The 55,870-nt window shown below is 63.3% G+C and carries 54 protein-coding genes (1 of these 54 cut by a window edge); 27 read left to right on the forward strand and 27 right to left on the reverse strand.

Going from position 1 to position 55,870, the window contains the following annotated elements; all coding sequences use genetic code 11:
- Positions 1–209 precede the first annotated feature (209 nt).
- Both ASD12_RS34685 and ASD12_RS34430 read right to left on the reverse strand, forming a co-directional pair.
- Positions 210–389 carry a hypothetical protein gene (locus ASD12_RS34685; RefSeq protein ID WP_056592506.1) on the reverse strand — a complete coding sequence of 60 codons (180 nt, stop codon included), beginning with the start codon at positions 387–389 and terminating at the stop codon, positions 210–212.
- 242 nt (positions 390–631) lie between these two features.
- On the reverse strand, positions 632–976 hold the full coding sequence (locus ASD12_RS34430; protein WP_156398649.1) for a hypothetical protein: 345 nt from the start codon (positions 974–976) through the stop codon (positions 632–634).
- On the opposite strand from ASD12_RS34430, the gene ASD12_RS24665 reads away from it, so the two are divergent.
- Positions 975–1,688, forward strand: a complete 714-nt coding sequence (locus ASD12_RS24665) for a DUF4145 domain-containing protein (RefSeq protein ID WP_056592512.1) — start codon at positions 975–977, stop codon at positions 1,686–1,688. The two genes, ASD12_RS34430 and ASD12_RS24665, sit on opposite strands and share 2 nt — an antisense overlap.
- 10 nt (positions 1,689–1,698) lie before the next feature.
- On the opposite strand, the gene ASD12_RS24670 is transcribed toward ASD12_RS24665, so the two are convergent.
- From ASD12_RS24670 to ASD12_RS24680, 3 genes are all read right to left on the reverse strand, one after another.
- Entirely contained in the window at positions 1,699–2,574 is an 876-nt protein-coding gene (locus ASD12_RS24670) for a nucleotidyltransferase (RefSeq protein WP_162252284.1), read from the reverse strand.
- A 14-nt stretch (positions 2,575–2,588) separates the two neighbouring features.
- Positions 2,589–3,530 carry a patatin-like phospholipase family protein gene (locus ASD12_RS24675; RefSeq protein ID WP_056592518.1) on the reverse strand — a complete coding sequence of 314 codons (942 nt, stop codon included), beginning with the start codon at positions 3,528–3,530 and terminating at the stop codon, positions 2,589–2,591.
- A gap of 167 nt (positions 3,531–3,697) precedes the next feature.
- Positions 3,698–4,411, reverse strand: coding sequence for an SOS response-associated peptidase (locus ASD12_RS24680; RefSeq protein ID WP_056592522.1), 714 nt, complete (start codon positions 4,409–4,411; stop codon positions 3,698–3,700).
- Between the two features lie 133 nt (positions 4,412–4,544).
- On the opposite strand from ASD12_RS24680, the gene ASD12_RS24685 reads away from it, so the two are divergent.
- The 4 genes from ASD12_RS24685 to ASD12_RS24700 all read left to right on the forward strand — a co-directional run bounded on the left by ASD12_RS24685 (position 4,545) and on the right by ASD12_RS24700 (position 8,794).
- On the forward strand, positions 4,545–5,579 hold the full coding sequence (locus ASD12_RS24685; protein WP_156398650.1) for a hypothetical protein: 1,035 nt from the start codon (positions 4,545–4,547) through the stop codon (positions 5,577–5,579).
- 420 nt (positions 5,580–5,999) lie between these two features.
- Positions 6,000–7,679: an FAD-dependent oxidoreductase gene (locus ASD12_RS24690; RefSeq protein ID WP_056592528.1), complete on the forward strand. Its 1,680-nt coding sequence runs from the start codon at positions 6,000–6,002 to the stop codon at positions 7,677–7,679.
- Positions 7,676–7,984: a UBP-type zinc finger domain-containing protein gene (locus ASD12_RS24695; protein ID WP_056592531.1), complete on the forward strand. Its 309-nt coding sequence runs from the start codon at positions 7,676–7,678 to the stop codon at positions 7,982–7,984. The genes ASD12_RS24690 and ASD12_RS24695 overlap by 4 nt, the downstream gene beginning before the upstream one ends.
- 267 nt (positions 7,985–8,251) lie before the next feature.
- On the forward strand, positions 8,252–8,794 hold the full coding sequence (locus ASD12_RS24700) for a cytochrome b (protein WP_056592534.1): 543 nt from the start codon (positions 8,252–8,254) through the stop codon (positions 8,792–8,794).
- A gap of 81 nt (positions 8,795–8,875) precedes the next feature.
- Here ASD12_RS24700 and ASD12_RS34690 read toward each other — a convergent pair whose 3' ends face one another.
- Both ASD12_RS34690 and ASD12_RS24705 read right to left on the reverse strand, forming a co-directional pair.
- Positions 8,876–9,031, reverse strand: coding sequence for a hypothetical protein (locus tag ASD12_RS34690; RefSeq protein WP_162252283.1), 156 nt, complete (start codon positions 9,029–9,031; stop codon positions 8,876–8,878).
- A gap of 187 nt (positions 9,032–9,218) precedes the next feature.
- Positions 9,219–9,701 (reverse strand): DUF2127 domain-containing protein, encoded by a 483-nt coding sequence (locus ASD12_RS24705; protein WP_056592537.1) that lies wholly within the window; start codon positions 9,699–9,701, stop codon positions 9,219–9,221.
- A gap of 37 nt (positions 9,702–9,738) precedes the next feature.
- Between ASD12_RS24705 and ASD12_RS24710 the strand changes: the two genes are divergently transcribed.
- Positions 9,739–10,281, forward strand: a complete 543-nt coding sequence (locus ASD12_RS24710) for a phosphatase PAP2 family protein (RefSeq protein WP_056592540.1) — start codon at positions 9,739–9,741, stop codon at positions 10,279–10,281.
- A 76-nt stretch (positions 10,282–10,357) separates the two neighbouring features.
- On the opposite strand, the gene ASD12_RS24715 is transcribed toward ASD12_RS24710, so the two are convergent.
- The 3 genes from ASD12_RS24715 to ASD12_RS24725 all read right to left on the reverse strand — a co-directional run bounded on the left by ASD12_RS24715 (position 10,358) and on the right by ASD12_RS24725 (position 13,098).
- Positions 10,358–10,738, reverse strand: coding sequence for a YkvA family protein (locus ASD12_RS24715; protein ID WP_056592543.1), 381 nt, complete (start codon positions 10,736–10,738; stop codon positions 10,358–10,360).
- Between the two features lie 74 nt (positions 10,739–10,812).
- Positions 10,813–10,992: a hypothetical protein gene (locus ASD12_RS24720; protein WP_056593378.1), complete on the reverse strand. Its 180-nt coding sequence runs from the start codon at positions 10,990–10,992 to the stop codon at positions 10,813–10,815.
- Between the two features lie 117 nt (positions 10,993–11,109).
- Positions 11,110–13,098: a BTAD domain-containing putative transcriptional regulator gene (locus ASD12_RS24725; RefSeq protein ID WP_056593381.1), complete on the reverse strand. Its 1,989-nt coding sequence runs from the start codon at positions 13,096–13,098 to the stop codon at positions 11,110–11,112.
- Between the two features lie 241 nt (positions 13,099–13,339).
- Here ASD12_RS24725 and cysK point away from each other — a divergent pair, with 241 nt between their 5' ends.
- The 8 genes from cysK (at position 13,340) to ASD12_RS24765 (ending at position 22,473) form a co-directional block, all read left to right on the forward strand.
- Positions 13,340–14,428 carry a cysteine synthase A gene (gene cysK / locus ASD12_RS24730; RefSeq protein WP_056592546.1) on the forward strand — a complete coding sequence of 363 codons (1,089 nt, stop codon included), beginning with the start codon at positions 13,340–13,342 and terminating at the stop codon, positions 14,426–14,428.
- 13 nt (positions 14,429–14,441) lie between these two features.
- A complete protein-coding gene (locus ASD12_RS24735; protein ID WP_056592549.1) occupies positions 14,442–15,929 on the forward strand; it encodes an aspartate aminotransferase family protein in 1,488 nt (495 codons plus the stop codon).
- A gap of 48 nt (positions 15,930–15,977) precedes the next feature.
- Entirely contained in the window at positions 15,978–16,334 is a 357-nt protein-coding gene (locus ASD12_RS24740) for a hypothetical protein (RefSeq protein WP_056592553.1), read from the forward strand.
- Positions 16,335–16,460: 126 nt separating this feature from the next.
- The gene (locus ASD12_RS24745) at positions 16,461–16,832 is read left to right on the forward strand and encodes a hypothetical protein (RefSeq protein ID WP_056592556.1); all 372 of its coding nucleotides are present in this window, start codon (positions 16,461–16,463) and stop codon (positions 16,830–16,832) included.
- A gap of 106 nt (positions 16,833–16,938) precedes the next feature.
- Entirely contained in the window at positions 16,939–17,565 is a 627-nt protein-coding gene (locus ASD12_RS24750) for a CDGSH iron-sulfur domain-containing protein (protein ID WP_056592559.1), read from the forward strand.
- Positions 17,566–17,624: 59 nt separating this feature from the next.
- Positions 17,625–17,927 carry a cupredoxin family copper-binding protein gene (locus tag ASD12_RS24755; RefSeq protein WP_027052789.1) on the forward strand — a complete coding sequence of 101 codons (303 nt, stop codon included), beginning with the start codon at positions 17,625–17,627 and terminating at the stop codon, positions 17,925–17,927.
- Between the two features lie 236 nt (positions 17,928–18,163).
- Positions 18,164–20,206, forward strand: a complete 2,043-nt coding sequence (locus tag ASD12_RS24760; RefSeq protein WP_056592563.1) for a hydantoinase/oxoprolinase family protein — start codon at positions 18,164–18,166, stop codon at positions 20,204–20,206.
- A 98-nt stretch (positions 20,207–20,304) separates the two neighbouring features.
- Positions 20,305–22,473 (forward strand): malate synthase G, encoded by a 2,169-nt coding sequence (locus ASD12_RS24765; RefSeq protein WP_056592566.1) that lies wholly within the window; start codon positions 20,305–20,307, stop codon positions 22,471–22,473.
- A gap of 73 nt (positions 22,474–22,546) precedes the next feature.
- Here the strand turns inward: ASD12_RS24765 and ASD12_RS24770 are convergent, their stop codons facing one another.
- Positions 22,547–23,086 carry a J domain-containing protein gene (locus tag ASD12_RS24770; RefSeq protein ID WP_056592569.1) on the reverse strand — a complete coding sequence of 180 codons (540 nt, stop codon included), beginning with the start codon at positions 23,084–23,086 and terminating at the stop codon, positions 22,547–22,549.
- Positions 23,087–23,203: 117 nt separating this feature from the next.
- Between ASD12_RS24770 and ASD12_RS24775 the strand changes: the two genes are divergently transcribed.
- Positions 23,204–23,434 carry a hypothetical protein gene (locus ASD12_RS24775; protein WP_056592572.1) on the forward strand — a complete coding sequence of 77 codons (231 nt, stop codon included), beginning with the start codon at positions 23,204–23,206 and terminating at the stop codon, positions 23,432–23,434.
- On the opposite strand, the gene ASD12_RS24780 is transcribed toward ASD12_RS24775, so the two are convergent.
- Both ASD12_RS24780 and gshB read right to left on the reverse strand, forming a co-directional pair.
- Positions 23,431–24,963 carry a YifB family Mg chelatase-like AAA ATPase gene (locus ASD12_RS24780; protein ID WP_056592575.1) on the reverse strand — a complete coding sequence of 511 codons (1,533 nt, stop codon included), beginning with the start codon at positions 24,961–24,963 and terminating at the stop codon, positions 23,431–23,433. The genes ASD12_RS24775 and ASD12_RS24780 overlap by 4 nt on opposite strands.
- Positions 24,964–25,146: 183 nt before the next feature.
- Entirely contained in the window at positions 25,147–26,091 is a 945-nt protein-coding gene (gene gshB / locus ASD12_RS24785; protein ID WP_056592578.1) for a glutathione synthase, read from the reverse strand.
- A gap of 370 nt (positions 26,092–26,461) precedes the next feature.
- On the opposite strand from gshB, the gene ASD12_RS24790 reads away from it, so the two are divergent.
- The 6 genes from ASD12_RS24790 to ASD12_RS24815 all read left to right on the forward strand — a co-directional run bounded on the left by ASD12_RS24790 (position 26,462) and on the right by ASD12_RS24815 (position 32,513).
- Positions 26,462–27,811 (forward strand): EAL domain-containing protein, encoded by a 1,350-nt coding sequence (locus ASD12_RS24790; protein WP_056592581.1) that lies wholly within the window; start codon positions 26,462–26,464, stop codon positions 27,809–27,811.
- A 269-nt stretch (positions 27,812–28,080) separates the two neighbouring features.
- On the forward strand, positions 28,081–28,848 hold the full coding sequence (locus tag ASD12_RS24795; protein WP_056592584.1) for an SDR family oxidoreductase: 768 nt from the start codon (positions 28,081–28,083) through the stop codon (positions 28,846–28,848).
- Positions 28,845–29,804: a 2-dehydro-3-deoxygalactonokinase gene (locus ASD12_RS24800; RefSeq protein ID WP_056592588.1), complete on the forward strand. Its 960-nt coding sequence runs from the start codon at positions 28,845–28,847 to the stop codon at positions 29,802–29,804. Before ASD12_RS24795 ends, ASD12_RS24800 begins: the two co-directional genes overlap by 4 nt.
- On the forward strand, positions 29,801–30,439 hold the full coding sequence (locus ASD12_RS24805; protein WP_056592590.1) for a 2-dehydro-3-deoxy-6-phosphogalactonate aldolase: 639 nt from the start codon (positions 29,801–29,803) through the stop codon (positions 30,437–30,439). Before ASD12_RS24800 ends, ASD12_RS24805 begins: the two co-directional genes overlap by 4 nt.
- Positions 30,439–31,314: an SMP-30/gluconolactonase/LRE family protein gene (locus ASD12_RS24810; RefSeq protein ID WP_056592593.1), complete on the forward strand. Its 876-nt coding sequence runs from the start codon at positions 30,439–30,441 to the stop codon at positions 31,312–31,314. Before ASD12_RS24805 ends, ASD12_RS24810 begins: the two co-directional genes overlap by 1 nt.
- A gap of 125 nt (positions 31,315–31,439) precedes the next feature.
- A complete protein-coding gene (locus ASD12_RS24815; RefSeq protein WP_056592596.1) occupies positions 31,440–32,513 on the forward strand; it encodes a D-alanine:D-lactate ligase-like protein in 1,074 nt (357 codons plus the stop codon).
- A gap of 36 nt (positions 32,514–32,549) precedes the next feature.
- Here the strand turns inward: ASD12_RS24815 and ASD12_RS24820 are convergent, their stop codons facing one another.
- The 9 genes from ASD12_RS24820 to dnaK form a co-directional block, all read right to left on the reverse strand.
- Positions 32,550–32,966, reverse strand: a complete 417-nt coding sequence (locus ASD12_RS24820; protein ID WP_056592598.1) for a GFA family protein — start codon at positions 32,964–32,966, stop codon at positions 32,550–32,552.
- Positions 32,967–32,968: 2 nt separating this feature from the next.
- Positions 32,969–33,451 (reverse strand): SRPBCC family protein, encoded by a 483-nt coding sequence (locus tag ASD12_RS24825; protein ID WP_056592602.1) that lies wholly within the window; start codon positions 33,449–33,451, stop codon positions 32,969–32,971.
- On the reverse strand, positions 33,448–33,768 hold the full coding sequence (locus ASD12_RS24830) for a helix-turn-helix domain-containing protein (RefSeq protein ID WP_056592605.1): 321 nt from the start codon (positions 33,766–33,768) through the stop codon (positions 33,448–33,450). The genes ASD12_RS24825 and ASD12_RS24830 overlap by 4 nt, the downstream gene beginning before the upstream one ends.
- A 306-nt stretch (positions 33,769–34,074) precedes the next feature.
- Positions 34,075–34,362 carry a DUF1330 domain-containing protein gene (locus tag ASD12_RS24835; protein ID WP_023762651.1) on the reverse strand — a complete coding sequence of 96 codons (288 nt, stop codon included), beginning with the start codon at positions 34,360–34,362 and terminating at the stop codon, positions 34,075–34,077.
- A 27-nt stretch (positions 34,363–34,389) separates the two neighbouring features.
- The gene (gene pyrF / locus ASD12_RS24840) at positions 34,390–35,103 is read right to left on the reverse strand and encodes an orotidine-5'-phosphate decarboxylase (protein WP_056592610.1); all 714 of its coding nucleotides are present in this window, start codon (positions 35,101–35,103) and stop codon (positions 34,390–34,392) included.
- Positions 35,100–35,696, reverse strand: coding sequence for an NADPH-dependent FMN reductase (locus tag ASD12_RS24845; RefSeq protein WP_056592614.1), 597 nt, complete (start codon positions 35,694–35,696; stop codon positions 35,100–35,102). Before ASD12_RS24845 ends, pyrF begins: the two co-directional genes overlap by 4 nt.
- Positions 35,697–35,862: 166 nt before the next feature.
- Positions 35,863–36,468: a phospholipid N-methyltransferase PmtA gene (gene pmtA, locus ASD12_RS24850; protein WP_056592617.1), complete on the reverse strand. Its 606-nt coding sequence runs from the start codon at positions 36,466–36,468 to the stop codon at positions 35,863–35,865.
- Positions 36,469–36,636: 168 nt separating this feature from the next.
- Complete coding sequence (gene dnaJ, locus ASD12_RS24855; protein WP_056592621.1) at positions 36,637–37,767, reverse strand: molecular chaperone DnaJ; 1,131 nt, start codon at positions 37,765–37,767, stop codon at positions 36,637–36,639.
- Positions 37,768–37,980: 213 nt separating this feature from the next.
- A complete protein-coding gene (gene dnaK / locus ASD12_RS24860) occupies positions 37,981–39,897 on the reverse strand; it encodes a molecular chaperone DnaK (protein WP_056592624.1) in 1,917 nt (638 codons plus the stop codon).
- 490 nt (positions 39,898–40,387) lie between these two features.
- Between dnaK and ASD12_RS24865 the strand changes: the two genes are divergently transcribed.
- The 5 genes from ASD12_RS24865 (at position 40,388) to ASD12_RS24885 (ending at position 49,932) form a co-directional block, all read left to right on the forward strand.
- The gene (locus ASD12_RS24865) at positions 40,388–42,349 is read left to right on the forward strand and encodes a hypothetical protein (protein WP_082525668.1); all 1,962 of its coding nucleotides are present in this window, start codon (positions 40,388–40,390) and stop codon (positions 42,347–42,349) included.
- A 10-nt stretch (positions 42,350–42,359) separates the two neighbouring features.
- Positions 42,360–46,211 carry a DUF11 domain-containing protein gene (locus tag ASD12_RS24870; protein ID WP_056592631.1) on the forward strand — a complete coding sequence of 1,284 codons (3,852 nt, stop codon included), beginning with the start codon at positions 42,360–42,362 and terminating at the stop codon, positions 46,209–46,211.
- Between the two features lie 228 nt (positions 46,212–46,439).
- Entirely contained in the window at positions 46,440–47,117 is a 678-nt protein-coding gene (gene rpe / locus ASD12_RS24875) for a ribulose-phosphate 3-epimerase (RefSeq protein ID WP_056592634.1), read from the forward strand.
- A 369-nt stretch (positions 47,118–47,486) separates the two neighbouring features.
- Complete coding sequence (locus ASD12_RS24880) at positions 47,487–48,233, forward strand: GntR family transcriptional regulator (protein ID WP_056592638.1); 747 nt, start codon at positions 47,487–47,489, stop codon at positions 48,231–48,233.
- 184 nt (positions 48,234–48,417) lie between these two features.
- The gene (locus ASD12_RS24885; protein ID WP_056592641.1) at positions 48,418–49,932 is read left to right on the forward strand and encodes a malonyl-CoA synthase; all 1,515 of its coding nucleotides are present in this window, start codon (positions 48,418–48,420) and stop codon (positions 49,930–49,932) included.
- A gap of 77 nt (positions 49,933–50,009) precedes the next feature.
- Here the strand turns inward: ASD12_RS24885 and ASD12_RS24890 are convergent, their stop codons facing one another.
- Genes ASD12_RS24890 through ASD12_RS24910 form a run of 5 tightly spaced genes read right to left on the reverse strand, consistent with a single transcriptional unit; the run spans position 50,010 to position 55,016 of the window.
- Entirely contained in the window at positions 50,010–51,122 is a 1,113-nt protein-coding gene (locus tag ASD12_RS24890) for an NAD(P)/FAD-dependent oxidoreductase (protein ID WP_056592644.1), read from the reverse strand.
- Between the two features lie 9 nt (positions 51,123–51,131).
- Complete coding sequence (nagA, locus tag ASD12_RS24895) at positions 51,132–52,310, reverse strand: N-acetylglucosamine-6-phosphate deacetylase (RefSeq protein WP_056592647.1); 1,179 nt, start codon at positions 52,308–52,310, stop codon at positions 51,132–51,134.
- Entirely contained in the window at positions 52,307–53,359 is a 1,053-nt protein-coding gene (locus ASD12_RS24900) for an SIS domain-containing protein (RefSeq protein WP_082525669.1), read from the reverse strand. Before ASD12_RS24900 ends, nagA begins: the two co-directional genes overlap by 4 nt.
- A complete protein-coding gene (locus ASD12_RS24905) occupies positions 53,356–54,138 on the reverse strand; it encodes a GntR family transcriptional regulator (RefSeq protein WP_056592653.1) in 783 nt (260 codons plus the stop codon). The genes ASD12_RS24900 and ASD12_RS24905 overlap by 4 nt, the downstream gene beginning before the upstream one ends.
- Positions 54,135–55,016: an N-acetylglucosamine kinase gene (locus ASD12_RS24910; protein ID WP_056592657.1), complete on the reverse strand. Its 882-nt coding sequence runs from the start codon at positions 55,014–55,016 to the stop codon at positions 54,135–54,137. Before ASD12_RS24910 ends, ASD12_RS24905 begins: the two co-directional genes overlap by 4 nt.
- A gap of 198 nt (positions 55,017–55,214) precedes the next feature.
- Between ASD12_RS24910 and ASD12_RS24915 the strand changes: the two genes are divergently transcribed.
- Positions 55,215–55,870 carry the 5' portion of an N-acetylmuramic acid 6-phosphate etherase gene (locus tag ASD12_RS24915; protein ID WP_056592660.1) on the forward strand. The gene runs 295 nt beyond the window's last position, so the window shows 656 of its 951 coding nt (coding positions 1–656); its start codon is at positions 55,215–55,217; the stop codon falls past the right edge of the window.

A 55,870-nucleotide genomic window follows, 5' to 3' on the forward strand; every position in this document is an offset into this window, starting at 1 on the left:
TAATCCCCGCTGAAAAAACGCAGGGTAAGGGTCAAACATGGGTCAATTCTCGATGGAAATATCCTGGGTTGCCGGGTCAGTTCTCAGTGGCAATCAACACTTCACGGTCTCAAGCGGGCTGTCGTACCGGGCGATGAGCTTCTCCGCCTCAGAATGCAACTCGGCCTTGGCTGCCGCGTCCAGATGCATGATGCTCATTGCGGTCGCTCCTATCGTGTCGCGGGGCGTGGTGCAGTGAGCGTGTCAAGGCGGTCCTGAAGGCCACCGTTGAGAACAATCATTTCCTTGAGCGCCTTCATTACGTTGCCCTTGTGTACGGCAACGAACTTGTCGGCGACCGCTTGAAGAGCTGCCTCCTGGCGGCTGTCGAGTGTCACAATGTTGGCCATAGCGATTGATCCAAACGCTCAGATATCCACAGTGAACAAAAAGAGAACATAAATGTCAAGAGCGGATTGACCCCGAGAGGAATGAGTTCCTATTTTGGGTCATGCCTGACACTGGTGGAAGACGAAAGCGCGGCGGCGCATGGAGGCTCAGCAATGCCCATGAGATTGGGCAGTTGGTGCTAGTCCGTTGCGGGCTGTGCAACGTCAAGCGTTGGTATCTGCCGGATGACCTCAGGGAAATCTTAGGCGATATCGAGGCTGAGCTGGTCGGGAGCAGAATGAGTTGCAAACGGTGCGGCAAGAACGAGTTCATGCACGCCGAGACGCAAAACCCATCGGCACGAGAGCGGCATGGCATTCGAGTCAGGCGGCTCGCTGAAATCAGGACGGTGCGGCGCGTCGTTTGGCGGGATGAGGATTGAGGGACGCTCTGAGTCAAAAGCAGTCATCCCCATGACGTCGTAGCTCACTAACGGCACACGACATCTGAAGCGAAATACGATACCCAACGCGAAGCAACGATTGGCGTTAGCTGTCCGTGGGGTTGCCGTGGCAAACGTTCGCAATTTTTGGGACGAATATTTCATGCAAGAGCATCTGCCGCCCTGGCAGTGCCCGAAGTGCGGTCGCGGAAACCTCGCGCTTGACAAAGAAAGCTTGAGGATCGGCTATTCGGCCGATGTGATCGCCGCACGTGACGATCCCGACTGGGAACCAGAATGGGATAGGGGCAGGTTTTCCTGCTTGCTCGTTTGTGATCAGCCAAAGTGTGGCGATATCGTTTCGATGATAGGCGAAACGGTGGCAAATGAGTTCCGTTCGGACGACGATAGCGAACAGTTTATCTTCGAGTCTCTAGTTCCCAAAAGCATGATACCAGGCGCGCCTTTGATGAACATTCCACCGGCGACGCCGAGCGCGGCCCAAAATGCCATCAAGCAGTCTTTCAGCGCTTTCTGGGGAGACCGTGGTTCCGCCGCCAACCGGCTACGGATCAGCGTCGAACGCATTTTGGACAGCGAGGGCATCCCGGCTAAGACAGACAAGGGAGCCTTCATTACTCTTGCCGCTCGAATAGACCTCTTCGGTGAGAAATCTCCGGAATACAAAGACACGCTTACCGCACTGAGGGAGGTCGGCAATCTCGGCAGCCATGACGGCGACGTTACTCGCGAAGCGCTCCTGGACACCTATGAGGTTTATGAAGACTGGTTGAAAAACTATGTTGGCAAACACGGCGAAAAGATGAAGGGGCTTGTCAAGAAATTGACTGACACTAAGGGAAAATACACGGTCTGACAGCGTGCGCTCAGTTAGCTTTCCAAAAAGAGTCTACCGCGTTCATGTATGCGGTGAAACTTGCATTGGACCAATTTACGTCGGAATTATCCCGCACGAGATAATGGATGCCGTTGGCGCACATCATTTGGTCACGGATGGCAGCCCGCAAATAGGTCATTGAGTGTTCATAGGTGTCTTGGAACCTCTGGGCGAAGCAGATGTTCGGCGCGTTTGATAGGAGCCCTTCAAGATAATAGGATGGTGCTACCCCTTCGGCCAAATAGTGGTCAGAGATCATCTTATTGCGCATATTCTTTAGTACGCGAACCATCGGCTTAAATCGATTGCTTGTGGCCTGGTGCTTGCTCGTGCAATTGTCCGAGTGTTGGTGCGGGTAGTTGATTATGCGACGACCAGAACTGGTTTCAAAGACGATGCCCTCCCTGTACCCGGTGCGTGAATAATATGTTCGATGCTCGGCGGCGACGAGTACGTCCGCATCCCGGCGATAGTTGTTGCCGGGAATGTAGATCGCCTTGCTACCGCCGGTTACGCCATTCCCGAACTGTTGTGTCAGCCAACTCGCAACGTCCCGTTTGAAATCTGACAACTCGTAGGTCGCGGGGACAAATACGCGCTCCAGTTCGACTCTATCGTTCGGCGAGAGGTCGCCTTTATCGTGGTAGTAGGTTGATGTCAGGCAAATGACTACATCGACGTCGCTATCGGAGTAAATGTTCGTCGCATTGCCATACGATCCCTGAAGGAAAATATTGAAGCTCTTCTGATGGTATGGTGACCGGGTATCGTTGAGTACATTTCGTACCGCCTGATAAGTCTCTGCCGATTGCGTCACAGAGCCCTGGGTCGACCAGGTATTTAACTGCTGCTCAGAAATTGCCATAGTGCCCCCAAATATCACATCAACAAAGCCGTTATACTGCTCTCGTAGTCTGCAAATGAATCTCTCCCGCGTTGTCTGAGAATGTTTAACTTCCTCAGATCGTGTTCCAAAAGGTCTGTTGCCATCTCTGGTTGCGCGAACGTGTTGTTGACCCTAACTGTCCTGATGTCGCCAAATAGCACCTTGCGAAGCTGCTCCATCGACTGCGTGTTAATCTCCAACGTCTTTTGGAGGAGGCGAACTGACGGGAGTTTACCTAAGCACCACGTCAGGCCCAGCGGGAAGGCTTTGGGTGTCGGGTAGATCCCAACACCAATGCTCAAGAGCGCTATGTTACCTCGGTCGATCTTGAACGCCTGAACGGCGTCAGCGACCGCGTACAGCGAAGGATTATTGGCGCAAAAGCCTCCATCGCCTAATTCAATATCGTCTCCAGCGGCGGTCTTAACGGTCTTCCTTTTGAAGAATGGGTAGGCGGAGCAGGATGCTTGGACAGCCTCAGCCAACGTGCAACCAAAACCCGGCACAAATGTCGCAAGACGACCGTGTGCTTGCCCGGCGTCGGCCTTGAAAATCATCGGCGTCTCGTTCACCCAATTGGTGGCTACGATGCCGATGCCGGTTTTGACGGCATTAAACTTCTGGTCTTTGAAGATGTCGACCGCGAGTTCAGCAAGCTTCGCCGTTTTTTCGCTCGGCAACCAAGGTTTCATAACCGTTGGAACGTGCATTCGATAAAGCTCGTGGATCTCGTCTACCGACTTTCCGATGGCCAACATGGTCCCGATGATAGAGCCGGTACTGGTGCCATATATAAGGTCAAATTTGTCGCAAAGCGGCCCTCCAAGCGTGGCCTCAACTTCTTTCAGGACGCCTAGCGTGTAGAAGCCTTTCGCCCCGCCGCCGTCTAGGCTGAGTATTCGGAACCGGCTATCTTTAGGAAGCTCTGTGGTCATCTTGACCTGTAAAGCAGGAGTGTTGCCATTGATACCAAACCATTTGGACGAAAGACAGGATTATAACCGCGGAAACGTCCTCAATCCCCAAATAGTGGAGCTGAGGCTCCTTACTGGAGATTTCACTGGGAACTTCGTTCACTGCATTCGTCCCGCCGGGGCGATCCCTACAGTAACCGAAGTTGGTCATCTGTGTTTGCGGGCCCCTGCGGAAACTTGATCTGCGTGGCCGGCTTCTCGACAATCACAAGGGCATCGTCCGGTGCCGTACGCTGTAGCCGCTTCGCCTCCGACCATGGCGCAGTCAGCCAGGTTTCAGTTTCCTCCTGCGTCTTCAGAACAACCGGCATGGCCTTCTCGTGGATCGGCGCGATAAGGGCGTTGGGCTTGGTTGTCATGAAGCCATAGAGTTCAAATTCGGCGGGGCCGTCTTTGACCTTGCGGACCCCCTGCCAACGCGTCCACAGGCCGGCGAAGAAGAACAGCGGTCGATCCTCGTTCAAGGCGAACCAATAATTCCGCTGAATGCCTGTCTCTGGGTCCTTGTCGCCAGGCGTAGGGCTCGGCTCCGCGAAGCTGGTGACAGGTATTACACAACGATGCTCGACGCCAACGTACTGCTGCCAATGACCGTACTGAGGGTTACGTATGTTGGTGGTGCCATAATCTGCCTTGCCCTTGACCCGCTCGGCGGGCGTTGGCATTCCCCAGAGCAGCCTAGCAAGCTCTCGTTCTCCATCCGACGCATTGCGGACCACCGGGCCGGGTGTGTTGGGATAGATGTCGATGGACGGCTCAAGGTTGCCCAAGATGTCCCGCAAGGCGTGGGTCCACTGACGGATGGCCTCCTGCGACGTGGTGATGTTGTAGAGGTTGCACATTGTTTCTAAAGCCCGCGCTCGATAACTGAGGTTTCAATGAGTTCTTTGACCCTAAATTGATCCTTCGCAATTGGATCTTGAAATAGTTCACTAAGAAGGCTCTTACTTGGTTGGCAGGTCAGGGTAGCCAGTTATGCGTTCAGTTTTGAGAGTTTTGGCTGTTGCGTCAATGATCGCGGCGGCAACATGGTCGGCTGCGGCCCTGGAGTACAAGCCGGTATCGTCCCCGGGCGAACTCCCGTTTCTTATCGTTTCCGGCGAGTTTGGGATCAATGAACCTTTGAATAGATTTAGCAATGCTGTCACCAGCAGCGGGGCTAGGGTGATCGTCTTCGACTCGGCGGGGGGAAGTATCGGAAGCGCGATGCAGCTTGGACGTATGATCCGGGCAGCGGGGTTGGACACGCTTCAAGTTCGACAGTTGCAGTGCGCGTCGGCCTGTTCGTTGGCTTTCATGGGTGGCGTTCGTCGTGTCGCAGATCCGGGCTCAATAGGCGTTCATCGCTCATCCTTCGCCCCAGACAGTGGGATGTCCGCCGACGAAGCTGTGGCGAATGTTCAAGCCGTCACTGCCGATATTATGTCTTATATGACCGAGATGGGCGTAGACCCCAAGCTCATGGCCGTAGCATTGAGCTATGACAGGTCCGACATGCGCTATTTGTCCGCCAGTGAAATGACTGAGCTGCGCGTAACCAACATTACCCCCACTCAGCCGCCGGTAGACACATCGCAGGTCCCGTCAACGCCTAGTCCGCCGCCAGCTGAAGCTAGCGCCAACGAACAGCAGCTGGAAAGCGCTGCGGTGGCCTTCATCAAGGGGCTCATTGAACGCCACGGCAACAATGCAGAGTTGGCCATCGCTGAGGTTCAAACGTCCTATGCCGCCATCGTGGACTACTATGGAAAGCCAACGGAGCTAAGCTCGATTGTCGCCGACAAGAGAAGCTATTTCCAACGATGGCCCGAACGGGGATATAATGTCCACAGCGAGAGCATTATGGTCACTTGTGCTAACGAGCGATGCATGGTGTCGGGCACGTACGACTGGGTTGTCCGAAGCCTGCCAAGACACAAGCAGGCAAAAGGCGTGGCGCACTTCAGCTACACAATCGCGATTGGACCGAACCCAAAAATCATCGCTGAGACTAGCAAAGTCATTCGCTGAACCATTTGCCCGTCGCAAGCGCCTTCAGCATCACCTAAGTTGCCGCTCTTCCTTGCTGCGGCAAAAGTCCAACTGGGCGGCTGGTGCAGGCTGAGCGTCCTCGCATGCTGGGGACCTTCAATAGCGCACTTGCTGGTTGCAGCGGTGCTGCAAATGCTATACGTGACTGCTACACAAGCTCGAAACGAACTGAGCGAATATCCAATAAAATCAAGAGCTAGCGAAGCGGCTATTCGAGTCCTCTTCTGGGCACCATCTTTCCCGACTACCAACGGGATCAAGCAGATTTCTCAACGGAATGCCTCCTCGGGTCAAGCCCGAGGATGACGACGGTGTGCTGCCGCCAACCAACCTCCCCTTCCGGCCAGGGGCTGAATAAACCGCTTCAAACTCCGCGGCCGCTTCGCTACGCTCAAAACCATGGCTCAACCCACCAATCCGATCTTCGGCGCGCGTCGCGATCAGGCGTTCCCCACCTTGGCGCAGGCGGACATCGATCGCATGCGCCGGTTCGGCGAGGCCAGCTTCTATGCGGCCGGCGAGAACATCGTCACGGCCGGCGATGTGGCGCCCGGTCTGATTGTCGTGCTGTCCGGCAGCGTGGACATCACCCAGGATGGCGGGCTTGGCCGGCGCGAAACGATCGCCACGCATGGTCCGGGCAGTTTTGTCGGCGAGCTGGCGCAGCTTTCGGCCCGTCCCTCTCTGGTGAATGCGCAGGCCGCCGAACCGGTCGAGGCGATCGTCATCGCCTCGCATCGGCTGCGCGACCTGATGGTGCAGGAGGCCAATCTCGGCGAGCGCATCATGCGCGCGCTGATCCTGCGCCGTGTCGGGCTGCTGGAAAGCGCCACCAGCGGACCGATCATCGTCGGTCCCGTCGACAATTCCGATGTGTTGCGGCTTCAGGGGTTTCTCGCCCGCAGCGGCCAGCCGCACCGCGTGCTCGATTCCGACAGCGATCCTTGCGCGAAAACCCTGGTTGAACGCTTCGAGGTCGACCCCCATCATCTGCCGATCGTGCTGTGTCCAAACGGCAGGCTGCTGATGAATCCCGGCGAAAAGGACCTCGCCCGCTGCATCGGCCTGTTGCGGCCGATCGATGCGGACAAACTATACGATGTCGCCATTGTCGGCGCCGGACCGGCAGGGCTGGCGGCCGCCGTCTATGCGGCCTCCGAAGGGTTGTCGACCATCGTGCTGGATTGCCGTGCCTTCGGTGGACAGGCGGGTGCCTCCTCGCGCATCGAGAACTATCTCGGGTTCCCCACAGGCATTTCCGGCATGGCGCTGATGGCGCGCGCCTACAACCAGGCGCAGAAATTCGGCGTCGAAATGGTGATACCGGACGAGGCGAAGCTTTTGAGCGCTGCGACCGACGGCGCCCGTTACAGGCTCGATGTCGGCGATGGCGAGACGGTGCGCACGCGCAGCGTGGTGATCGCCAGCGGCGCGCGCTACCGCCGCCTCGACATCGCCAATCTGGCGCGGTTCGAGGGAACGTCCGTGCATTATTGGGCGTCGCCCATCGAAAGCCGGCTTTGCGCGGGCCAGGAAGTGGCGCTGGTCGGCGCCGGCAATTCGGCCGGGCAGGCGGCTGTCTATCTGGCCAGCCATGCGCGCAAAGTGGCGCTGCTGGCGCGCGGCGGCAGCCTCGATGCCAGCATGTCGCGCTATCTGGTCGAGCGCATCAGGGCGCAACCGAACATCGAGGTGCTGACCGGGGCCGAAATCATGGCTCTGGAAGGCGACGAGGGCAATCTTGGCACAGTGCGCTGGCGCAACCGCGCCAGCGGCGCGGAAACGACGCGCCCGATCCGCCATCTCTTCCTGTTCATCGGCGCCGACCCGAACACCGATTGGCTGGCGAACTGCGATGTGGCGCTTGACGCCAAGGGATTCGTGCGCACCGGATCGGACCTGGGATCGGCGCAGATGGAGACGAGCCGCAGCGGTGTGTTCGCCATCGGCGATGTCCGCGCCGGGTCGGTCAAGCGCGTCGCGGCGGCTGTCGGCGAAGGCGCCCAGGTGGTCGCGGCATTGCATGCATATCTCGCGCGCGGCAACGCCGACGCGCCTCAAACGGCAGGGAGACCATGATGGATGAATGCAGGCACACGCGCGACATCAGAAAGGTGACGCCGAGCGCGCTCGGCTGCGAGGAATGCCTGACGAGCGGGTCGCAATGGGTGCATCTGCGGCTGTGCCGCACCTGCGGTCATGTCGGCTGCTGCGACGACTCGCCCAACCGCCACGCCACCAAGCATTTTCACGCCACCAAGCATCCGATCATCGAGGGCTACGATCCGCCGGAAGGCTGGGCATGGTGCTATGTCGACGAGGTGTTTGTCGACCTCGGCGACGACGTGACTCCGCAGAACGGTCCGATCCCGCGCTTTTATTGAGGTCCGCCCTACGGACCGGAAAAAGCCCGGTTCGGCCGGGCCTTTCTTTGTCCAAGCATAATCGCCACCCGATGCCCGGCTGTCAGCGAACTGACAGGTTGCCCGTTCCAGGGTCTGCCAGCTCACGATCACAGCAGCCCGATCCTGGACGCTCTCTTCAGCGCATCGCCACTGGGTTCTTGAGCGCGCCCAAAAGGGATCGTCTCCCGAACAAAGCTTTGACATGATCGCGGCTAGTCTAGAAGCATTCAAAACGGGAAGGTTCGCATGCACCCCACCTATACAAGCACGCAAAAGGCCATTCACTGGGCGGTGTTTCTGCTGGTCGTCGGCCTTTATGGCTTGACCTATATGGAGGAGCTTTTTCCACGCGGCGATCCCGGCCGCGCGATCGTCTGGTGGTTACATATTTCGTTCGGGCTACTGCTGTTTGCGCTGGTCGTCATCCGTGTCGGCCTGCGTCTGGCGCTGGGAACGCCGGGGCTGCCGACGGAAATGTCGGAACTTGAACGATGGGCGGCAAAGATCGCGCATCTGCTGCTTTATGCGCTGCTCGTGACCATTCCGGTTCTAGGCATCCTGCTGACCTGGTACAGGGGCGACGCGTTGAGTTTCTTTGGCCTCTTCACTATCCCGGCTCCGGTTTCGCCCGACCGCAACACGGCCCAATTCGTCAGGGAACTGCACAGTCTCTGCGCCAATTCCATCCTCATCCTCGCCGGAGTGCACGCGGCCGCGGCGCTGTGGCACCATTTCATCCGCAAGGACGACGTGCTCAAGCGAATGCTGCCGGAAGGCACGGGTGCCTAGTCCGTGAAAGTGTGAGACTGTTTCCCGGGAAAAACGCATAGCGCTTTCCCTTGGGAAGATAGACCCAAGGCGCTTCTTCAATCAGTCTCGCCGTGTTGGCGCCGGGGCGGGCTCGGGGTTGTCCACGCTGTTCTCGTTGATCTGGAAGGCCTTTCCTTCGACCTTCTTTTTCTTCAGGTCGTCGCCGGTCTGTTGCTGCGGCGGATGCTTCGGGTTTTGCTTGGTGTTCTGGTTCACGTCGAGAGCTCTGGTCATCATTTCCTCCAGCGGATTTCCTGGAACACAATGTCCGACGGTGCGTGGGGTTCCGGCAAAAGAAGACGCTCCCTGCGACCGGGCGTCTGCAGCCCGGCCGCTGTGCGGTCTATCGAGGGTTTCCGTCGGACGGCGTGCAGGAGCAGCGACGAGGCCGTCAGTTCGACTGTCATGCCGGCTTGTGCTGTCTCACGATCCTCCACTCATGCCAGATCAACACCATGACGACCGCATCGAAGACGGTCAGGACGAGCAGGCCGATCGAATGGGTGTATGAGTAGCGATAGACTTGATAGACCATGAATAGGCCCAATGCCGCGAGTGATGCCGGGTAAGACCAGAGCTTGCCTCTCAAAAGCCCGACAACCAAGGCCAGCTTTATGAGGCCGTGGCTGAGCAGGTAGAAGGCGTAAAACTCCTGGCTGGCGATCGAGAAATGGCTTGCCATTTGCGACAGATGGCCAGCTATGAAATCGGTCGGATCTTCGATCAATTCCTCCTGGGTGAGAGCATTGACCCAGGAGGCAATGGCATCGGTGGTGACGACATAGAGCAGGATCCCGCCGATGCATTCGATCAGGGCATGCGCGCCCTTGAGCCAGACGCCGATTTCGAAAATCTGATGGATACGACGTTCATCGACGAGCTTCAAAACCCACCTCACGATCAACTACGGAAACCGACGCCAAATGGATGTGGCTTTAACACACTGGGCAAATGCCGCGGCCGGTATCAGCCCTTTTCTTGATAAAACGATGATCGGCGTCTCACAAATCGGCGTTCCCCTCATGGTGCTGGCCGTGGTCCTGCAATGGTGGGCGAAGGTCGACCGCTACCATGTTCGTCACGCGGCCGTGTCGGCCGGTCTGGCGTTCTTGCTCGGTCTGGCGATCAACCAGTTCATTCTTCTGTTCGTGCATCGGATACGGCCCTACGATGCCGGCGTGACGCATCTGTTGATTGCGCCCAGCGCCGACTGGTCATTCCCATCCGATCACGCGACAGCCGCCATTGCGATTGTTGCGGCCTTTGCGATGCAAGGTCTCCCGCGCCGGACGATTGCGCTTTTTATCATGGCATTCCTGATCTGCTGGTCGAGAATCTACATCGGAACGCACTACCTGACCGACGTTGTCGGTGGGGCCGTCACCGGCGTCCTGGGTGCCATCGTGGTGCGACTGGCTTACCGCGAGAACTCCCGGTTGGACAAACTGGTGACCAAAATTCTCTAGCTCGGCGCTGCTCAACGACGCATTCGGGTATGCAGTTGAGCTGGTTCCACACGACACTACGGACGCGACTTCAAAGTCAGCCAGCGAAGCATCGATACCCCAGCCATCCCGCCAGCGCGACCGAAGCGACCCAGATACAGGCGATGATCACCGCCGCACCGCGGCTCACGGGCCTGTCAACGGCAAGGGCGGCGGCCTCTCGATGTTCCGCCATGACCTCAGGCGGTATCATCCTGACCACGGCAAGGATGCCCAGGGGGATCAAGATCGCATCGTCGAGATAGCCAACCACGGGGATGAAATCTGGGATTAGGTCAATTGGCGATAAGGCGTAGCTTGCGACAAACACGGCAAGCGCCTTGGCGTACCACGGCGTTCGGGGATCACGCGCGGCGAGGTAGAGCGCATGCACGTCGCGCTTGATCGTTCGTGCCCATTCATTCAGTGCCGTGGTCATTGGCGACTTTAGCGCCAAATGATGACGCCCCGATAGCGCACGCCAGGAGATGCTCGGCGAGCCCCTACATGGTCCTATCGCACCGACCCCGTGACAGTCGGGTCGATCGTGCTGGGAACGGATTTGCGTTCGTTGCCGGCGAGTGCCGCTATGATCAGCAGGCTTGCAACCACCGGGACAAACAGGATGGCAATGCGGGCTTGCACGTAAAATATGGCGCGCCATTCATTGCGCTTGTCGGGGCTGTTGCTCATCATACTCACTTTGTCACACCCCCCGGGCCGTGACATAGCCGCGAACGGTTAAGCAACCCCTTCCGATAGTGTTAACCGGGCGGAATCGAGGCGAAATTCTCAGGCGATACGCCGGCCTCAGCCCAGCCCAATCCGCCTTGCCCCTTGCCGGAACAGCGCCACGGCATCCGGCTCGAAGTGGAAGGTGCCGATGAAATCGTCGAGGCGATAGTCCGGCCGCGTCTTGCGGATGGCGGCGGCAAAGCCGCGTGCCTCGTCGAGCCGTCCCGCCAGAGCCAGGCAGTGGGCCGCGATTGCCAGGATGATGGCGTGCGCGTTGGGCCGCGCCGCCGCCTTCAGCGCCCATTCGGCCGCCTCCTCGAACTGGCCTAGCCGGACATGTGCCATGGCGCGTGCCCCCAGCATGCCAAACAGCAGCGGGTCGAACGGGCTCAGATGGCGCGAATGGTCGGAGGAGCCGATCGCCGCCTGCGGGTCGCCCGACTGAGAGTGGACGAAGGACAGTGCATAGTGGCCAAGTGCGAAATTCGGGCTGAGGTCCACAGCCCGTTCCAGTTCGATCAGCGAACTGTCCTGCTCGCCGCGCAGCCACAGCGCCCGGCCCATCGCCCAATGCGCTGCCGGATTGTGGTCATCGATCAGCAGGCTGCGGCCGGCGCTCTCGAAGGCCAGCGCGCTTTCGCGGTCACGGTCGCCCCAGCGCTGGAAGGCGTTCTGCCAGTGGGTGAAGGACAGGCCGGCATAGGCACGGGCAAAAGTCGGGTCGAGCTGCAGGGCCGTGTCAAAGAAATGCTTCGCCTGCTCGTTCTCGGCCTGGGTGAAGCGGTACATATGCCAGAGGCCGCGATGATAGGCCTCCCAGGCGTTGAGCGAACTGGGCGCCTTCAGCATGGCGCGGTTACGCTCCATCGTTTCGATCTCGGCCGAGATCGACGAAACGATGCTGTTGCCGATATCGTCGAGCACGGTGAAGATGTCGTCGGGCCTGCGCTCGAACGTCTCGGCCCAGACGATCCTGGCAGTGCGCACCTCGATCAGTTCGACGCTGACAATCAGGCGGCCGGCCGGGCTGCGCACCGTTCCGGTGGCGACATAGTCGACATTCAGCCGGCGGCCGGCATCCTCGGGCGCGATGTCCTTCTCGGCCAGCGCAAACACCGATCCGCGCGCGATGACGAAGAAATCCCGGAGCTTGGCGAGGCGGGTGATGATGTCGTGGGTGAAACCATCGGCCAATCCACCGCCTGCGCCGGTCTCTTCAACAAACGGCATCACCGCCAGCGAAGCGTGGCTGGGCTCGACCGGGCCGGCATCTGAGGGCGTCGCGATCAACTGCGATATTGTGGACAGGCAGGCCGGCTGCGGTTGGAGCGGGGTGCCCGACTGTTGGTCACGGATTGCCCGCCAGGCCGCGCGAAGCGGTGCAAAATCTAGTTCCTCTGACTGGAACAATCGTTCCGCCGAAGCCAGGTGCTGCTCGGCCGCGCCGATCTCGCCGCGCCGGGCCAGACTGGCCAGAAGTGCTGCATGCGCACGCCCGTCGAACGGCGCCAGTTCCACCCATTTGTCGAGATAGACGATCGCCTCTTGGCTATCCGTCGGCAGGCTTGCGACAAGCTGTTCCAGCAAGGCGATGTGGCACGAGTGAAAACGGCGACGCTGGGCGATCAGCCAGCTGTTGAAATGAGGGCTGCGCTCGACCTCCAGCCCATCCAGCAAATCGCCGGCAAACAGTCCGGCAAGCGCTCGTAGCCGCTCGACATCGAGGTGACTGTTGCCTTGCGCGATCGCGCCGGCGACCTCCAGCGCATCCACATGGCAATCGTCCAGGTCAAGCGCGACCGTATCGCCCTGTGTGGAGATCCGGCGCCGCTCCGGCTCGTCGAGGACGCCGCGCAACTTGCTCAGGCACCAGCGCAGCTCGCCCCGTGGATCGTTCGGCACGTCCCACAGCAATTCGCACAGGCGGCTGCGGCCGGCCGGATGCGGTGCCAGCGCCAGGTAGGCGAACAGCGCTCGCAGCTTGCGCGACGCCGGCAGCGCCACCGGCACGCCGTCGCGCAGGATCGCCAGCGCCCCGAGCAGGCGCACGGAAAGCGCCGGCATCTCGCCGTCCAGCCTCGATCGTGCGGATTCCACGTTGGTTTCCACGCCTGCTCCCACGCTGGCCTGTCGGCCTCTCCTGTATCACCAAACACGACACGGCGCATCCGGCAGCGGATTTAAGCGCCGGATACCGTCATTGCCGCTGTGCGGCATGTTAGTCCTAGCGCGGCAAGGTCACGAAACCTCGCCGCCCAACCCGCCGGTTTGTAACCGGTCTGTGACAACAATCGAGGAGACCAAGATGTTGCATCAGCAGAAAATCAGGACCACGGCCGGTCGCGGTCGCCTGTTCGACAGCATTCTCGACACCGTCGGCGATACGCCGGTGGTCCGTATCAACAATCTGGGACCAGCCCACGCGACCATCTACGTCAAGGCCGAGTACTTCAATCCCGGCGCCTCGGTGAAGGATCGTCTGGCGCTCAACATCATCGAGGAGGGCGAGCGCAGCGGTGCGCTGAAGCCGGGCCAGACGGTTGTCGAGGCGACCAGCGGCAACACCGGCATCGGCCTGGCCATGGTCTGCGCGCAGAAGGGCTATCCGCTGGTCGTCACCATGGCCGACAGTTTTTCCGTCGAGCGCCGCAAGCTGATGCGCATGCTGGGCGCCAAGGTGGTGCTGACGCCGCGCGCCGAAAAAGGCGTTGGCATGTACAAGAAGGCGGTGGAACTGGCTGAGGCCAATGGCTGGTTCCTCGCCCGGCAGTTCGAGACGGCCGCCAATGCCGCCATCCACGAGGCGACCACGGGGCGGGAGATCGTCAATGATTTCGCCGGTTCGCGGCTCGACTACTTCGTCACCGGCTATGGTACCGGCGGCACCGTCGTCGGCGTGGCACGCGTGCTGCGCCGCGAGCGGCCGGAAACCCGCATCGTGCTGTCCGAGCCGGCCAACGCGCAGCTCATCGGCAGCGGCAAGGCGCAGCAGCGCGGTGCCGATGGCGCTCCCGCTGCCAGCCACCCGGCCTTCGAACCGCACCCGATCCAGGGCTGGACGCCGGATTTCATCCCCAACGTGCTGCAGGAGGCCATCGACTCCAGCCTCTACGACGAGGTGATGCCGATTGCCGGGCCCGAGGGCATCAAATGGGCCAAGGCGCTGGCACGCCAGGAAGGCATCTTCACCGGCATTTCCGGTGGCGCCACCTTCGCAGTGGCGCGGCAGGTCGCGGAGAAAGCGACGGCCGGGGCGGTGATCCTGTGCATGTTGCCCGACACCGGCGAACGCTACATGTCGACGCCGCTGTTCGACGGCATAGAGACCGAGATGGACGCCGACGAGATCGCCCTGTCGCGCTCGACGCCCGGCTGCCAGTTCCCGGCGGCTTGACGGGAGATCCGCTATGGACGCCGTGCAAGAACCCCTCGGCCTGGTGGCCGAGGAAACGCTCGATCCCCTGGACTGGGCCGATGTGCAGGCCCTGTCGCACCAGGTCATCGACGATGCGGTCGATTATCTGCGTGACGTAGGCGACCGTCCGGTCTGGCGGGAGATGCCGGCCGATGTGAGAGAGGTCTTCGCGGCACCGCTGCCGCGATCGCCGGCGCCGCTCGCCGCTGTCTATGGCGAGGTCTCGCGCACGGTGATGTCCTATCCGATGGGCAACATCCATCCGCGCTTCTGGTCCTGGTATATGGGGTCCAGCAATTTCACCGGCGCGCTCGGCGATTTCCTGGCGGCAATCCAGGGTTCCAACCTCGGCGGCGGCAACCACGCCGCTGGGCTGATGGACAGCCAGGTGGTGAATTGGTGCAAGCAGATGCTGGGCTTTCCGGCTTCTGCCAGCGGCACGCTGGTCAGCGGCGGCTCGATGGCCAACCTTATCGGGCTGACCGTGGCGCGCAACACCAAGGCTGGCATCGACGTGCGCGAGCACGGCGTTGCTGCGATCGAGAAGCCGTTGCGTTTCTATGGCTCGGACCAGATCCACTCCTGCCACCGCAAGGCGATGGAAGCGCTCGGCCTCGGCAACCGGGCCCTGCGCCGCATCGCGACCGATGCCGGACTGCGCATCGACATCAATGCCTTGCGGGCGGCGATCGCCGAAGACCGCGCGGCCGGGTTCAAGCCGGCCTGTGTCATCGGCAATGCCGGCACGGTGAACACCGGGGCGATAGACGACCTGCGGACACTCGCCAAGCTGGCCCATGAGGAGGACCTCTGGTTCCATGTCGACGGCTGCATCGGCGCGCTGATCGCCATCGCGCCCGAAAATGCCCATCGCGTCGCGGGCATCGAATGGGCCGATTCGGTCGCGCTGGATCCGCACAAATGGCTGCATGCGCCGTTCGAGGTCGGCTGTGCCCTGGTCAGGGATGCCGCCGCGCATCGCCGGACCTTCGCGGTGACGCCGGAATACCTGGAATCGACGCCGCGCGGCCTCGCTTCCGGCGAATGGCTGCACGATTACGGCTTGCAGACGTCGCGCGGCTTTCGCGCGCTCAAGGTGTGGATGGCGCTGAAGCAGCATGGCGTCGACAAGTTCGGCCGCCTGATCGACCAGAACATCGCACAAGCTCTCTATCTCGCAGGATTGATCGAGGCCGAGCCTGACCTGGAGCTGGCGGCATTGCCGACCATCAACATCGTCTGTTTCCGCTATCAGCTCAGCTTGGCCGGCGAGGCGCTGAAGGCGCTCAACACCGAGATCATGCTGCGGCTGCAGGAACAGGGTATTGCCGCGCTGTCGGACACCACGGTGCATGGCGAGCACTGGCTGCGCGTGGCGATCACCAACCATCGCACAAGGCGCGGGGATCTCGACCTTCTGGTGGGTGAAACGATGCGGCTGGGGCGCGAAATCGCGGCGCAGGGTGCTGCGTCTTCCTAGTCACCGGCAGGCATGCGATTCTGCCGCTCTGATTCGCGAGGTCCGACGGTGACGCTCTTTCGTATGGCTGCACTGGCGGCCTTTGTCTTCACCACCTCGGCGCAGGCCGCCGAGATGGCCTTCTTCATCAAGAACCTGCGCAAGGAAGCGGTTGCGGTCGAACTGTTCAGCCGCGACCGCGAGACGGTCTGGCCGGGCAACGACAAGGTGTTCCTGATCGACCCCAGTTCGCAGAAATCCGTGCCGCTCTCGTGCAATCAGGGCGAACGCATCTGCTATGGCGCCTGGGTCGATGGCAACGACAGCATCTCGGCCGGCGTCGGGCCGGACAATGACCAGCCTTGCGACAATTGCTGCTTCATCTGCGTGGAGCACTCGACCGAGACGATCGATCTGGTGCCGTAAAAGGGAGAAGCTGGCGTCGGACCCAAATTAAGTCAGGGATCAGGTCACCCGATCCACTTCCGCGATTCAATGCAGCATGCAATGGTCGCCCCGCGGCCGGGTGGGCCGCTACTTCAGGGGGTTACCATGCTTTACACCTATGCGCGCCGCACGCTGGTCGCGCTGTCGCTTGCCACACTGTTTGCGCCGTCCGCGCACGCCGCCGATATCACCTTCGCAATCAAGAACAGCCACCCCAACGCCATGCGCGTCGAGCTCTACAGTCAGGACCGCGACTATGTCTGGCCGGGCGAGGACAAGGACTATTTCCTCGACGATGGCGAGACCAAACAGCTGCCGATATCGTGCAACGAGGGCGAATCGATCTGCTACGGCGCCTGGGTCGATGGCGACGAGGGCACCTATTGGGGCGTCGGTCCCGGCAACAAGGAAAAATGCGAGGATTGCTGCTATACCTGCAACGGCGGCGAGACCGAGGAAATCGATCTGGTCCCCTGACCGGCTTGACGGGTTTCCCTGCTGGAGCCATAGCCTCGACAGATACCCAGAGCGCGCCGTGTCTGTCCGTTCAGACGCGCCGTGCTTCAGGCAAAGGAGCCCAGCTATGGCCGGCATGGTCGAAAGCGACAAGATCGACGTCGGATTCTCCGGCAGGCGCTGCATCCATTCGCGCAATTGCGTGCTGGGCGATCCGCATGTCTTTGTGCCCAACGCGCCGGGTCAGTGGATCCATCCCGACGCGGCCAGCGTCGAGAAGGTGGTCGCGATCGCCGAAAGCTGCCCCTCGGGCGCCATCACTTACATCAGGAAGGATGGCGGGCCGCAGGAGCAGCCGCCGGTGGTCAACACCGTGCGGCTGCGGGAAAACGGCCCGCTAGCCGTGCATGCCGAGATCGTGCTCGACGGCGAAACGTTTTACCGCGCCACGCTATGCCGCTGCGGCACCTCGGAAAACAAGCCGTTCTGCGACGGCAGCCACAACAAATCAGGTTTCACCGCCACCGGCGAGCCGGCGCTGAAGGACACGCCGGCGCTGGAGGCGAGGAATGGCCCGCTGAAAGTGACGCCGACCACCAACGGCCCGCTCAAGCTCGAAGGCAATGTCGAGATCGTCACCGGCACCGGCCATACGATCGACCGCACGCAACGCACCTTCCTCTGCCGCTGCGGCCATTCCGCCAACAAGCCGTTTTGCGACAACACGCATAAAAAGATCGGCTTCGTGGCATGAAAGGAGGTCCGCCAGCGTTAGTGTAGGATGAGGGTCTCGCGCTAAGGAGGAAATCCATCATGCGCACCATGCTTGTTCTTGCTTTGCTTGCCTTTGCCATGCCCGCCTACGCCGCCAATCATGCGGTCCAGATCAAGGGCATGAAATTCAACCCGTCGAAAATCTCGGTCGCTGTCGGCGATACCATCACCTTCACCAATGCCGACCCGATGACGCACACCGCCACCGCGCTTGACGGCTCCTTCGACACCGGCCATCTCGCCACCGGCAAGAGCGCCAAAGTCAAGATATCAGCCGCCGGCGCGCACCCATTCCATTGTGCGATCCATAGCTCGATGAAGGGCACTGTCACGGCGAAATAGTGGCATCTCGCCAGACTCTCTTCCGCCATGGCGGGAAGACTTCCAGCGTCGGTGGGAGGTGGTCACTGACGTTGCGGCCAAAGCCGCCGATCTCCCCCATAAGGGTTCCCTTGAGGGGGGAGATCAAGTCCTCATCATGGTCATCGCGTGTTGGCCCAGCGCTCGCGGCTTTATCGCCCGCTCCGTATCGGCTAAGGGCAGGGCAGAAAAATTCGCCAGCCGGACCGCCATCAGAAATGACCGTCAAGACCAAGCCAAAGCCCCTGTTCCTCGGGATCGATACCGGCGGCACCTACACCGATGCCGTGCTGTGGTCAGAAACGGAAGGCCCGCAGCAGGGGCCGAACAAGGGCAAGGTGCTGGCCAAGGCCAAGGCGCTGACCACACGGCATGATCTTGCCGTCGGCATTTCCGGCGCCGTCGACGCGGTGCTGCAGAAGGCTGGCACCGATCCCGCCGCGATCAAGCTGGTTTCGATGTCGACGACGCTTGCCACCAACGCACTGGTCGAGGGCCAAGGCGGCCGCGTCGCGCTGGTGATGATCGGCTTCTCCGAGGGCGACCTCGCCCGCGACGGGCTGAAGGCAGCACTTGGCACCGACCCGGTGGTTTTCTGTCCTGGCGGCCACGACGTGCACGGCAATGCTGCAAAACTGGATCTGTCCGGGCTGGAAGCGGCGCTGCCGGAACTCGGCGCATCGGTGTCCGGCTTTGCCGTCTGCGCCTATTTCGCCACCCGCAATCCGGCGCACGAGGTCGCCGCCCGCGAGCTCATCCGCGAAAAGACCGGGCTGCCGGTAACCGCCAGCCACGAGCTGTCGGCCAAGCTCGGCGGTCCGCGCCGGGCGCTGACGACGCTGCTCAACGCCAGGCTGATCTCGATGATCGACCGGCTGGTGGCGGCGACCGAAGGTTTTCTCGAAGCACGCAACATTGCGGCACCGCTGATGGTGGTGCGCGGCGATGGCGCGCTGGTTTCGGCGGCGTTTGCCCGCCAGCGGCCGATCGAGACCATCCTCTCCGGACCGGCCGCCAGCCTCGTGGGCGCCCGCCACATGACCGGGCTCGACAACGCCATGGTGTCCGATATCGGCGGCACCACCACCGACGTCGCCGTGCTCGACGGCGGCCGGCCGCGGCTCGATCCGGAGGGCGCCACCGTCGGCGGCTTCCGCACCATGGTCGAGGCTGTCGCCATGCGCACCTTCGGCCTCGGAGGGGATTCTGAAGTGACGCTGGAAGATGGCGCGCTCAACCCGAAGATCCTGCTCGGGCCACGCCGCCTGGTGCCGCTGGCGCTGGCTGGCATGGCGCATGGCAGCGCCGTCACATCGGAACTCGAACGCCAATTGCGGGCGCCCAATCCCGGCCGCATGGACGGCCGCTTCGCGGTGCGCACCGGCGTGCCGGACAGGCTCGCCGCCGGATTGACCGGCGCCGAAGCCAGGCTCTACGAGCTGATTGGTGCTGTGCCGCTCGCCATCGACAGGCTTTTGACCTCGAACGCGCAGAACGCGACGCTGAACCGGCTGGTGTCGCGCGGGCTGGTGCATGTCGCCGGTTTCACCCCGTCGGACGCCGCCCATGTGCTGGGCAAGCAGGCAAACTGGGATCCCGTTGCCGCGCGCCTCGGCGCCGAACTGTTCGCCCGCAAGCGCGACGGCCGTGGCCAGTTCATCGCCGCTTCGCCAGAAGCGCTCTCGGAACGGGTGCTGGTGACGCTGACGCGCTGGTCGGCCGAATACATTCTCGAAACCGCCTTTGCCGAGGACGGCCTCGATGGCGCGTCGACGGTGGCGCATGCGCTGGTGCAGCGCGCGGTCGACGCCCATCCCGGCATTGCACGCTTAACCGTGGCGCTCGACCGACCGGTCATCGGCCTCGGCGCCTCGGCGCCGCTGCATTATGCCGGCCTGCCACCCTTGATCGGCAACGACTGCGTGGTGCCGGAAGACACCGATGTCGCCAATGCGCTTGGTGCCGTCGTCGGTCAGGTCAGGGTTTCGGCCGAGGCGCGGGTCAGCCAGCCCAAGGAAGGGCTGTTTCGCCTTGCCTCGGGCGAAACCGTACGCGATTTCCTCGACGAGGCGGCGGCGATCGCGGCGGCCGAGGCCGATGTCCGCGCCATCGTCGCCCAGCGTGCCAGGGATGCCGGCACCGATAGCGCCGAGATCGACGTTTCGACCGAGTTCCGCGTCTCGACCGTCGAAGCCCAACGCATGTTCATAGAGGCGCATGTGGTGGCGGTGGCCTCGGGAAGGCCGCGGATTGCGGTTTGAGCGAGGCGGCGAAATACGCCACCTTCACCCTAAGCTGAATTGACCCTGCACCCCTGACATGCCAAAGGCCCGCAAAGCCTTTCATCTGGAGTAGCCTGATGACCGATCGCATCGAGATCGCCGGATTGCGGATTGCCCGCGAGCTGCATGAGTTCGTGGCCAGGGAAGCGCTGCCGGGCACGGGCATCGAAGCCGACGCCTTCTGGAACGGTTTTTCGGCCATCGTCCATGACCTGGCGCCGAAGAACCGGGCGATGCTGGCAAGGCGCGACGCCATCCAGGAACAGATAGACGGCTGGTACCGCGACCATGGCGCACCCGTCGACATGGAGGCCTACAAGGGCTTCCTGAAAGAGATCGGCTATATCGTTCCGGAAGGGCCGGCCTTCAGCGTGTCGACGGGCAATGTCGACCCGGAAATCGCAATCGTTGCCGGACCGCAACTGGTCGTGCCGGTGATGAATGCCCGCTATGCGCTCAATGCCGCCAATGCGCGCTGGGGCTCGCTCTACGACGCGCTCTATGGCACCGACGCCATTCCCGAAACGGATGGCGCGGAGAAGGGCAAGGCCTTCAACCCGGCGCGCGGCGCCAAGGTCGTTGCCTGGACGAAGACCTTTCTCGATGAGGCTGCCCCGCTCACCTCGGGCAAATGGGCTGGTGTCAACGGTTTGTCGCTGGCGCAAGGCGGGTTGCGGCTGAGTGCCGGTGCCGGCTCGACCACGCTGGCCGAACCGAAGCAATTCGTCGGCTACCGTGGCGATGCCGCCAATCCCGATGCGGTGCTGCTTGTGCGCAACGGCCTGCACATCGAGATCGTGATCGACCGCAACAACCAGATCGGCCGCACCGATCCGGCGGGGATCGCCGATGTCATCCTGGAATCGGCGCTGACCACCATCCAGGACTGCGAGGATTCGATCGCGGCGGTGGATGCGCAAGACAAGGTCGTCGTCTACCGCAACTGGCTTGGCCTGATGAAGGGCGACCTGACGGAAGAAATCACCAAGGGCGGCAAGAGTTTCGTCCGCAAGCTCAACCCCGACCGCGCCTACACCGCGCCCGCCGGCGGCACGCTGACCCTACCCGGCCGCTCGCTGATGCTGGTCAGGAATGTCGGCCACCTGATGACCAACCCGGCGATCCTTGACCGCGACGGCAACGAGGTGCCGGAAGGCATCTTGGATGCGGCTATGACGGCGCTGATCGCGCTGCACGATGTTGGGCCGAACGGCCGCCGCGCCAATTCCCGCGCCGGCTCGATGTATGTCGTGAAACCCAAAATGCACGGGCCCGAGGAAGTCGCCTTCGCCGTCGAGATATTCGACCGTGTCGAGGCCCTGCTCGGCATGGCCAGGAACACCATCAAGATGGGCATAATGGATGAGGAGCGGCGCACCACCGTCAATCTCAAGGAAGCAATCCGCGCGGCGAAGGAGCGTGTCGTATTCATCAACACCGGCTTCCTCGACCGCACCGGCGACGAGATCCACACCTCGATGGAAGCCGGTCCGATGATCCGCAAGGGCGACATGAAGCAGGCCGCCTGGATTTCCGCCTACGAGGCGTGGAATGTCGACACAGGACTGGAATGCGGGCTGGCCGGCCACGCCCAGATCGGCAAGGGCATGTGGGCGATGCCAGATCTGATGGCGGCGATGCTGGTCGAGAAGGTCGCCCATCCCAAGGCCGGCGCCAACACCGCCTGGGTGCCATCGCCGACGGCGGCGACGCTGCATGCCACGCACTACCACAAGATCGATGTCCACGCGGTGCAGGCAGCGCTGAAGAACCGGCCCAAGGCGAAGCTCGACGACATTCTGTCGGTGCCTGTCGCCGTGCGGCCGAACTGGTCGCCCGAGGACATCCAGAAGGAACTCGACAACAACGCGCAAGGCATTCTCGGCTACGTCGTGCGCTGGATCGACCAGGGCGTCGGCTGCTCGAAAGTGCCAGACATCAACGATGTCGGCCTGATGGAAGACCGCGCCACGCTGCGCATCTCGTCGCAGCACATCGCCAACTGGCTGCACCACGGCGTGTGCAGCAAGGACCAGGTGATGGCGACGATGAAGCGCATGGCCGGCATCGTCGACCGCCAGAACGAGGGCGACCCGCTCTACCGGCCGATGACGGTCGACTTCGACAAGTCGATCGCCTTCCTCGCCGCCTGCGACCTGGTCTTCAAGGGCCGCGTTCAGCCCAACGGTTACACCGAGCCGGTGCTGCACGCGCGGCGGCTGGAGCTGAAGGCGCAGCAGGGCTGAAGAGGTACGCGGCCCGCCCCTGCCGCGAATGGGGGGCGGGTCTTCGAACTGGCTTCCGGCCAGAGAAAAGGCGTTAGGGAGCCGTATGGTCCAGGAGCCGGATGGAGGGATCGCGCCGGTGCTCGGAGTTGACGCGATCGACGCCTTCCACCGTGATCGCTATCGTTCCGTTTTCTATCCTCGCGATCCATCCCTTCGCTTTCATGTACCAGAGATGAAACTCGAGATGCTCTCGCGGGCAGCCTGACAGGCGTTCGAGCTCTACATCTCCGATCCCCGGATCGGTGACGTCGTGGCGGCGCTTCGCGTAAAGCAGCGACAGCAGTTTGGCCTGGATCACAGCATCCCGCTCGATGCCTTTGGCGTTGCTGGCCTCCTCGGTCAACTCGCGGCGAAGGCCGGCATGGTCTCTATACGCGATGTCGTATTGAGCGCGCTTGACGGGATCCTTGAGCGTATTGTGGGCTTCCACGATTTCGCTGAAGCGGGCTTCATCCCCAGTGTGCTGATTGTCTGGATGATAGCGCATCGCAAAATAGCGAAATATGCGCTCCAGCGTTTCCGAGTTGGCGTTCGGGCTAACTTCCAAAACTTCGTAGTAGTCAATGAACATATCGGTACACCCTCAACCGCAATCATATTCGTATTGTCTAAATAAGGAATATCCAATGCAGCAGCCAAGATTTTAGTCCGGCACCGATGCGACACGTTCTGGGGTGAAGACGAAGAAATGGCCGACGTCCGTTCGGTGGGGCCGTTGGGTGGGGAGGACGCCGGCCAAGCGGACAATCAGATCCGCCGCATTGCAGAGATGTTCGATTCGTTGGGTGGCGGTTATGGCGTGATCGCGGAAGGCAACGTTGCGGAGCCGGCTTGTCGCGCGATCGCCTGCTGCCAGATTTCGCCCGCGGACCAAAAACCACAACCCGTAAGCACGGCCATTGGCAGGCAAGTGACCTAAGCCGCTTGCGCCACCCGCTCCGAACTCATCCGATAAGAAATCGCTTCGGCCAGATGGATGCGGCCGACGGTTTCGCTGGCGTCGAGATCGGCCAGCGTGCGCGCCACTTTCAGCACGCGGTGGTAGGCGCGCGCGGAAAAGGCGAGCTTCTCGCTGGCGTCCTTGAGCAGCGACAGGCCGGCGGCGCCAGGCATGGCTATCTCCTCGATGACTGAGGGCGCGCAATGCGCGTTGGTGGTGGCCCGGGTAGCGCCGAGCCGTTCGAACCGCTCGCGCTGGATGGTGCGGGCGCGCGCCACGCGCAGCGCCACATCGGCACTTTTCTCCGCCCGGTCGGGCCGGATCAGGTCGCTGGCCGACACCGCCGGCACCTCAATCCGAAGATCGATGCGGTCGAGCAGCGGGCCTGATATCCGCGCCTGGTAGTCGGTGCGGCAGCGCTCGCCGCGCAGGCAGCGATAGCCCGGTTCGCCGGCCATGCCGCAGCGGCACGGATTCATCGCCGCCACCAGCTGGATGCGCGCTGGATAGGTGACGCGATGGTTGGCCCGCGCGATCATGCAGTCGCCTGTCTCGAGCGGCTGGCGCAGCGCATCGAGCGTCTGCGGCGTGAACTCCGGAAATTCGTCGAGGAACAGCACGCCGTGATGCGCCAGCGACACTTCACCCGGCCGCGCGCGGATGCCACCGCCGACCATCGCCGCCATCGAGGCCGAGTGGTGCGGCGCGCGGAACGGCCGCCGGTCGGTCAGCTTGCCCTCCCCGAGCTCTCCCGCCACCGAGGCGATCATCGAGACTTCGAGCAATTCCTTCGGCGCGAGCGGCGGCAGGATCGACGGCAGCCGCTGCGCCAGCATCGACTTTCCCGATCCGGGCGGGCCGATCATCAGCAAATTGTGCCCACCGGCTGCCGCCACTTCCAGCGCCCGCTTGGCGGTCTCCTGGCCCTTGATGTCGGCGAGGTCGGGCAGGTCGCGCGCCGCGGCGTGGATTCCGGCCTCCGGCCGCGACAGCACCTGCGTACCGCGAAAATGGTTGGCGATGGCGATCAGGCTGCGCGGCGCCAGAATGTCGAATTCCCGCCCGGCCCAGGCAGCTTCCGGCCCGCAGGCGAACGGGCAGATCAGGCCCTTGCCCTCGGCATTGGCGCCGATCGCCGCCGGCAAGGCGCCAGCGACCGCGGCAATCGTGCCGTCGAGCGACAACTCGCCAAGCACGACATAGCCGGCCAGCATGTCGCCAGGAATGGCGCCCAATGCGGCCATCAGGCCAAGCGCGATCGGCAAATCGTAGTGGCTGCCTTCCTTGGGCAGGTCGGCGGGTGCCAGATTGACCGTGACCTTCTTCGACGGCATCGACAGGCCGGAAGCATGAAGTGCTGCCTGCACCCGCTCGCGGCTTTCGGCCACTGCCTTGTCGGCGAGGCCCACGATGTGCATGTTGACCTTGCCGGGCGCGATCATCACCTGCACGTCGACCGGCACGGCCTCGATACCCTGGAAAGCGACCGTGCGAACCCGCGCCACCATCGTGCAACCCCAATTTAGGCTGGCCCCAGCCCGTGCGATCAGGCCAGGAACGGCCCCTCGGGGAGACAATCACAATTCCTTGGTCAAATCAAGAACATTACAGGAACATGTGAACGCGCAGGTTGCAGCCGAATTGAGCCCGGTTGCAAAACCGGAACATGGTTAAGACAAAGTAAAAACGGACTACGTCCGCCGCTTGTCCTCGACCGCATCCCAGAACAGGCTGGCGATGTCGGCGCCGCCGAAGCGCTTGACCTCGCGCACGCCGGTCGGCGAGGTCACGTTGATCTCGGTCATGTAGTCGCCGATGACGTCGATGCCGACGAGGATGAAGCCGCGCTCTTTCAGCGACGGCCCGATGCGGGCACAGATCTCGCGCTCGCGTTCCGTCAGCTCGGTTTTCTCGGCGCGGCCGCCGACATGCATGTTGGAGCGGGAATCATGCTCGGCCGGCACCCGGTTGATGGCGCCGACCGGTTCGCCGTCGATCAGGATGATGCGCTTGTCGCCCTTGCGAACGTCCTTCAGATAGCGCTGCACGATATAGGGCTCGCGGAACATCTGGCCGAACATTTCGAGCAGCGAGGCAAGGTTGCGGTCGGCCTCGTGCAGATGGAAGATACCGGCGCCGCCATTGCCGTAGAGCGGCTTGACGATGATGTCGCCGAACTCCTTGCGGAAGGCGGCAACTTCGAGCGGATCCTTGGTGATCAGCGTGTCCGGCATCAGGTCGGAAAACTCGGTGACGAAGATCTTTTCCGGGCTGTTGCGCACCCAGGCGGGGTCGTTGACCACCAACGTCCCGGGATGGATGCGCTCCAGAATGTGCGTGGTGGTGATGTAGTTCATGTCGAAGGGCGGATCCTGGCGCAGCAGGACGACGTCCATCTCCGACAGATCGGTACGCACCTCCTCGCCCAGCGAATAATGGCTGCCCTTCTCGTCGCGCACCTGCATTTCCTCGATGCGGGCAAACACCTTGCCGTCGCGCAACGACAGCCGGTCTGGCGTGTAGTGGAACAGCTTATGGCCGCGCCGCTGCGCTTCCAGCGACAGCGCGAACGAGGTGTCGCCGGCGATCGACACGGTGGAGATGTGGTCCATCTGGACGGCGATTTTAAGCTTCATGGCGGGTCTCCGGCGGCTCGGATGGGCGACTGTCTTGCCTGTACAGGCTCACTGCCCGTCTGCCAATCGCGACATTTGAAGATTGGCATCAGCAACTCGCAAAGCTGAGCTGGCCTCCAATCTTGCCGACCAACCAACTGCCGTCGCTGGCCTGCGCGGATCGCATTCACAAACGGGTGCTGCGCCCGAACCCTCTCGTGTCCGGTCGGATGGCTGAAGATGTGCATGAAAAAAGCTTCGACGCGCACCGCGGCGACCTTCCCGAAGGTGACGCATTTTACCCGCGAATAATCGATTTGGGGATACGTTTCCTAAAGGGTTTGCTGCCAGTCTCGGAAATAAATTCCGACGTCACAAAACAGGGACACCGATGCAAACTTCGTTTGGCACCGGTCAGGCAAACAGGGAGAGCACGGATCTGGCATTCACAGATCCGTTGACCGGGCTTGGCAACCATCGCCGCTTCTTCGACAAGGTCGATCGCTTGATCAGCGACCGTGCCGACGATCCCGCACCCTTTACCGTCGGCATTCTCGATCTCGACGGCTTCAAGCCGATCAACGATTTGTTCGGCCACAAGGCCGGTGACGATATCCTGATACAGGTCGCCATGCGGCTGCGCGCCTCAATGGACGGCCACTCAACGGTCTGCCGCATCGGCGCCGACGAATTCGCCTTTCTCTATCCCCTGGTGTTCAGCGAGGATGCAGCGGCCGAAAGGTCTCGCATGCTGATCGAGATCCTGTCGGCGCCCTATGATGTCGGCGAACGCACAGCCAGGCTTTCGGCCTCGGTGGGCTGCTCGCTGTTCTATTCCGGCGACGAGACCACTGAGATCCTCATCAACAAGGCAGAGACGGCGCTTTATCACGCCAAGCGTTCCGGCCGTGGCCGCGTCGTCGTCTACACCCGCGAGATGGAAGAGGCGGCCAAGCGCGTCACCCGCATCGAACAGGCGCTGCGCCGGGCCGTTTCGGCCGGCGAGGTGGAGCCGCATTTCCAGCCCATCGTCGACCTCAACACGCGCCGCACCATCGGCTTCGAGACGCTGGCGCGCTGGACCGATCGCGACCTGGGCTCCGTGCCGCCAACGGTCTTCATTCCCATTGCCGAGGAGCGCGGTATCATCGGCCCGCTGTCGCAGCTGGTGCTGCGCAAGGCGACAGAGGCGGCCAGAAGCTGGCCGAAGGACCTGTTCCTTTCGTTCAACCTGTCGCCCTCGCAGCTCGTCGACCAGAACACTGGGCTGCACATACTGGCGATCCTCGACCGCACCGGATTCGATCCGCGCCGGCTGGAGATCGAGATCACCGAGACCGGCCTGATGAACGACCCGGCCTCGGCCGCGCAGATCGTCGAGGATCTGCGCCGCGTCGGCATCCGCGTCTCGCTCGACGATTTCGGCACTGGCCAGTCCTCGCTCGGCCGTCTGCGCGAATTCCATTTCGACAAGCTCAAGATCGACCGCGCCTTCGTCTCCTCCATTCTCGATGACAGGCCGTCTGAACACATCATCCGCGCCATTCTCGCCATGTGCGAAGGGCTCGGCATGGACGTCGTCGCCGAAGGCATCGAGCAGGAAGCGCAGGCCGACCGCCTCGTCCAGTTCGGCTGCGCCGGCGGACAGGGCTATCTGTTCGGCAAACCGGTCGATGCCGCCGCTACGCTCGGCTATCTCCGCGATTCCTTCCGCGGCGCCCTGCGCGCCAAGGCGATCTGACCGGCGATCCCCCGCGGCCCGCAATCCCGACAGTGCGGTTGTGCGCATCCGGTGCGGCGCATTGTCGTTTTGTCTGACATAAGCCCAGAAATCCGGCGGTTCGCCCTTGCCCGCGCGCCTTGCGTGGCTAGGATGCGCGCCGGTCACGACTACAGCGCCGCGCGTCCTCTTGGACGCGCAAAGGACGCTGTAGCAATTTACATTTTGCGCATGATCCCTTTCCGAAAATCGATCCGATTTTCGGGGTCATGCGCTGGGAGACAAGAACGATGATGCCATCGGCGCATTTTGCCGACCTCGAAGGAGCCTCGGTGCTGATTACCGGTGGCGGCTCCGGAATTGGCGCGGCACTGACCGAGGGTTTTGTGCGCCAGGGCGCCAATGTCGCCTTCATCGACATCGCCGATGGCCCAAGCACGGCCCTTGCCGACCGCATCGAAAAAGAATTCGGCAAGCGGCCGCTCTATCTCAAGACCGACCTGCGCGACGTCGAGACCCTGCGAGTGTCCGCCGCGAAGGCCGCCGAGGCGCATGGCGATGTCACCGTGCTGGTCAACAATGCCGCGTGGGACGAACGCCACGCCGTCGAAGACGTGACGGTCGAATTCTGGGACAACAACCAGGCCATTAATCTGCGGCCGCATTTCTTCACCGCGCAAGCGGTGACGCCGGGCATGAAGCGGGCTGGCGGCGGCTCGATCATCAACTTCACCTCGACATCCTACTTGATCAACCACCCCGACATGCCGTCCTACACGGCCGCCAAGGCCGGCATCCTGGGTCTGACCAAGGGGCTGGCCGGCAAGCTCGGCGTCGATGGTATCCGCGTCAACGCCATTGCGCCCGGATGGGTGATCACAGAGCGGCAGAAGGAGCTCTGGGTGACCGAAGAGGCGCTTGCCGCCCATGTCGCCAAGCAGTGCATCAAGCAGGTAATGCAGCCGGACGACATCGTCGGCACCGTGCTGTTCCTCGCCTCGGACGCCTCGCGCATGCTGACGGCGCAGATGCTGATCGTCGATGGAGGTTTCTTGTGAGCCCAGAGTTTGCCGGCAACGCGCCGGCGGTAGCCGCAGTCGACTGGGGCACGACCCGCATGCGCGTCTGGCTGATCGATGGGCAAGGCAAGGTGCTTGCCGAACGCCGCGGCGATGATGGCTTGATCACCGCGCAGCAGAAAGGCTTTTCGACACTTCTCGAGGGGCATCTGGCGGCGATGGGAGCACCGGAGGCGCTGCCCGTCATCATCTGCGGCATGGCCGGCTCTCGTCAGGGCTGGCTGGAAGCGCCCTATGTCACCGTGCCGGCGCCGATCGATGCCATCCTGGCGGGTGCCGCCAGCGTGCCCGGCCAGAGCCGTGACATCCGCATCGTTCCGGGTCTTGCCCAGCGGCTGACTGACGCGCCCGACGTCATGCGCGGCGAGGAAACCCAGCTTGCCGGCGCCGGCCTGCCGGCCAAGGGACGCCAACTGGTCTGCATGCCCGGCACCCATTCGAAATGGGTGCAGGTCGAGGACGGCGCCGTTGCCGGCTTCGGCACCTGGCCGACCGGCGAGCTGTTCTCGGTGCTTGCCGCGCATTCGATCCTGCGCCATTTGCTCGGCGAACATCCCAAGCCCGTCACATCGGACAATCCGTTCTTCCACCGCTGGTGCGAAACCGCATTGGGCGAAGGCGGCGATGTCACCTCGCGGCTGTTTTCCATCCGCGCCGCCGGCCTGCTGCAGGACCTGAAAGCCGACGATGCCGCAGCCTGCCTGTCCGGCCTTTTGATCGGCGGCGAGATCGCCTCTGCCAGCCGCCGCCACGGCGCCGGAGCGGAACCCGTGGTGCTGGTTGCCTCCGGCGCGCTGGCCGCGCTCTACCAGGCCGCCCTTGGTCTTGCCGGGCTTGAGGTCCGGAATGTCGACGCCGACGAGGCGGTGCGCGCCGGTCTCGTCGAGGCGGCGCGCGAGAACGGCATGATCGCCAGAATTGGAGCAACCCGATGAGCCAGACCGCACCTTTCCCCAAGCTCAAGCGCGGGCTGGTCGCCATCCTGCGCGGCCTCAAGCCGACTGAGGCGATCGCCATAGGGCAGGCGCTGTTCGACGCCGGCATCGAGGCGATCGAAGTGCCGCTGAACTCACCGGAGCCGTTTTCGTCAATCGCTGGGATCGTCGAAGTGCTTCCGAAAACCGCTTTGGTTGGCGCTGGCACGGTGCTGACACCAGCCGATGTCGATGGCCTGCACAAGGCAGGCGGGCGGTTGCTGGTCAGCCCCAACATCGATGCCGAGGTGATGGCGCGCGCCATGCACTACGGCATGGTGACCATGCCCGGCGTGTTCACGCCGACCGAGGCTTTCCTGGCGATCAAGCTCGGCGCCTCGGCCCTGAAATTCTTCCCGGCGAGCGTGCTGGGTGCCGGCGGCATTTCCGCGATGCGCGCGGTCTTGCCGGCGCAGACATTGGTCGGCGCCGTCGGCGGCGTCTCTGAAAAAGACTTTGCCGGCTACAAGGCGGCGGGCGTGACGGCCTTCGGACTTGGCTCCAGCCTGTTCAAACCGGGCATGAGCGTCGACGACGTGGCGGCCCGCGCGCACGCCGCGGTCACGGCCTGGGACGCGGTGTTCGGGGAAGCATGATGAGCGAGGTTTCGGTTTTCTCCGATTACATCTGCCAGCTCGGCGAAGGGCCGAGCTACGATCCCGCCACCGATGCGCTGTTCTGGTTCGACATCGTCAACGGCCTTTTGTTGGAGCAGGGCGTCGCCTCCGGTTCGCTGAAGATCCACGACCTCGGCCAGATGGCCAGCGCCATCGCCGTCATCGACGACAAGCGCCAGCTGATCGCCACCGAGACCGGCCTGCACGTACGCGACGCGGCGACAGGCAAGCTGACACTGCACACACCTGTTGAAGCCGACAATGCGCTCACGCGTTCCAACGATTCGCGCGTCCATCCCTGCGGCGCATTCTGGGTGGGCACGATGGCCAAGGACGAGAGCAAGGGCGCGGGCTCGATCTACTGGTTCTTCAAGGGCGAGCTTCGCCGTCTGTTTTCCGACATCACCGTCTCCAATTCGATCTGTTTTTCTGAAGACGGCGCACTCGCCTACTACACCGACACCGCGACCGGCCTGTTGATGCGCGTCGCCTGCGACCCGGCTACCGGCCTGCCTGCGGGCGAGCCGAAGGTGTTCGTCGATCACCGCTCGTCCAAGGGCTATGTCGACGGCTCGGTCGTCGACCGCGACGGCGTGCTGTGGAACGCCGTCTGGGGCGGCAAGGTGGTCAAGGCCTATTCGCCTGAAGGCGCGCTGCTGCGCGAAATCCCGATACCGGTGACGCAGCCGTCCTGCCCGGCCTTTGTCGGCCGGAAAGCCGATCGTCTGGCCGTCACTTCCGCCTGGAAGGGCAAGGACGAAAAGCAGCGTCAGATCGATCCGCAGGCGGGCATGACCTTCCTGCTCGACATCCCCGTCAACGGCCGCTTCGAACCGCGCGTGCTGATCGCCTGATTGAACTGTGGCCGCCCGTCGGCGATGCGTTGTCACGCATCCGTCCGACCCGGTCGGTTTCGCGGGAGCCGATTGCCTTCACCGTGCGATGGTAGGCAATCGTACCGCCGGGAATCGTTCACCTCATGCCGAGCCGCAGGCCAAGACTGATCCTCGTTTATGAGCCGGAGAAGGCTTGCTTCGACCGTCTGGTCGCCGACGGTCATGCACCGGAGCGCGCTGCCGAAATCGCATCCTATCTGGCGCAGTCGACGGACCTCGCTCTCGAATTCGGGGCGCTTGGCCGGGCCTGCCAGGCACGCGGCCTGTCTTTCACGCCGGTGGCGCTGGACGACGCCGCGAGCGTGCTCGCCGGCGAGCATCCCAGCACAACGCTGGTCTGGACGCTGACCGACGGCATCGCCTATTTCCGCGGCGGCGCGGCGCCCGCCTTGGCGCGACTGGGCGGCTTCAAGACGATCGGCGCCGACGATGCGCTGTTCGCGCTCTGCCAGGACAAGTTCCGTTCCGGCGCCGTGCTTGGCGCGCTCGGCCTACCGGTGCCGCAGGCCGGTCTTGCACGCGACGGCAAGTGGCTGGTCGATCCGCCGGCCTCTGCGGCCGGCTGGTTCGTCAAGCCCAACCGGCTCGGCGCCAAGATCGGCATCTGGCCGGATTCGCATGTGGCCGACCTCAGCCACGCGCTGGAGCTCAGCCGGCGCGTTTTTGCCGCCTATCGCGATGATGTCGTCGTCCAGCCCTATGTCGCCGGCCGCAACGTGCGCGGCAGTTTTCTCGGCCTGGTGCCTGGCGCCGGGGTCGAAGCGCTTGGCGTGGCCTTTGTCGATTCAGGCGCCGATTTCCAGACCATGGCGGATAGCCTGGCGCTCTATGGCGACACTGGCGAGGCAGCGAAAGCGGCGGGACACTACGCCGAACCGGAACTCGTCGCGGTTGCCGACAGCCAGCCGGCCGCCGACGCCAGGATTCGTGCCATCGCGGAGCGGCTGATGAGCCGGCTCGGCCTGCGCGATGTGTTTTCCATCGATCTCAGGGTCGAGGCCGACGACACTGTCCATCTCATCGAGTTCGAGGTTTGCCCCGGCCTGCCCTGCTTCGATTTCCGCGCCTACTGCCGCCAGCAATGGGGTCTCGATCTGGCCGATGCCATGGCCGAAACCGCGGCGAGCCGGCTGATCGGCCACGCGTGTCGCGTTTAATGGCGCCACGGCAGATCGCAGACCGACCAGCAGGCCTTATCCCCGAGGCATTCGCTCGAACGCCTGCAAGGACGGATCCATCTTGTCCCAGGCATGAGCGCGGATGGTATAGGTGACCGCCTGCGGATTGAACTGGTCCGGGTCGTCAAGGCTGGTGGCGTTGATCGCTATGAACTCCGGCATGGCGACGAATGTCAGGTAGACCGGCGTCCCGCAGGTCGGGCAGAAGGCGTGGATCTTTTCATTGCCGCTGGCGCCCGCCGCCCGCCAAGTGCTCGCCTCGCCGGTGATCGCCATATCGGCGCGCCGGCCGAAGGTCATATAGGATCCATGGCCCGTGCCTGAGCGCTTCTGGCAATCGATGCATTGGCAGTGGTTCTGGAAGATGGGCTCGCCGCTGGTTTCATAGCGGATCGCGCCGCATGCACAGCCGCCGGTATAGCGCTTGGTCATTGTCATGCTCCCGCTGCGATCAGGGCTGATTTCGGTTTGGCGAACAGGTCGATGCCGCTTCCGGTTTCCAGGAAGGATTTCATGCTCGACAGCACGGCCGGCCAACCCTGGCTGACGCCCTTCGCCATGCCGCTGCCGGCCTCGAGTTCGTCATGGCAGACGGTCAGCCGCACCATGGTGTCGTATTCCTCGATGGCGAACGTCACGCGGCTGGTTTTCGACGGATCGTCGGCCTGCGAAGCGTTGGCCCAGGTGATGACGAGGCGGGTCGGCGGCGAGATCTCGACGACCTTGCCGACGAGTTCGACGGTCCGTTCGTCATTAGCGCGGATGTGCTCCCATTTCGATCCCGCCTTCCAGTCGGAGACGTTCTCGTGGCCCCAGTAGCGCCTTGCGACATCAGGCTTGATGATGGCCTCGAACACCTTCTGCGGCGTCGAGCGGATATAGGTCACGTAGACAAAGCTGGTCGTCTCTCTGGTCATTGGTCCTCTCCTTCGAGTTCTTGCTTGAGGTCGTGCAGCAGGCTGAGCCGCTGCCGTTCGAATTTCCGCACCCAGCGCTCGTAGACTTCGTGCAGCGGTACGGGGTTGATGAAATGTAGCTTTTCGCGGCCGCGCTTGACCGTGCTCACCAGATTGGCCGCCTCCAGCAGGTCGAGGTGCTGGGTGGCGGATTGCCTGGCCATGTCCAGGTTTTCGCAAAGCTGGCCGAGCGTCTGCCCGTTCTGCTCACACAGAAGGTCAAGCAGCCTTCTGCGTGTCGGGTCGCCCAGCGCTTTGAAAACCTTGTCGGCGTCCATGATCTCGCTCGTTTGTAAGATCGCAATATGCAGGTAAATACCTGCATGTCAAGCGGCAGTCAGCCCGGCGTCGCAATGGCTCAAAGCGAAGGCTGTTCGGACAGTCGGTCGTTCGACAAGCCGCGCGTCGTCAACGCTCCGCGGGCTGGCGCCTGCTACTTGGCAGGTCGCCACGGAGGCGCGGGGCGAAGATACGGGAAGTCTACCTGCGGGGGCTTCGCTTGAAGCGCCGCCAGGTTCTCTCCGGTCTTGAGCATCGTATCCGGTGAAGACCGGATGCCACTTTTCGGAATGGTTCGGTGGGCCTCAGGCGCCCTCGACCAGGACGATCTCGCCATCGGCGACCTTCTGGCGGATGGCGACGGCGCGCTGGTATTCAGGCGAGTGGTAGCAATCGTGTGCGGCAGCGAGCGATTCGAACTCGATGATGACATTGCGTGCGCGGCCGGGCCCTTCGGCCTTTTCATGTTCGCCGCCGCGCGCCAGGAATTTCGCGCCGAAGCGCTCGAAGGCAGGCTTGGCAGCGGCGACATAGTCCTTGTAGCCTTCGGCGTCGCGCACATCGACGCGAGCGATCCAGTATCCCTTGGGCATGTCTTGTCTCCGAAGTCGTTTTTTGGATTATGCCGAGCGCATTTCGTCAAGGATGGCTTCTGCCGCTTCTCGTTTGTTGGCCGCAGCAATGATCGGGCGGCCGACGACGAGGTGGCTAGAGCCGTTGCGGATTGCCTGGCCCGGCGTCACCACGCGCTTCTGGTCGCCATGGTCGCTGCCCGTGGGACGGATGCCCGGCGTCACCACCGCCATGTCGGGGCCGACGATGCGGCGCACCGCTTCGGCCTCCGCGGCCGAGCAGACGATGCCGCCCATGCCGGCATGCAGTGCCTGTTCGGAGCGCCTGAGCACCAGCGTATGCGGGTCGTACTCATAGCCGACATCGATCATGTCCTGCTCGTCCATCGAGGTCAGCACGCTGACGGCAAGCAGGCAAAGGTTGCTGCCGCGTGCTGCTTCCACCGCGGCCGCCATCGCCTTGGGATAGGCGTGGATGGTCAGCATGGTCATGCCCATCCTGACGATGTTCTCGACGCCCTTGGCCACGGTGTGGTCGATGTCGAGCAGCTTCATGTCGAGGAAGACCTTGGTGCCGCCGCTGGCCAGTTCGCGGGCGAAATCGAGCCCGCCGGCGAAGGCAAGCTGGTAGCCGATCTTGTAGAAGGAGACGACGCCGTCGAGTTCGCGCACCGCCTGCTCGGCTTCCTTCACGGTCGGCACGTCGAGGCCGACGATCAGTCTTTCCTGCATGGATTGGGCCTGCAAGGTGCCGGCAATCATGTCGCGATCCGGGTGGACAGCATGCGCGAGGTTTCGATCAGCGTGCGGCATAGGTGCTCCATCGATTTGTGCAGTCTTTCGTCACGGAAATGGCCGTCCTCGTCGAAGGCCTCGCCGCCCTCGGGCACCGAGCATTCCGGCGTCACCACCTCCATCTGGCAGCGTACCAGCACGGCGCGCAGATGGTTGATGCAACGGATGCCGGCAAAGTGCCCGTTGGAGGATGAGCAGAGGCCGGCGACCTTGCCGGCAAGCGGCCTGACCGGCCGGCCGGCATCCCTGCGCACACGGCTTACCCAGTCGATCGTGTTCTTGAGCAGCGGCGGTATGGAGCCGTTGTATTCCGGCGTGGCGATCAGCAACCCGTCATGGGTGATCACCAGACGGCCGAGTCTCTGGGCGTTTTCGGGAACACCTTGTTCCTTTTCCAGATCCTCGTCCATGATCGGCAAGGGATAGTCCGCGAGCGAGATGCGGGTCACCTCGGCGCCTTGCATCGCAAGTTCCTTCTGCGCCACGTCGGCGGTCCTGCCGCTATAGGCGCCGCTGCGCACCGAGCCGGCGAAGACGAGGATTTTCGGGATCACTGCCATTGGCCACCCTTGTTCCCGGACAGGTACAGCCAAGGCCCGCTCAAATCAACGCCAACTTCGTCATCCCTGAGCGAAGCCGGGATCCTCGGGTCTGCGCCGCGTCGCTACGCTCCTTGCTCCGCCCGTGGATGACGAAGTGATAGGCGAACAGCCCCGCGCCGAGGAACTAATGGGCCTCGCGGCGATAGATCCACAGCTGCGTCGGCGGGATGTTGCGGAAGATGAAATCGAAATGCTTGACCGTGTAGTCGCCGCGGCCGGCCGGGATCGGCGACATCGGGCCATAGGTCAGCTGCACGATCGGCCGTCCGGCCGGGATACGGTCGAGCAGGCTCTCGATATAGGCGATGCGCTGGGCGACCGGAAAGTTGAGCAGCGGCACGCCGGAAACGACGGAATCGAAGACCATCCCGCTCTTGTCGCCAAGCGTGGCGTTGAGATTGAAGGCGTCGCCCTCGATGACGTTGACGCCGGGATAGAGCCGCCGCAGGTGACGGACGAAATCCGCGGAATATTCGACCGCGTAGAGGTTTTCGGGCCGCACGCCCTGGGCGAGGATGGCGCGGGTGATGACGCCGGTGCCGGGACCGACCTCGAGCACCGGCAGGCCGGATTTCGGATTGACGATCGAAGCCATCTTGCGGGCGGTGATCGAACTGGTCGGCACGATCGAGCCGACGGTCTTCGGCTTGTCGATCCAGCCCTTGAAGAATTTGAGTTCGTCGTCGAACTTTTCGACAAGCGCCTTTCGCAGTCCAGGGCCACGTGTCATGCAAGTTCTCCTCAGCGCTCCCCGCAAGTTACTTAACACCTGAGCGGTGCAAGGCAAGGCGCGGCCGGACACATGTCGTGGATAAGATAACTTTCGTCGCGTCTCAAGGGGTTGCCCGGGTCACGGATTTTCGCGGCGCAGGCCGGTTCCGCTGCCGGGCGACTTGCATCAACGCTCGCCGAAGGATTCGAAGAAATCCTTCATGCGGGCGAAAAAGCCGCTCGATTGGGGCGAATTGTCCTGCGAGGAGAGCTGTTCGAACTCCTCCAGCAGTTCGCGCTGGCGGCGGGTCAGGTTCTGCGGCGTCTCGACCGCGGTCTGGATGTAGAGGTCGCCGACATTGGGCTGACGCAGCACCGGCATGCCCTTGCCCTTGAGGCGGAACTGGCGGCCGTTCTGGGTGCCTTCCGGCACCTTGACCTTGGTCTGGGTGCCGTCCAGCGTCGTCACCTCGAAGGAGCCGCCAAGGGCCGCCGTCGTCATCGAGATCGGCACCTTGCAATAGAGGTCGGCGCCGTCGCGCTGGAAGAACTCGTGCGGCTTCACCGCCAGGAAAATATAGAGGTCGCCCGATGGCCCGCCGCGCAGGCCGGCCTCGCCTTCATTGGCAAGGCGGATGCGGGTGCCGTCCTCGATGCCGGCCGGGATGTTGACCGACAGCGAACGCTCCTCGGTGACGCGGCCCTGGCCGGCGCATTTCGGGCAGGGGTCCTTGATGGTCTGGCCACGCCCCTGGCACTGCGGACAGGTCCGCTCGATCGAGAAGAAGCCTTGCGTGGCGCGCACCTTGCCGTGGCCGTTGCACATCGAGCAGGTGACGGGCTGGGTGCCGGGCTTGGCGCCGCTGCCCGAACATTCCGAACAGGAGATCGACGCCGGCACGCGGATCTGCGCGGTCTTACCGGCAAAGGCCTCTTCCAGCGTGATTTCCATGTTATAGCGCAGGTCAGCGCCGCGCTCGCGGCCGCCCGACGAGCGGCGCTGGCGCCCGCCCATCATGTCGCCGAAAATATCCTCGAAGATGTCGGCGAAGCCGCCGGCGCCAAAGCCTTGCGCGCCGCCATTCATGCCGCCCTGCTCGAAGGCCGCGTGGCCGAAGCGGTCATAGGCCGCACGCTTCTGCGGGTCCTTCAGCGTCTCGTAGGCTTCGTTGATTTCCTTGAACTTGTGCTCGCAGGAATGATCGCCGGGGTTGCGGTCGGGGTGGAACTGCATGGCGAGCTTGCGGAAAGCGCTCTTGAGCTCCCTCTCATCGGCGCCCTTTTGCACGCCCAGCGTCTCGTAGAAATCAGCTTTCATTTTTTCCCGCTGTCCGGATGCTCAACGTCTTGAAGCATTGTTGCGTCGTTTGCCGGCATTGCCGTTCCGATTTAGGTGCGATGGAAGCGGGATGCCAGTGTCGACGCCGGTTTGCCTGCATTTTTTCAGCCAAGGCCCGCTGTTTTTCTGCAAGGGGTTGCAAAAAAGCCCGGCCTTCGCCGGGCTTTTCGCTCTATCTTGCCGTCAAGCGGTTCAGGCCGACTTCTTCTTGTCGTCGTCTTCGTCGATTTCCTCGAAATCGGCATCGACCACATCGCTGTCCTTGGCGGCGTCCGCCTTGGCATCGGCTTCCGCCGCTTCCTTCTGCGAAGCCTCGTACATGGCCTGGCCAAGCTTCATCGAAGCCTCGGCGAGCGCCTGGCTCTTGGCCTCGATGTCGGCCGCGTCATCGCCTTCGGTCGCGGTCTTCAGCGCCGTGATTGCATCGGCAATTGCCGTGCGGTCGCCTTCCGAAACCTTCTCGCCATATTCCTTCAGCGACTTCTCCGAGGAATGCAGCAGCGCTTCGGCCTGATTGCGGGCTTCGACCAGCGCGCGGCGCTTCTTGTCGGTCTCGGCATTGGCCTCGGCGTCCTTGACCATCTTCTCGATGTCGGCGTCCGAAAGACCACCCGATGCCTGGATGCGGATCTGGTGTTCCTTGCCGGTGCCCTTGTCCTTGGCCGAGACGTTGACGATGCCGTTGGCGTCTATGTCGAAGGTGACCTCGATCTGAGGCACGCCGCGCGGCGCCGGCGGGATGCCGACCAGGTCGAACTGGCCAAGCGCCTTGTTGTCGGCGGCCATTTCGCGCTCACCCTGGAAGACCCGGATGGTCACGGCCGATTGACTGTCCTCGGCCGTCGAGAACACCTGGCTCTTCTTGGTCGGGATCGTCGTGTTGCGTTCGATCAGGCGCGTGAACACGCCACCCAGCGTCTCGATGCCGAGCGACAGCGGCGTCACGTCGAGCAACAGCACGTCCTTGACGTCGCCCTGCAGCACGCCGGCCTGGATGGCGGCGCCGAGAGCGACGACCTCATCCGGATTGACGCCCTTGTGCGGCTCCTTGCCGAAGAACTGCTTCACGATCTCCTGGATCTTGGGCATGCGGGTCATGCCGCCGACCAGAACGACTTCGTCGATCTCGCCGGCCTTCAGGCCGGCATCCTTGAGCGCCGCCTTGCAAGGGGCAATCGTGCGCTGGACCAGGTCGTCGACCAGTTGCTCAAACTTGGCGCGCGTCAGCTTCAGCGTCAGGTGCTTCGGCCCGGTCGCGTCGGCGGTGATGAAGGGCAGGTTGATTTCGGTCTGGGTGGTCGACGACAGCTCGATCTTGGCCTTTTCAGCCGCCTCCTTGAGGCGCTGCAGGGCAAGCTTGTCGTTCTTCAGGTCGATGCCCTGTTCCTTCTTGAACTCGGCCGCCAGGTACTCGACCAGGCGCATGTCGAAATCCTCGCCGCCGAGGAAGGTGTCGCCGTTGGTCGACTTCACCTCGAATACGCCGTCGCCGATTTCAAGCACCGAAATGTCGAACGTGCCGCCGCCAAGGTCATAGACGGCGATGGTCTTGCCTTCTTTCTTGTCGAGGCCATAGGCAAGCGCCGCGGCAGTCGGCTCGTTGATGATGCGCAGCACTTCAAGGCCGGCGATCTTGCCGGCGTCCTTGGTTGCCTGGCGCTGGGCGTCGTTGAAATAGGCCGGCACGGTGATGACCGCCTTCTCGACCTTCTCGCCGAGATAGGCTTCCGCCGTCTCCTTCATCTTCTGCAGGATCATGGCCGAAATCTGCGAGGGCGACTGCTTCCTGCCGCCGGCTTCGACCCAGGCATCGCCATTGTCGCCCTTGACGATCTTGTAGGGGACAAGCTTCTTGTCCTTCTCCGTCACCGGATCGTCATACCGGCGGCCGATCAGGCGCTTGACCGCGAAGATGGTGTTTTCAGGATTGGTGACCGCCTGGCGCTTGGCCGGCTGGCCGACCAGACGTTCGTCATCGCCTGAGATGGCGACGATGGAAGGCGTCGTGCGTGCGCCTTCCGCATTCTCAATTACCTTCGGCTCCTTGCCATCCATGATGGCGATACAGGAGTTGGTGGTGCCGAGATCGATACCGATTACTTTTGCCATTTTTCTAGTCTCTCCGCTAAGCAGGCTCTCAGGACCCGTACAGGCATTCCGACGAAAGCCCCTGTTCACAAGAAATCCCGTTCCGGCAACCGGCATTCCGGCACCGAACGGCTTGGCGCGTATATAAGAACAGGCGGCATCGCGCGCAAGCATTCTGCGCAAGGCTTCCATGAACCTTTCCACCTCCGCCCGCGACTGATGTCCAGGTGCCGCATGGTGCGGCCCGGAAAGGAAGCCCCCCATGACCAATAACCCAGAGACTCCGCGGTCTCCGGGAACAACAGGAGCTCGGCGCGACCACCGCCTTCGGGACGGGGTCGATGCGCTGGGCTTTCCGCTGATTCCGTTGACCCTGCGTAAGAGCAGGCGTATCGTGACAACGAGGGAAGCAGACAATTCGATCAGGGAAGAACGAGCCGGAATACCGCGCCTTGCCCTGATTTGCGCGGCCAGACCGGACGTTTCTCCCGTCGACTACGGGGGGAGTGTCATGTCTCGCATCCGCGGCTCGTTCGTGTCGTCTCTTGACGGTCGTTTGCGTCGTGCCGCGCATGCAGGCGGCGCATTGCTGGCGCTGGCGCTAGCCGCCGGCCTGTGGCCGGGTGGCGCCGCGCAGGCGCAGGAAACCCAGATCATCTATCCCGGCTCGATGGCGGTGACCGGATTTTCCGGCACCATCATTCCCAATTTCGACGAGGGCCTGCCGCCCGGCGTCGATCCGGTCGACGAAACCTTCATCGACCCCACGCGCGCCACCTTGCGCGTGTTCGACGTTTCGCATCTGGGCGGACCAGCCTCCGGCCAACTCGTCAACACGCCGCCGCCTTTCGAGGTGACGGCGGAGCAGATCGGCCAGGTGTTCGGCGTCACCTATGATGACGGCGTGCGCGATGGCGTCCCCTCCGGCATTCCCAATCTCTATGCCGGCGCCACCTCGCTGCACGGCATCCGCATCGTTACGCCGGACGCCGACGATGACGGTCGCCCCGAGCGGCAGCGTCGCGGCGCGGCCGGCGCCACCTTCATGGATGGCCAGTTCGGCACCGAAAACGGTGGCGGGCCGGGCACCATCTGGAAGATCGACGGCTTCACCGGCCAGGTCTCCAAATTCGCCGACATCGACACCAACAGCGGTCCCGGCATCGGCAATCTCACCTTCGATCCTAGCCACCGCCAGTTCTTTGCTTCCGACCTCGACACCGGCCTGATCCATCGCATCGATGCCGACGGCAGGTTGATCGACAGCTTCGACCATGGCGTCGCCGGCCGGCCCGCGCATGGCCTCGCTCCTGTCGCCGACGACGGGTCGATCATGGACATACAGGGCGCGGCCTTCGATAGCGAAGACCCCGACAGCTGGGGCTACACGCAGGACGAGCGTCGCATCTGGGCCGTCTCCTATCATGGCGGCCGGCTCTTCTACTCGGTCGGCGAAAAGTCGGAAATCTGGTCGGTGGGCATCGCCCGCGACGGCACCTTTGCCGGCGACCCGCGCTGGGAACTGACGGTCAAGGCCGACAAGGACTACGCCGTCACCGATATCGCCTTCGACAATAGCGGTTTCATGTACCTGGCCCAGCGCGGCCCGGTCGAGAACCGCTACGATTACAGTCAGTTCGCCGATTCCGGCAAGGGCGAGGTCATCCGCTACTGGCGCGAGAACCCGGACGATCCGGCAACCGAATCGGTCTGGGTGGAAATGCCGCAGGAATATGCGGTCGGCTTCCCGCCAGGTTTCAGGCAGTCGGCCGGCGGTCTCGACCTGCAATATGGCTATGACGGCGACGGCAATCTCGACACCTCGGTCTGCACGCAGACGCTGGTCAACACCGGCGACAAGCTGCGCGACAATCCGGCTCTCGCCGAACAGCTCGCCGCCGGCGGGCCGCTGGCCGTGCATGGCGTGCAGATCACGCCGAAAGAGCTGGTCAAGCTGGCCAACGCGCCGCCCTTCGGCTCCTGGTTCGTCGATTTCGACGGCTATTTTGAAGACCCGGAGGTCGAGGGTCATGTCGGCGACGTTGCCGTCTGGCATCCTTGCGAGGGCCGCGCCGGCTATTATGAAGAAATCCCGGGCGGCTACCTGCCCCCCTTCTACCCGCCGGACTTCCCACCGCCCGGCAATCTGCCTCCGTGCATCGATGTCGAGGATGTCCAGTATTACTGCACGCCTTCCGGCCTCGAGGCCGATCTCTATCTCCATGACCATGCCGGCGTCGGCGGCGATTCGATCAAGGCCCAGTCCAGGACGCCAGGCGTCGGGGTAACCACCCGGCAGTCGCATGCGCCCGGCAAGCCCTACACGATCGACATCACCGGCCACTATCCGGGCGACACAGTCGATGTCGGGCTCTGCTTCTACAGGAAGTCCGACAAGGACAAGGGTGGTTACTACCCTTGCTGCAAGATGACCTTGCCGCTCAGAACCCCAGCCGTCAGCTGCGAACGTTGAGGAGGGGAAGATGAAAAATCTCGCACTCTCCCCGCTCGCGACGAACGCTCAAACAACCGTCATGGAGACGATCATGAAACCCCTGTCATACGCCAGGCGCGGCGCGCGCTGGCTGATGGCGGCCGGTATCGCGGTCGCCATGCTGACCCCGGTGCAAGGCTTTGCGGAAGACTCTGCCCCAATCACCCCGGAGCTGAAGCTCGACCTCGACAGTTCGCGCGTCATCACTCCGAGGCCCGACCGGGTCGTACCCTTCTTCACCAAGACAGGCACTCAACGAGGCTGTGACTACGTCGTCTATTCGCTGAGCTTCGGCCTGCGCGGCGACCCGCAAGGCTTTGCCGACCCGAGCCTCGTGGCCAGGCTGAAAAAACTTCAACTCGACTTCAAGGACCAGCTTCCGCATGGCCTTGCGATCGTCAATGTCAACGTGTCCGGCGACGGCACGGATGCGTCCGGCGGACCATTGCCGGGCGCAACGATCAGCACCTCCGCCGATCCTAACGATACGGCTGTTGTTTCCGATTTCCGGATTTCCGCCAGCGATATCGACGGCGTCGGCGCTGCCAACGAGCGCGTCATCACCTTCAAGATCACCGCCAAGATCGACCATGCGGCGTTTCCCGCGCCGACGGTCGTCGACAACCAGGGCATGATCAAGGTGACGGCCGGACCGGGCACGGGGACCATCATCCCGTCGCAGGATCCGACCAAGCCCGACGACGGCGACTTCAAGACCGGCGTGAAGACCTCGATCAAGATCGACGTCACCAAGTGCAACCCGCCACCGCCACCTCCCGGCAAGGAATGCTTCAAGGTGGAACGCGGCACGGTCGACTGCGTGCCCGGCGGCGGCGCCTTCATCTACCACATGCCGGTCGGCCCGGAGATGGGCGGCAAATGGATGCAGGTGTCGACGACCACGCCCGGCATCACCATCATCCCCGACAGCCAACTGGTGCCGGCGGGCGGCGGTGTCCTCAACTGGAAGATCGTTGGCGCATCGCCCGGCGACGTCATCCACCTCATCGTCACCGGCATCGAGACCTATGCCGGTCCGAAGGAAGGCTGGGGCCTGTGCTGCACGCAGACAATCGACATCGTCATCCCGCGTGACCTCAGGTGCCCACCCAAGGACAAGGAACCGGACCTCAAGGTCGAGAAACGCGCCAACGTGACGCGTTGCACGATGGGCGGCGGCTGCGACTTCACCATCAGGGTCACCAATGTCGGCACCGGCGCCTACCACGGCACGATCGTGCTCGACGAGGTGACTCTGCCGGCCGGCTCGACGCTTGATTCAGGACCCAATCCGCCCTGGGTCTGCGTACCCGGCACCACCCCGATGGCGTGCACCTATCCGGTGACCACGCTCAATCCGGGGGCCTCCGTCGATCTCAAGCTCGGCTTCAAGCCGGCCGGAGGTTGGCAAGGCACCGTGCTGCGCAACTGCGCCACCTACAACTATGGGGCCAGCGGCAAGCCGCTGTTCGGCAGCCAGTCGAACGATCGCGGCTGTGCTGCGATCCCGATCTGCCGGCGTGGCGACCGTGACCGCGACTGTCGGCCGCCGGTCGAAAAGAAGGTCGACCTGATCCTGAAGAAGCGTGCCCGTATCCCGGTCTGCACGGCCGACGGCATCTGCTATTTCGTGATCGACATCATCAACAACGGCACATCAACCTATAACGGGCCGCTGACGGTGATCGACAGCTATCCGGGCGGCGCGCCGTCCTCCTCGACCTTTGGCCCGAGCCCGCCCTGGACATGCGGACCGAACGGCCCCGGCCAGTTCCGCTGCGACAATGCGGGGATCTCGCTGCCCGCGGGCGCCTCGACCCCGATCGTCGTCAAGGCGGTTATGCCGGCCGGCTATCAGTCTGACGCGGTGGAGAACTGCGCCGCGGTGAAGCCCATCCCCGGTGAGGTCGACCTCACCAACAACAAGGCCTGCGCCAAGGAACGCTTCCGTCATCCCAATGGCGGCAAGCCGACCCTGCGCATCACCAAGGTGTGCAACGGCTCGCTCGCCGGTGCCGGGGTCGTATCTTGCCGCATCACCGTCATCAGCCTTGGCAACGCTGCCCCCACCGGTCCGGTGCGGGTCAACGATGCCGCCACGCTGGTGGCCGGCGGCGCGCCCGTCCAGATCCAGACCGTCACCCCTGACGGCGCGGAATGGGCGTGCGGACCGGTTCCGGCCAATGCGCTGTCGTGCCAGATTCCCGGTGCCGTGATGACACCTGGAACCAGCCGCCACTTCGACGTGACGGTCTCGGCGAATGGCGCGTTCGAGAACTGCGCGCGCGGTTCGTATGGTCCGGCCCCGGGCGACGACATCGTCTATCCGATCGGCCAGGCCTGCGCCAAGGGCGGCGGTACCTCGACCATCCGTGTTGAGAAGACCGGCGACCGCGAATGCAAGCTCGGCCAACCCTGCTCGTTCGAGATCACCATCACCAATGACGGGACGACCCCCTTCTCGGGTCCAGTCCGTATCGGTGATGCGATCGGCGTTGAGGGTCTAGGCAGGCTGGAAGGCGTTGAAATCACGTCGATCGATCCGCCCTTCGGCTGCTCGCCGGAACCGGCAACCTTGCCGCTGTCCTGCATTGCCAACCTGACGCTCGGCGCAGGCGAAAGCCAGGTGCATCATGTCACCGTGGTCATTCCCGACGACGGCCGCCTGGCCAATCTGCAGGGCAACGTCAGCGGCCAGAACTGCGTCGGCGTCCTGTCTCCCGACACGCGGGTGCAAGGCGGTGGCGACGTGCTTGGCGGCGACCAGACCAATGTGCAGGGCGATCGCGGCAAGGCCTATGCCTGCCATCCCTTCACCATCAGCCAGGAGACGAAGAAGGAATGCTCGGCAGGCTTCGTCATGAACGACGCCGGCCGCTGCGTCTGCCCGGAAGGCACAACCTTCCGCAACGGCCAGTGCACCGGCGGTGGCACCAACGTTCTGCCGCCGCCACCACCATCGCGCTGCGTGCTGCTCGAAGGCCAGATCCGCACCGAGGACGGACGCTGCGTCTGCCCACGCGGAACCGGGCTTGAGAACGGCAAATGCGTCAGGACCGACAGGCCCGATCAGTGCACCATCCGTGGCCAGGTCCACAATTCGGATGGCGATTGCGTCTGCCCCAAGGGTACGGAAGTCAGGGACAGTGCCTGCCGTCCGATCCGGCCGAAGCCCGAGCAATGCACGATCCGTGGCCAGGTCCACAATTCGGACGGCGATTGTGTCTGCCCGAGGGGGACCGAGGTGCGCAATGGCGCCTGCCGCCCGATCCGGCCGAAGCCCGAGCAATGCACGATCCGTGGCCAGGTCCAGAATTCGGACGGCGAGTGTGTCTGCCCGAGAGGGACCGAGGTGCGCAATGGCGCCTGCCGCCCGATCCAGCCGAAGCCCGAGCAATGCACGATCCGTGGCCAGGTCCATGACGCCAACGGCGATTGTGTCTGCCCGAGGGGTACCGAGGTGCAGGGCAATGCCTGCCGGCGCAAGCAGCCAACGCAGGAGCAGTGCGACATACGCGGCCAGGTCCACAACAAGCGCGGCGAATGTGTCTGTCCGCGTGGGACGCAGGTGATCAACGGCGCATGCCGCAAGCCCAGGCAGGAGGTGGAATGCGCACCGGGCTCACAGATGATCAATGGCCAATGCCAGCCGATCATCAGGCGGCGCTGCCCTGAAGGCACGATCGGGCGGTATCCGAACTGCCGGCCGGTCCGCGGGCAACCGTCTTTGGAGCTCAACCCGGGCCTGCTGCTGCAGCAGGTACTGCCACGGCGCAGGCCGCAGGTCGAACAGCAGCAGGATCCGGTTCCAAACAGAATCCTGAACCTCCAGCAGCAATAACCATCTGCTCGACGCCAGACAGAAACCCGCCCCAGAAACCCGCCGGAGCAATCCGGCGGGTTTTTCTTATGGCTCCGGGGCAAGCGGAAATTGGCCGCACCACGATCGGAGACGCCACAACGCCACCCGGGCCGTGCAGCGCCCGCGCACTCGACAAGTCGGCTGGAGCGCATTAGGCAGTCGATCCAGAGTGGCCGGATGAAAAGGGCGCTCGGAAAGGCCGCACCCATGAGCAGAAAGACCTTGATCGCACCGTCGGTACTGGCATCGGATTTTTCCCGGCTCGGCGATGAGGTCGAAGCGGTGGCGGCGGCCGGCGCCGACTGGATCCATCTGGATGTGATGGACGGGCACTTTGTCCCCAACATCACCTTTGGCCCGCCGGTGATCAAGGCGATCCGCAACCGCACCAAGGCCTTCTTCGACTGCCATCTGATGATTGCCCCGGCCGACCCCTATCTGGCCGCTTTCGCCGAGGCCGGCTGCGACGGCTTGACCGTGCATGCCGAGGCCGGGCCGCATCTCGACCGCTCGCTTCAAACCATCAGGAACCTTGGCAAGAAGGCCGGAGTGTCGCTCAATCCGGCAACGGCTGAAAGCGTGGTCGAATATGTGCTCGACCGGCTCGACCTGATCCTGATCATGACCGTCAATCCGGGCTTCGGCGGCCAGGCCTTCATTCCGGCTGTTGTCGACAAGGTGAAGCGGGTCAAGGCGCTGATCGGCGACCGGCCGATCCGCATCGAGATCGACGGCGGTGTTTCAGCCGAAACCGCGCCGCTGGTCACCGCCGCCGGCGCCGACGTGCTGGTGGCGGGCGCCGCCATTTTCAAAGGCGGCAGTGTCGAAGCCTACCGGCAAAACATCCAGGCGATCAGGACGGCAGCCGACAACGCAGCCGGCTAACTCACGGCGCAACGCGTCTTCTGGGCCTCGATCCTCTATGGCATTGCGCCCCGGAAGCAGCGACAGCCGGATTCGGCTTCACTGTTCGCCGCCTGTGGGCGCAACAGAACAGGTGGTCTCACGCACATACAAAAGAACAGGAAGATCAGATCCGCCTGCGTGCATACAAAACATGTTAAGTTTCCGCAGGTTGTGGGAATGCGCGGAGTTACTCCATTGATCTCCGGAATGCCGCATATTCCTTTGTGCTAAAGTACAATAGCGTGATCTTTTGCTTGAGCACGCGACGGCGCGCGTCATATGGTACAAGTACGAAAAGGCGAATTCTGCCGGACTCGAATTGCCCAGGTTTGGGGAGAAGGAGTCGCTGTGACATACGGAGCTGCCAATCTGAACGACGACGCCGCAGGACCCAAGAGCACGCTTGCCAGCACGGTCTATCAGCAATTGCGTGACGACCTTCTCGATGGTGTTCTTGAAGCCGAGAGCAAGCTGCGGGTCGAATGGGTGGTCTCCAAATATGGGGCTGGCGCTTCCCCTGTCCGCGAGGCTCTCAATCGCCTCGCCTCGGAAGGGCTTCTCGGCCGGCACGACCAGCGTGGCTTCTTCATCATGCCGGTCAGCGCCTCGGAACTCGAGGAGCTGACGCGTACCCGCTGCTGGCTGGAGGAGCGGGCGCTTCGCGAATCCATTGCCCACCGCACCGCCGAATGGGAAGAACAGCTCGTCCTGGCGCTGCATCGCCTGGCGCGCGCGTCACGTCTTTCGCCGCAGAATCTCGTCTCGCTCAATCCGGATTGGGAGCGGCTGCACCGCATCTTCCACCGGGTCCTGATATCGGCCTGCCGGTCGCAATGGCTGGTGGGGTTCTGCGATCAGCTTTCCGATCACGCCTATCGCTACCGGCAAATGGCCAATGACGGCGACCGCGTCCAGCGCGACGGTTTCGGCGAGCATCGCCTGATCGCCGAATGTGCCCTGGACGGCAACGCCGACGGTGCGGTCGAGGCATTGATCAATCACTACCAACTGACCGCCGCGATGTGCATGAAACGCTTCAGTCAAGGCGAAGGGTCACAGGCGGTCGCCGGCAGAGCCGAGCGCGCACGGCGATAGCGGTGGTTTTCCCGGCGGACCTTTTGCGGCCCATTACCCGCAACCTCTGGCGTTGACACGACGGACGTGGCGCTCTCCGCGGTCTTGACGGCGCAGCTGGGAATCGCGAACTCTTCGCCGCCAATACATGCCGCTCGAAAAGCATGCTCGGCGCCGCCGTTTCAGCCACCCCAAGGAAGTCTTTATGAGCAATTATCTGTTCGATGCGTTCCGGTCCCGGATGCCGGAGCCAGGACGCCTGCTGATGGAAACCGAAGACGGCGGCTCGCTCACCTATGGCGACATGCTGGCGCGCTCGGCGCAGCTGGCGCATGCGCTCTTGCAACTGGATGTCGAACCCGGCGACCGCGTTGCCGTGCAGGTCGAGAAGAGCCCGGAAGCGGTCCTGCTCTATCTCGCTTGCCTGCGTGCCGGCGCCGTCTTCCTGCCCCTCAACACCGCCTACACACTGGCCGAGCTGGAGTATTTCTTCGGCGATGCCAAACCACGCCTGGTCGTCTGCGATCCGGCAAGGGCAGCCGACATCGCGGCGTTGGCCGGAAAATCGGGCGCCACCACCGTCACACTCGGCCGCGACGGTGAGGGATCGCTGACCGATCAGGCCTCGCGGCTACCGGCGGATTTTCATGACGTGGCGCGCGGGCCGGATGATCTCGCGGCGATCCTCTACACGTCGGGAACCACCGGCCGCTCGAAAGGCGCTATGCTCAGCCACGAGAACCTCGCCTCCAACGCCCGGGTGCTGGTCGAGCACTGGCGTTTCACCGGAGACGACGTGTTGATCCACGCATTGCCGATCTTCCACACCCATGGCCTGTTCGTCGCCACCAACGTCATCCTGATGGCTGGCGCCTCGATGCTGTTCGAGCAGAAGTTCGATCCGGCCCGCATCGTCTCGCTGCTGCCGCGGGCCACGGCGCTGATGGGCGTGCCGACCTTCTATATGCGCCTGTTGCAGCAGGATGGTCTGGACCGCGAGGCGGCGAAGAACATCCGTGTGTTCATTTCCGGTTCGGCGCCGCTGCTGGCCGAGACGCACAACGCCTGGCGCGAGCGCACCGGCCACGCGATCCTCGAACGCTACGGCATGACCGAGACCAACATGAACACCTCGAACCCCTATGAGGGCGAGCGGCGCGCCGGTACGGTCGGTTTCCCCTTGCCTGGCGTCACGCTTCGCATCGCCGATCCCGACAGCGGCGCGGCGCTTGCGCAGGGCGAGGTCGGTATGATCGAGGTGAAGGGCCCAAATGTTTTCGGCGGCTATTGGCGCATGCCGGAGAAGACCAAAGCGGAATTCCGCGCCGACGGCTTCTTCATCACCGGCGATCTCGGCATCGTCGACGCCGACGGCTATGTCCAGATCGTCGGGCGCGGCAAGGACCTGATCATTTCCGGCGGTTACAACATCTATCCGAAGGAACTCGAAAGCGAGATCGACGCGCTTGACGGGGTTAGCGAAAGCGCCGTCATCGGCGTTGCCCATCCGGATTTCGGCGAAGGCGTCACCGCTGTCGTCGTGCGGGCGCCGTCATCGCAGATCACCGGGGCCGAAATTCTCGGTGCCATCGCTGAACGCGTGGCGAAATACAAGCACCCGAAGCGGGTGATCTTCGTCGACGAACTGCCGCGCAACACCATGGGCAAGGTGCAGAAGAATCTGCTGCGCGACACCTACAAGGACCTCTATGCCTCCTAGGGTAATACCAGCAAAATAGCGCGGTTCGGCGGTTCCGTGAAACGATGGACCGCCCTGGAACCGCGTCGGCAGTCGGGTCAGCCTGGATACAACAGCTCGGCGACATGCTCGGCGATCGCCAGGCTGGCCGTCAGGCCGGGGCTTTCGATGCCGAACAAATTGACGATGCGGCCGGCGCCATGGTCGGCCGGACCCTGGATCGTGAAGTCGGCAGCCGGCTGGCCGGGGCCGGACAGTTTCGGTCTGACGCCGGCATAGGCCGGCTGCAGGGCGCCGTCGGCAAGCTCGGGCCAGTAGTGCCGGATCGCCTCGTAGAAGACAGCGCTTCGGCGGGGATCGACCGTATAGTCGAGGTGGTCGATCCATTCGACATCCGGACCAAAGCGCGCGCTGCCGGCAAGGTCGAGGGCTAGATGCACGCCGAGGCCGCCATTGACCGGCACCGGATAGATCAGCCGCGAGAAGGGCGACCGACCCGAAAGCGAAAAATAATTGCCTCGCGCCAGCCACAGCGGTGGAACGAGGTCTTGTGGAAATCCCTCGATCCGGTTGGCCAGGGCTTGGGCATCGAGACCTGCGGCATTGACGAAGGCGTCGGTTTTCAACGCGAAGATATCGCCCATGGCATCGCGCGTATCGATCCGGATTCCATCGGTTTCAACAGCCGCTCCGGCGACAGTGGTGAGGAAGGCAAACGATGCGCCGGCAGCCTCCGCATCGCCGCGCAGCGACAGCATCAGCGCCTGGCTGTCGACGATGCCGGTCGACGGCGACAGCAGCGCGCCGGCGCATCTCAGCGCGGGTTCGAGACTTTCGGCTTGTGCCTGCGTAAGCAGACCGAGATCGCCAACCCCGCAACTCTGGGCATTGGCCCTGATCGCGCTCAGCCTGTCCAGCTGATCCGGTTCGACGGCGACGATCAGCTTGCCGGTGCGGTCATGGCCGATGTTGTGCTCGCGGCAATAGGCGTAGAGTCGTTCACGGCCTTCGGCGCACAGCCGGGCCTTCAGGCTGCCCGGCGCATAGTAGATGCCGGCATGGATGACTTCGGAATTGCGCGAGCTGGTGACCGTGCCGATCGTGCCGGCCTTCTCGACCACCAGCACCTCGCGTCCCGACAAAGCGACCGCCCTGGCAATGGCGAGCCCGACGACACCGGCTCCCGCAATGACACAATCGAAATCATGCATGGCCTGATATCATCGGGCGGAGTCGGAGCCGGCTGCAAAAACCTCGGCGCCGCCGATCCAGACGCTCTTCATGTCGAGATCGTCCGACAGCAAAACGATATCCGCCACCGTGCCGTTGGCGAATCGCCCGAGCCGATGCGATTGCCCTATGGCCTGCGCCGCATAGAGCGAGGCCATGCGCAACGCTTCCGACAAGTCCAGCCCGACAACCCGGTGGACGTATCGAACTGCCGAGATCATGTCGAGATCGGCACCCGCCAGCGTTCCGTCGGCAAGCCGCAGGCTGCCATCCCGGCGGTAGATGGTGCGCCCGTTCAGCATGAACGAAGTCATGTCGGTGCCGATTGTCGCCATGGCGTCGCTGACCAGCACGATCTTGCCGGGACCTTGCTTGGCGCGCAGCGCGATCTTGATGGTGGCGGGATCGACATGGATGCCGTCGGCGATAAGACCGGCGGACAAGGTGCCGATGTCGATGGCCGCGCCGGCCAGACCTGGCTCGCGATTGCCGATCTGGCTCATCGCGTTGAACAGATGGGTGACAAGGCTCGCGCCGGCTTCGGCGAAGGCGCTGGCGGTGGCGTAGCCGGTGTCGGAATGGCCAAGACTGACGATGACGCCGGCCTTGGCGAGCGCCGCGACGCGCGCCGGCTCGACGGATTCCGGCGCTACGGTGGTGAGCAGCACCGGCAGCTTTTGCCGCGCCGCGATCAGCATCGCCTGGTCGGCATCGAGCATCGGCCGGATCAGTGCCGGATCATGCGCGCCCTTGCGGGCGATCGAAAGATGCGGGCCTTCGAGATGCAGGCCGAGGAAGCCCGGCACTTTCCGCAGCGCCGCTGCTTCGCCAGAGGCGACGGCGGCGGCGGTGATACCGGGCGTGTCGGTGATCAGCGTCACAAGCAGCGCCGTGGTGCCGAAGGGCGCATGCGCCTTGCAGATGGTTTCGATAGAGGCGACATCGGGGTGGTCGTTGAGCATGACGCCGCCACCGCCATTGACCTGCAGGTCAACGAAGCCCGGGGCCAGAACGCCGCCGCCGGTGTCGACGACGCGGATATCCGAGGGGATGGCACCCGTGGGCAAAATAGCCTCGACGAGGCCGTCGCGCACGACGAGCGCGTGGCCTTCATGCCAGTCATCGCCGTCGAAAATCCGGGCGCCGGTCAGGGCAAAACGGTCGCTCATACGGTCTCCGTCACCTTGCGAAGGTTGCGCGGCGTGTCCGGATCGAGGCCGCGATGGCGAGCGAAGGCCTCGACGAACATGTAGAAGGAAACGATCAGCGTCAGCGGATCGGTCAGCGGATGGCCGGTGGCGACATGCGGCAGGCGCACGGCGCGCTGGGCAAGTGCCGAGGTGACGAACACCGGCGCGCCCTTGGCTGCCAGGCTGTCGGCGGCTTCGGCGATGGACGGTTCGGACGCGTCGCGCGCAGCCAGCGCCAGCACCGGAAAATCGGGTCCGATCAGCGCCAGCGGGCCATGCATGACCTCGGCGGCGCTGTAGGCCTCGGCATGCATGCCGCAGGTCTCCTTGAATTTCAGCGCCGCCTCGTTGGCCATCGCCGCCGACGGGCCGCGGCCGAGGATGAACAGCGACTTCTGCTTCTCGATCGTTTCGGACAGCACGCTCATCCAGTCGCAGGCGATCGCCTGGCGGAAATGCCCGGGCAATTGGGCGAGTGCCGCCAGCAGCGCATCGTCGCCGGTGGCATGCGCCATCAAAGCGAGACCGGCGACAGCGGAATTGATGAAGGTCTTGGTGGCCGCCACGCTGCGCTCGGGGCCGGCCAGGATATCGATCGCATAGTCCGAGGCGCGCGCCAGCGGCGAATCGGCGGTGTTGGTGATGGCGACGGTCAGCGCGCCGCCGGCCCGCGCGGTTTCGGCCATGGCGACGATGTCGGGGCTCTTGCCCGACTGCGAGATCGCCAGGCAGGCCGAGCCGGCCAGCCTGAGCTTGCGGCCGTAGATCGAGGCGATGGACGGTCCGACCGACGCCACGGCCAGTCCAGCGGTCAGCTCTACGGCATATTTCATGAAGGTGGCGGCATGGTCGGACGAGCCGCGCGCCACGGTGACGATAAACTGCGGGTCGCGTTCACGGATGCCGCGCCCGGCTTCGGCCAGCACGGTGCCGGAGCCGTCGAGCAGGCGGGCGACGGCTTGCGGGATCTCCTCGATCTCGCGCCGCATATGGGTCATTTCTGTAGACCTGGTCGGCTCTGTCGTCATGGTCGGGCCTCTTCGCTCGGCCCTGTCAGCCGCAGTTCGGCGACGAAATCATAGGCGTCGCCCCGGTAGATGGAGCGGGTGAATTCGATCACCTTGCCGCTCGCCAGATAGGAAATGCGTTCGATGTGCAGGCCGGCGATGCCTGGCGGCACTTCGAGCAGGCGCGCGTCGCTGTCGCCGAGATTGGCGGCGGAAATGCGCTGCACCGCGCGCACCGGCCGGTTGCCGGTCAATTCCAGCGCCGCATAGAGCGAGGAGCCTATATCGGCGGGATCGGGCAGCACGCTGGCCGACAGCGAGGCGCGTTCGATCGCCAGCGGCGTGTCGTTGGCAATGCGCAGGCGCGCCACGCGTGCCACCAGTTCGCTCGACGACAGGCCGAGCACCATCATCTCGTCGGGCGAGGGCGCGTAAAGGCCGCGATCGAGCCAGGCCGAACGCACCGCCATGCCGCGCCGCGCCATGTCCTCGGTGAACGAGGTCAGCCGTGACAGCGACTGTTCGACACGCTCCATGCGCGGCGCCACGAAGGTGCCGGAGCCGTGGCGCTGCACCAGGATGCCGCCCTTGACCAGGTCCTGCACCGCCTTGCGCACGGTGACGCGCGAAATGTCGGCCTTGGTGGCGATGTCGCGCTCGGAGGGCAGCGCGTCGCCCGGTCCGATCAGGCCGCGATTGACCGCGTCCTCGATGCTCTTGCGAAGCTGCAGATAGAGCGGCGCGCCGCTCTGCGCCTGATGTTTCAGCGTGGCGAAAATCTGGTCGGCGGCCTCGCTCATCGCGCCGCCTCCGCGTGTCCGGCAAAAAGGCGGACCGCCATCTGCACCGCGCCGCCCAGTGCGTCGTCGAGCGGCGGCTTCAGCAGAGCCCGGTAGCGGGCAGACAGCCGCGGCGCGTAAAGCGGCGCCAGCCCACCGAGCAGGCAAAGCGGCGCATCGTCCGCGAGATCGAGCGCGCCGAGCGAGGCCTCGACATCGGCGACCACCCTGTCGAGGATCCAGTTGGCGACGCTGTCGCCTTTCTCTGCATGCTCGAACACCTTGGGCGCGAAGCCGCCGAAATCGCCCGGCTTGGCATTGGTGGTGAATTCGACCACGTCCTCCGGATTGTTGCGAAAAACGGCCAGCATGCTCTGCGTCAGCGGCGAGCCGGCGCGGACGCCGTCATAGGCAAGCAGTGTCTGTTCGAGCAGGTCGCGGCCGATGCGGGCGCCGCTGCCCTGGTCGCCGACCTGGAAGCCCCAGCCGCCGATGGCGCGCGATTTGCCGTTCTTGCGCGCCATATAGGCGGTGCCGGTGCCGAGGATCGCCATGGCGCCGTCACCCGAGCCGACAGCGCCTTCCAGCGCGATTTCGGCGTCGGTCTCGACGCGGCTGATGCTGAACGGCAGGATCGCTTCGAGCTGCTGCCGGTAGGTGCCGACATTGGCGCCGGCAAGGCCGAGAATTGCGGATGTCTGCGGGATCAGTTCCGGATCCTGCCCGGCGGCGATGAACGCCTGCCTGGCGGCATCGACGATGTTCGAGCGGGCGCCGGTCAGATCGGTGCGGATGTTGGCGGCGCCGCTCTTGGCGCGGCCAATGACTGCACCATCCGCTGTTGCCAGGGCGGCCCTGCAGCTGGTGCCGCCGCCATCGATTCCGAGTACGAAATTCACGTGAATTCTCCTCCGGGCGGATAATACCAATAAAATACCAATAGCCAAGGGTTAATTTCCGTTTCAAAAAGATTAAGGTGTATTTTATTGAAAAACCAAGGCATTTCGTCGGCTCAGCGATTTCCGACCAGCGAATTCGTTAATGCGTGTGGACAAGTGGTATTTTTTTGGTATTGTTCCGGTATTGGAGGAACCGGGATGGCCGAAACGCGCACCGAAGCGCTTCACCAGAATGCCGAGGGGCTGGATATCCAGGCCCCGGACGCCATCCTTTCCTATTTGGCCGATGCGCAGATCGAAGCCGCAACGGTCGTGCGCCAAGCCATTCCATCCATCGCCAGGGCGGCCGAGATCATCGCGGGCAGGCTGAACAGCGGCGGCAAGCTTGCCTACGCCGCGGCCGGCAGCTCCGGCCTGATGGCGCTGGCCGACGCACTGGAATTGCCGGGTACCTTCGGCATTCACCGCGGCCGCATCGCCATCCTGATCGCCGGCGGCGACGATGCCTTCCGCACACTGGCCGGCGGGCCGGAAGACGACACCGAGGAGGCCGCGGCAGCGGTCGCCAATGCCGGCATCGGCAAGGGCGACTGCCTGATCGCCATTTCGGCCAGCGGCACGACGCCCTATGCCGTCAAGGCGATCGAGGAAGCCACCCGTCGGGGTGCCGCTACCATCGGCATTGCCAACAACAGGGGCACGCCGCTGCTCAACCTGGCCGATGTGGCGGTCCTACTCGAAACGCCGCCGGAACTGATCGCCGGCTCGACGCGCATGGGCGCCGGCACCGCCCAGAAGATCGCGCTCAACATGCTGTCGACGCTGACTGCGGTGCATCTCGGCCATGTGCATGA

This window comes from Mesorhizobium sp. Root102 (assembly GCF_001425625.1).
In the GTDB taxonomy this organism is placed as follows: domain Bacteria; phylum Pseudomonadota; class Alphaproteobacteria; order Rhizobiales; family Rhizobiaceae; genus Mesorhizobium.

What these genes read in the sequence shown, in the direction of transcription:
- ASD12_RS24780 (WP_056592575.1), bottom strand. Translation starts at nt 24,963, where the DNA reads ATGGTGGCGCGGGTTCGCACGGTCGCTTTCCAGGGTATCGAGGCCGTG.
- cysK (WP_056592546.1), top strand. Translation starts at nt 13,340, where the DNA reads ATGTTGCATCAGCAGAAAATCAGGACCACGGCCGGTCGCGGTCGCCTG.
- ASD12_RS24745 (WP_056592556.1), top strand. Translation starts at nt 16,461, where the DNA reads ATGCTTTACACCTATGCGCGCCGCACGCTGGTCGCGCTGTCGCTTGCC.
- gshB (WP_056592578.1), bottom strand. Translation starts at nt 26,091, where the DNA reads ATGAAGCTTAAAATCGCCGTCCAGATGGACCACATCTCCACCGTGTCG.
- ASD12_RS24790 (WP_056592581.1), top strand. Translation starts at nt 26,462, where the DNA reads ATGCAAACTTCGTTTGGCACCGGTCAGGCAAACAGGGAGAGCACGGAT.
- ASD12_RS24755 (WP_027052789.1), top strand. Translation starts at nt 17,625, where the DNA reads ATGCGCACCATGCTTGTTCTTGCTTTGCTTGCCTTTGCCATGCCCGCC.
- ASD12_RS24890 (WP_056592644.1), bottom strand. Translation starts at nt 51,122, where the DNA reads ATGCATGATTTCGATTGTGTCATTGCGGGAGCCGGTGTCGTCGGGCTC.
- ASD12_RS24835 (WP_023762651.1), bottom strand. Translation starts at nt 34,362, where the DNA reads ATGCCCAAGGGATACTGGATCGCTCGCGTCGATGTGCGCGACGCCGAA.
- ASD12_RS24870 (WP_056592631.1), top strand. Translation starts at nt 42,360, where the DNA reads ATGAAAAATCTCGCACTCTCCCCGCTCGCGACGAACGCTCAAACAACC.
- ASD12_RS24805 (WP_056592590.1), top strand. Translation starts at nt 29,801, where the DNA reads ATGAGCCAGACCGCACCTTTCCCCAAGCTCAAGCGCGGGCTGGTCGCC.
- ASD12_RS24770 (WP_056592569.1), bottom strand. Translation starts at nt 23,086, where the DNA reads ATGTTCATTGACTACTACGAAGTTTTGGAAGTTAGCCCGAACGCCAAC.
- ASD12_RS24735 (WP_056592549.1), top strand. Translation starts at nt 14,442, where the DNA reads ATGGACGCCGTGCAAGAACCCCTCGGCCTGGTGGCCGAGGAAACGCTC.
- ASD12_RS24865 (WP_082525668.1), top strand. Translation starts at nt 40,388, where the DNA reads ATGTCTCGCATCCGCGGCTCGTTCGTGTCGTCTCTTGACGGTCGTTTG.
- nagA (WP_056592647.1), bottom strand. Translation starts at nt 52,310, where the DNA reads ATGAGCGACCGTTTTGCCCTGACCGGCGCCCGGATTTTCGACGGCGAT.
- ASD12_RS34685 (WP_056592506.1), bottom strand. Translation starts at nt 389, where the DNA reads ATGGCCAACATTGTGACACTCGACAGCCGCCAGGAGGCAGCTCTTCAA.
- dnaK (WP_056592624.1), bottom strand. Translation starts at nt 39,897, where the DNA reads ATGGCAAAAGTAATCGGTATCGATCTCGGCACCACCAACTCCTGTATC.
- ASD12_RS24775 (WP_056592572.1), top strand. Translation starts at nt 23,204, where the DNA reads ATGGCCGACGTCCGTTCGGTGGGGCCGTTGGGTGGGGAGGACGCCGGC.
- rpe (WP_056592634.1), top strand. Translation starts at nt 46,440, where the DNA reads ATGAGCAGAAAGACCTTGATCGCACCGTCGGTACTGGCATCGGATTTT.
- ASD12_RS24710 (WP_056592540.1), top strand. Translation starts at nt 9,739, where the DNA reads ATGGATGTGGCTTTAACACACTGGGCAAATGCCGCGGCCGGTATCAGC.
- ASD12_RS24885 (WP_056592641.1), top strand. Translation starts at nt 48,418, where the DNA reads ATGAGCAATTATCTGTTCGATGCGTTCCGGTCCCGGATGCCGGAGCCA.
- ASD12_RS24690 (WP_056592528.1), top strand. Translation starts at nt 6,000, where the DNA reads ATGGCTCAACCCACCAATCCGATCTTCGGCGCGCGTCGCGATCAGGCG.
- ASD12_RS24675 (WP_056592518.1), bottom strand. Translation starts at nt 3,530, where the DNA reads ATGACCACAGAGCTTCCTAAAGATAGCCGGTTCCGAATACTCAGCCTA.
- ASD12_RS24720 (WP_056593378.1), bottom strand. Translation starts at nt 10,992, where the DNA reads ATGAGCAACAGCCCCGACAAGCGCAATGAATGGCGCGCCATATTTTAC.
- ASD12_RS24665 (WP_056592512.1), top strand. Translation starts at nt 975, where the DNA reads ATGCAAGAGCATCTGCCGCCCTGGCAGTGCCCGAAGTGCGGTCGCGGA.
- pmtA (WP_056592617.1), bottom strand. Translation starts at nt 36,468, where the DNA reads ATGACACGTGGCCCTGGACTGCGAAAGGCGCTTGTCGAAAAGTTCGAC.
- ASD12_RS24905 (WP_056592653.1), bottom strand. Translation starts at nt 54,138, where the DNA reads ATGAGCGAGGCCGCCGACCAGATTTTCGCCACGCTGAAACATCAGGCG.
- ASD12_RS24845 (WP_056592614.1), bottom strand. Translation starts at nt 35,696, where the DNA reads ATGGCAGTGATCCCGAAAATCCTCGTCTTCGCCGGCTCGGTGCGCAGC.
- ASD12_RS24725 (WP_056593381.1), bottom strand. Translation starts at nt 13,098, where the DNA reads ATGCCGGCGCTTTCCGTGCGCCTGCTCGGGGCGCTGGCGATCCTGCGC.
- ASD12_RS24825 (WP_056592602.1), bottom strand. Translation starts at nt 33,451, where the DNA reads ATGACCAGAGAGACGACCAGCTTTGTCTACGTGACCTATATCCGCTCG.
- ASD12_RS24900 (WP_082525669.1), bottom strand. Translation starts at nt 53,359, where the DNA reads ATGACGACAGAGCCGACCAGGTCTACAGAAATGACCCATATGCGGCGC.
- ASD12_RS24815 (WP_056592596.1), top strand. Translation starts at nt 31,440, where the DNA reads ATGCCGAGCCGCAGGCCAAGACTGATCCTCGTTTATGAGCCGGAGAAG.
- pyrF (WP_056592610.1), bottom strand. Translation starts at nt 35,103, where the DNA reads ATGATTGCCGGCACCTTGCAGGCCCAATCCATGCAGGAAAGACTGATC.
- ASD12_RS24810 (WP_056592593.1), top strand. Translation starts at nt 30,439, where the DNA reads ATGAGCGAGGTTTCGGTTTTCTCCGATTACATCTGCCAGCTCGGCGAA.
- ASD12_RS34430 (WP_156398649.1), bottom strand. Translation starts at nt 976, where the DNA reads ATGAAATATTCGTCCCAAAAATTGCGAACGTTTGCCACGGCAACCCCA.
- ASD12_RS24715 (WP_056592543.1), bottom strand. Translation starts at nt 10,738, where the DNA reads ATGACCACGGCACTGAATGAATGGGCACGAACGATCAAGCGCGACGTG.
- ASD12_RS24680 (WP_056592522.1), bottom strand. Translation starts at nt 4,411, where the DNA reads ATGTGCAACCTCTACAACATCACCACGTCGCAGGAGGCCATCCGTCAG.
- ASD12_RS24760 (WP_056592563.1), top strand. Translation starts at nt 18,164, where the DNA reads ATGACCGTCAAGACCAAGCCAAAGCCCCTGTTCCTCGGGATCGATACC.
- ASD12_RS24820 (WP_056592598.1), bottom strand. Translation starts at nt 32,966, where the DNA reads ATGACCAAGCGCTATACCGGCGGCTGTGCATGCGGCGCGATCCGCTAT.
- ASD12_RS24695 (WP_056592531.1), top strand. Translation starts at nt 7,676, where the DNA reads ATGATGGATGAATGCAGGCACACGCGCGACATCAGAAAGGTGACGCCG.
- ASD12_RS24750 (WP_056592559.1), top strand. Translation starts at nt 16,939, where the DNA reads ATGGCCGGCATGGTCGAAAGCGACAAGATCGACGTCGGATTCTCCGGC.
- ASD12_RS24670 (WP_162252284.1), bottom strand. Translation starts at nt 2,574, where the DNA reads ATGGCAATTTCTGAGCAGCAGTTAAATACCTGGTCGACCCAGGGCTCT.
- ASD12_RS24685 (WP_156398650.1), top strand. Translation starts at nt 4,545, where the DNA reads ATGCGTTCAGTTTTGAGAGTTTTGGCTGTTGCGTCAATGATCGCGGCG.
- ASD12_RS24765 (WP_056592566.1), top strand. Translation starts at nt 20,305, where the DNA reads ATGACCGATCGCATCGAGATCGCCGGATTGCGGATTGCCCGCGAGCTG.
- ASD12_RS24700 (WP_056592534.1), top strand. Translation starts at nt 8,252, where the DNA reads ATGCACCCCACCTATACAAGCACGCAAAAGGCCATTCACTGGGCGGTG.
- ASD12_RS24795 (WP_056592584.1), top strand. Translation starts at nt 28,081, where the DNA reads ATGATGCCATCGGCGCATTTTGCCGACCTCGAAGGAGCCTCGGTGCTG.
- ASD12_RS24830 (WP_056592605.1), bottom strand. Translation starts at nt 33,768, where the DNA reads ATGGACGCCGACAAGGTTTTCAAAGCGCTGGGCGACCCGACACGCAGA.
- dnaJ (WP_056592621.1), bottom strand. Translation starts at nt 37,767, where the DNA reads ATGAAAGCTGATTTCTACGAGACGCTGGGCGTGCAAAAGGGCGCCGAT.